At 61.3% G+C, this 57,671-nt stretch carries 45 protein-coding genes (2 of these 45 running past the window's edge); 11 read left to right on the top strand and 34 right to left on the bottom strand.

Annotation, left to right across the window (positions count from 1 at the left end; translation table 11 throughout):
* From PPGU16_RS17750 to bcsD, 7 genes are all read right to left on the bottom strand, one after another.
* Window positions 1-4,378: the 5' portion of a cellulose synthase subunit BcsC-related outer membrane protein gene (locus tag PPGU16_RS17750; RefSeq protein WP_180723929.1), read on the bottom strand. The gene continues 353 nt to the left of window position 1, outside the view; 4,378 of the gene's 4,731 nt are visible here — the first part of the coding sequence; it begins with the start codon at window positions 4,376-4,378; the stop codon falls past the left edge of the window.
* Window positions 4,351-5,559, bottom strand: a complete 1,209-nt coding sequence (gene bcsZ, locus PPGU16_RS17745) for a cellulose synthase complex periplasmic endoglucanase BcsZ (protein ID WP_180723928.1) — start codon at window positions 5,557-5,559, stop codon at window positions 4,351-4,353. Before bcsZ ends, PPGU16_RS17750 begins: the two co-directional genes overlap by 28 nt.
* A gap of 1 nt (window position 5,560) precedes the next feature.
* On the bottom strand, window positions 5,561-8,119 hold the full coding sequence (gene bcsB / locus PPGU16_RS17740) for a cellulose biosynthesis cyclic di-GMP-binding regulatory protein BcsB (RefSeq protein WP_180723927.1): 2,559 nt from the start codon (window positions 8,117-8,119) through the stop codon (window positions 5,561-5,563).
* A gap of 3 nt (window positions 8,120-8,122) precedes the next feature.
* Window positions 8,123-10,354, bottom strand: coding sequence for a UDP-forming cellulose synthase catalytic subunit (gene bcsA, locus PPGU16_RS17735; RefSeq protein WP_180723926.1), 2,232 nt, complete (start codon window positions 10,352-10,354; stop codon window positions 8,123-8,125).
* Window positions 10,351-11,139 (bottom strand): cellulose biosynthesis protein BcsQ, encoded by a 789-nt coding sequence (bcsQ, locus tag PPGU16_RS17730; RefSeq protein ID WP_180723925.1) that lies wholly within the window; start codon window positions 11,137-11,139, stop codon window positions 10,351-10,353. Before bcsQ ends, bcsA begins: the two co-directional genes overlap by 4 nt.
* Window positions 11,136-11,990: a cellulose biosynthesis protein BcsP gene (bcsP, locus tag PPGU16_RS17725; protein WP_180723924.1), complete on the bottom strand. Its 855-nt coding sequence runs from the start codon at window positions 11,988-11,990 to the stop codon at window positions 11,136-11,138. The genes bcsQ and bcsP overlap by 4 nt, the downstream gene beginning before the upstream one ends.
* 103 nt (window positions 11,991-12,093) lie before the next feature.
* Complete coding sequence (gene bcsD / locus PPGU16_RS17720) at window positions 12,094-12,558, bottom strand: cellulose biosynthesis protein BcsD (RefSeq protein ID WP_180723923.1); 465 nt, start codon at window positions 12,556-12,558, stop codon at window positions 12,094-12,096.
* A 330-nt stretch (window positions 12,559-12,888) separates the two neighbouring features.
* Between bcsD and PPGU16_RS17715 the strand changes: the two genes are divergently transcribed.
* Together PPGU16_RS17715 and PPGU16_RS17710 are read left to right on the top strand one after the other, a co-directional pair.
* Window positions 12,889-13,293: a hypothetical protein gene (locus tag PPGU16_RS17715; protein ID WP_405032826.1), complete on the top strand. Its 405-nt coding sequence runs from the start codon at window positions 12,889-12,891 to the stop codon at window positions 13,291-13,293.
* 262 nt (window positions 13,294-13,555) lie between these two features.
* Window positions 13,556-14,389, top strand: coding sequence for an alpha/beta fold hydrolase (locus tag PPGU16_RS17710; RefSeq protein ID WP_180723922.1), 834 nt, complete (start codon window positions 13,556-13,558; stop codon window positions 14,387-14,389).
* 13 nt (window positions 14,390-14,402) lie between these two features.
* Here PPGU16_RS17710 and PPGU16_RS17705 read toward each other — a convergent pair whose 3' ends face one another.
* Window positions 14,403-15,356, bottom strand: a complete 954-nt coding sequence (locus tag PPGU16_RS17705; protein WP_180723921.1) for a peptidoglycan DD-metalloendopeptidase family protein — start codon at window positions 15,354-15,356, stop codon at window positions 14,403-14,405.
* 429 nt (window positions 15,357-15,785) lie between these two features.
* Between PPGU16_RS17705 and PPGU16_RS17700 the strand changes: the two genes are divergently transcribed.
* Window positions 15,786-16,190, top strand: a complete 405-nt coding sequence (locus PPGU16_RS17700; RefSeq protein ID WP_180723920.1) for an SRPBCC family protein — start codon at window positions 15,786-15,788, stop codon at window positions 16,188-16,190.
* A 12-nt stretch (window positions 16,191-16,202) separates the two neighbouring features.
* Here the strand turns inward: PPGU16_RS17700 and PPGU16_RS17695 are convergent, their stop codons facing one another.
* Window positions 16,203-16,958, bottom strand: coding sequence for a DeoR/GlpR family DNA-binding transcription regulator (locus tag PPGU16_RS17695; protein ID WP_180723919.1), 756 nt, complete (start codon window positions 16,956-16,958; stop codon window positions 16,203-16,205).
* A gap of 103 nt (window positions 16,959-17,061) precedes the next feature.
* Here PPGU16_RS17695 and PPGU16_RS17690 point away from each other — a divergent pair, with 103 nt between their 5' ends.
* Window positions 17,062-17,679, top strand: coding sequence for an NUDIX domain-containing protein (locus PPGU16_RS17690; RefSeq protein ID WP_180723918.1), 618 nt, complete (start codon window positions 17,062-17,064; stop codon window positions 17,677-17,679).
* A gap of 85 nt (window positions 17,680-17,764) precedes the next feature.
* Here the strand turns inward: PPGU16_RS17690 and PPGU16_RS17685 are convergent, their stop codons facing one another.
* Window positions 17,765-18,916 carry a porin gene (locus PPGU16_RS17685; protein WP_180723917.1) on the bottom strand — a complete coding sequence of 384 codons (1,152 nt, stop codon included), beginning with the start codon at window positions 18,914-18,916 and terminating at the stop codon, window positions 17,765-17,767.
* 477 nt (window positions 18,917-19,393) lie between these two features.
* Between PPGU16_RS17685 and PPGU16_RS17680 the strand changes: the two genes are divergently transcribed.
* The gene (locus tag PPGU16_RS17680) at window positions 19,394-20,407 is read left to right on the top strand and encodes a helix-turn-helix domain-containing protein (RefSeq protein ID WP_180723916.1); all 1,014 of its coding nucleotides are present in this window, start codon (window positions 19,394-19,396) and stop codon (window positions 20,405-20,407) included.
* Between the two features lie 40 nt (window positions 20,408-20,447).
* The gene (locus tag PPGU16_RS17675) at window positions 20,448-21,818 is read left to right on the top strand and encodes an undecaprenyl-phosphate glucose phosphotransferase (protein WP_180723915.1); all 1,371 of its coding nucleotides are present in this window, start codon (window positions 20,448-20,450) and stop codon (window positions 21,816-21,818) included.
* A gap of 30 nt (window positions 21,819-21,848) precedes the next feature.
* On the opposite strand, the gene PPGU16_RS17670 is transcribed toward PPGU16_RS17675, so the two are convergent.
* From PPGU16_RS17670 to PPGU16_RS17630, 8 genes are read right to left on the bottom strand one after another with little or no spacing between them, the layout of a single operon-like run.
* Complete coding sequence (locus PPGU16_RS17670; RefSeq protein ID WP_243460629.1) at window positions 21,849-23,114, bottom strand: glycoside hydrolase family 71 protein; 1,266 nt, start codon at window positions 23,112-23,114, stop codon at window positions 21,849-21,851.
* Between the two features lie 59 nt (window positions 23,115-23,173).
* Window positions 23,174-24,487 (bottom strand): polysaccharide biosynthesis protein, encoded by a 1,314-nt coding sequence (locus tag PPGU16_RS17665; RefSeq protein ID WP_243460628.1) that lies wholly within the window; start codon window positions 24,485-24,487, stop codon window positions 23,174-23,176.
* Complete coding sequence (locus PPGU16_RS42690; protein WP_243460627.1) at window positions 24,480-26,720, bottom strand: glycosyltransferase; 2,241 nt, start codon at window positions 26,718-26,720, stop codon at window positions 24,480-24,482. Before PPGU16_RS42690 ends, PPGU16_RS17665 begins: the two co-directional genes overlap by 8 nt.
* Window positions 26,707-27,768 carry a glycosyltransferase family 4 protein gene (locus tag PPGU16_RS17650; protein ID WP_238268456.1) on the bottom strand — a complete coding sequence of 354 codons (1,062 nt, stop codon included), beginning with the start codon at window positions 27,766-27,768 and terminating at the stop codon, window positions 26,707-26,709. Before PPGU16_RS17650 ends, PPGU16_RS42690 begins: the two co-directional genes overlap by 14 nt.
* Window positions 27,761-29,242, bottom strand: coding sequence for a hypothetical protein (locus PPGU16_RS17645; protein ID WP_180723912.1), 1,482 nt, complete (start codon window positions 29,240-29,242; stop codon window positions 27,761-27,763). The genes PPGU16_RS17650 and PPGU16_RS17645 overlap by 8 nt, the downstream gene beginning before the upstream one ends.
* Entirely contained in the window at window positions 29,239-31,473 is a 2,235-nt protein-coding gene (locus PPGU16_RS17640; protein WP_180723911.1) for a polysaccharide biosynthesis tyrosine autokinase, read from the bottom strand. The genes PPGU16_RS17645 and PPGU16_RS17640 overlap by 4 nt, the downstream gene beginning before the upstream one ends.
* A 12-nt stretch (window positions 31,474-31,485) precedes the next feature.
* Window positions 31,486-31,923 (bottom strand): low molecular weight protein-tyrosine-phosphatase, encoded by a 438-nt coding sequence (locus tag PPGU16_RS17635; RefSeq protein ID WP_180723910.1) that lies wholly within the window; start codon window positions 31,921-31,923, stop codon window positions 31,486-31,488.
* On the bottom strand, window positions 31,920-33,062 hold the full coding sequence (locus tag PPGU16_RS17630) for a polysaccharide biosynthesis/export family protein (RefSeq protein ID WP_180723909.1): 1,143 nt from the start codon (window positions 33,060-33,062) through the stop codon (window positions 31,920-31,922). Before PPGU16_RS17630 ends, PPGU16_RS17635 begins: the two co-directional genes overlap by 4 nt.
* A gap of 572 nt (window positions 33,063-33,634) precedes the next feature.
* Here PPGU16_RS17630 and PPGU16_RS17625 point away from each other — a divergent pair.
* A complete protein-coding gene (locus PPGU16_RS17625; RefSeq protein WP_180723908.1) occupies window positions 33,635-34,738 on the top strand; it encodes an OpgC domain-containing protein in 1,104 nt (367 codons plus the stop codon).
* A 44-nt stretch (window positions 34,739-34,782) separates the two neighbouring features.
* Here the strand turns inward: PPGU16_RS17625 and PPGU16_RS17620 are convergent, their stop codons facing one another.
* Window positions 34,783-35,868 (bottom strand): AI-2E family transporter, encoded by a 1,086-nt coding sequence (locus PPGU16_RS17620; RefSeq protein ID WP_180723907.1) that lies wholly within the window; start codon window positions 35,866-35,868, stop codon window positions 34,783-34,785.
* 379 nt (window positions 35,869-36,247) lie between these two features.
* On the opposite strand from PPGU16_RS17620, the gene PPGU16_RS17615 reads away from it, so the two are divergent.
* Window positions 36,248-36,535: a DUF3331 domain-containing protein gene (locus PPGU16_RS17615; protein ID WP_180723906.1), complete on the top strand. Its 288-nt coding sequence runs from the start codon at window positions 36,248-36,250 to the stop codon at window positions 36,533-36,535.
* 41 nt (window positions 36,536-36,576) lie between these two features.
* Here the strand turns inward: PPGU16_RS17615 and PPGU16_RS17610 are convergent, their stop codons facing one another.
* From PPGU16_RS17610 to PPGU16_RS17590, 5 genes are all read right to left on the bottom strand, one after another.
* The gene (locus PPGU16_RS17610; protein WP_180723905.1) at window positions 36,577-37,512 is read right to left on the bottom strand and encodes an alpha/beta hydrolase; all 936 of its coding nucleotides are present in this window, start codon (window positions 37,510-37,512) and stop codon (window positions 36,577-36,579) included.
* A 51-nt stretch (window positions 37,513-37,563) separates the two neighbouring features.
* The gene (locus PPGU16_RS17605) at window positions 37,564-38,055 is read right to left on the bottom strand and encodes a thioesterase family protein (protein WP_180723904.1); all 492 of its coding nucleotides are present in this window, start codon (window positions 38,053-38,055) and stop codon (window positions 37,564-37,566) included.
* 87 nt (window positions 38,056-38,142) lie between these two features.
* Window positions 38,143-39,108, bottom strand: a complete 966-nt coding sequence (locus PPGU16_RS17600) for an L-carnitine dehydrogenase (RefSeq protein WP_180723903.1) — start codon at window positions 39,106-39,108, stop codon at window positions 38,143-38,145.
* Window positions 39,109-39,139: 31 nt separating this feature from the next.
* Entirely contained in the window at window positions 39,140-40,069 is a 930-nt protein-coding gene (cdhC, locus tag PPGU16_RS17595) for a 3-dehydrocarnitine:acetyl-CoA trimethylamine transferase CdhC (RefSeq protein WP_180723902.1), read from the bottom strand.
* A gap of 75 nt (window positions 40,070-40,144) precedes the next feature.
* Window positions 40,145-41,095, bottom strand: coding sequence for a choline ABC transporter substrate-binding protein (locus tag PPGU16_RS17590; protein WP_405032836.1), 951 nt, complete (start codon window positions 41,093-41,095; stop codon window positions 40,145-40,147).
* A 302-nt stretch (window positions 41,096-41,397) separates the two neighbouring features.
* On the opposite strand from PPGU16_RS17590, the gene PPGU16_RS17585 reads away from it, so the two are divergent.
* On the top strand, window positions 41,398-42,390 hold the full coding sequence (locus PPGU16_RS17585) for a GlxA family transcriptional regulator (RefSeq protein WP_180723901.1): 993 nt from the start codon (window positions 41,398-41,400) through the stop codon (window positions 42,388-42,390).
* A gap of 65 nt (window positions 42,391-42,455) precedes the next feature.
* Here PPGU16_RS17585 and PPGU16_RS17580 read toward each other — a convergent pair whose 3' ends face one another.
* The 3 genes from PPGU16_RS17580 to betC form a co-directional block, all read right to left on the bottom strand.
* Entirely contained in the window at window positions 42,456-43,598 is a 1,143-nt protein-coding gene (locus PPGU16_RS17580) for a porin (protein WP_180723900.1), read from the bottom strand.
* A gap of 242 nt (window positions 43,599-43,840) precedes the next feature.
* Entirely contained in the window at window positions 43,841-44,764 is a 924-nt protein-coding gene (locus PPGU16_RS17575; RefSeq protein ID WP_405032853.1) for a choline ABC transporter substrate-binding protein, read from the bottom strand.
* 80 nt (window positions 44,765-44,844) lie between these two features.
* A complete protein-coding gene (gene betC, locus PPGU16_RS17570; RefSeq protein WP_180723898.1) occupies window positions 44,845-46,389 on the bottom strand; it encodes a choline-sulfatase in 1,545 nt (514 codons plus the stop codon).
* 141 nt (window positions 46,390-46,530) lie between these two features.
* On the opposite strand from betC, the gene PPGU16_RS17565 reads away from it, so the two are divergent.
* Together PPGU16_RS17565 and purU are read left to right on the top strand one after the other, a co-directional pair.
* Window positions 46,531-47,457: a choline sulfate utilization transcriptional regulator gene (locus PPGU16_RS17565; protein ID WP_180723897.1), complete on the top strand. Its 927-nt coding sequence runs from the start codon at window positions 46,531-46,533 to the stop codon at window positions 47,455-47,457.
* Between the two features lie 150 nt (window positions 47,458-47,607).
* Window positions 47,608-48,486 carry a formyltetrahydrofolate deformylase gene (gene purU, locus PPGU16_RS17560; protein ID WP_180723896.1) on the top strand — a complete coding sequence of 293 codons (879 nt, stop codon included), beginning with the start codon at window positions 47,608-47,610 and terminating at the stop codon, window positions 48,484-48,486.
* 56 nt (window positions 48,487-48,542) lie between these two features.
* Here purU and PPGU16_RS17555 read toward each other — a convergent pair whose 3' ends face one another.
* The 7 genes from PPGU16_RS17555 to PPGU16_RS17525 all read right to left on the bottom strand — a co-directional run.
* The gene (locus tag PPGU16_RS17555; RefSeq protein WP_180723895.1) at window positions 48,543-50,198 is read right to left on the bottom strand and encodes a trimethylamine N-oxide permease; all 1,656 of its coding nucleotides are present in this window, start codon (window positions 50,196-50,198) and stop codon (window positions 48,543-48,545) included.
* A 142-nt stretch (window positions 50,199-50,340) separates the two neighbouring features.
* The gene (locus PPGU16_RS17550) at window positions 50,341-51,210 is read right to left on the bottom strand and encodes a glycine betaine ABC transporter substrate-binding protein (RefSeq protein WP_180723894.1); all 870 of its coding nucleotides are present in this window, start codon (window positions 51,208-51,210) and stop codon (window positions 50,341-50,343) included.
* A 1,004-nt stretch (window positions 51,211-52,214) separates the two neighbouring features.
* Window positions 52,215-53,369, bottom strand: a complete 1,155-nt coding sequence (locus tag PPGU16_RS17545) for an FAD-binding oxidoreductase (RefSeq protein WP_180723893.1) — start codon at window positions 53,367-53,369, stop codon at window positions 52,215-52,217.
* A 52-nt stretch (window positions 53,370-53,421) separates the two neighbouring features.
* Window positions 53,422-54,702: an aromatic ring-hydroxylating oxygenase subunit alpha gene (locus PPGU16_RS17540; protein WP_180723892.1), complete on the bottom strand. Its 1,281-nt coding sequence runs from the start codon at window positions 54,700-54,702 to the stop codon at window positions 53,422-53,424.
* Window positions 54,703-54,743: 41 nt separating this feature from the next.
* Window positions 54,744-55,523 carry an electron transfer flavoprotein subunit beta/FixA family protein gene (locus PPGU16_RS17535; RefSeq protein ID WP_180723891.1) on the bottom strand — a complete coding sequence of 260 codons (780 nt, stop codon included), beginning with the start codon at window positions 55,521-55,523 and terminating at the stop codon, window positions 54,744-54,746.
* Window positions 55,520-56,698: an electron transfer flavoprotein subunit alpha/FixB family protein gene (locus tag PPGU16_RS17530; protein ID WP_180723890.1), complete on the bottom strand. Its 1,179-nt coding sequence runs from the start codon at window positions 56,696-56,698 to the stop codon at window positions 55,520-55,522. Before PPGU16_RS17530 ends, PPGU16_RS17535 begins: the two co-directional genes overlap by 4 nt.
* Before the next feature lie 3 nt (window positions 56,699-56,701).
* A protein-coding gene (locus PPGU16_RS17525) for a (Fe-S)-binding protein (RefSeq protein ID WP_180723889.1) crosses the window boundary here: on the bottom strand, window positions 56,702-57,671 show its 3' portion. Its footprint extends 950 nt past the window's final position; the window shows 970 of its 1,920 coding nt (coding positions 951-1,920); its start codon lies beyond the right edge, outside the window; its stop codon occupies window positions 56,702-56,704.

The following is a 57,671-nucleotide window of genomic DNA, read 5'->3' as shown; positions in this document are numbered from 1 at the left end:
ACGCCTTCAGATCGTAGGCGAAGGGCCCGTTGCGCCCGGTCCATTCGATCGGCAAATTCAGGATCGCATACTGCTGCGGGCTGAAGTAGCCGCCCTGACCATACGTGAAGTACGACAGATTCTTGTTGTAATGCATCAGCGTGGTGTTCACGCCGACCGTGAAGGTCTGGTCCGCGTCCTTGTAGAGGCGCGTGTAAACGCCGCCGCCGCCCTTGACCGAATTGTTCGACGCGACATGACGGCCATCGTAATAGTCCCCCGCCAGGTTCGCGTACAGGCCGCTCGTGCCGTCATCCCAGCCGATATCCGCGCGCAGGCCGTTCGACGTCACGCCGCCCCATTCCAGATTCGTCAGCGCATCGCGCGCGCCGGCGTAGGACAACAGGCTGTCGGTCACGGCGCGGCGTGCCGCCGTCAGCCGGTACGACACCTTGTCGGTCAATCCGCCCTTGTACTGCACGCCGCCAACGATGTTCTGCTCGCGAAAGCCGAACGGCGTCGCGCCGACATCGGCTTTCAGGCCGCGATACTGATAGCCGACGTCGACACCGACGCCCGTCGCCGTCTGCGAGCCATACGGGTTGCTGGTCTGATCGGTTTGCGCGGACCCGAAGCGGGCCAGCGTGTTCGAACTGCTGCTCGCCGTGCCGGCATCGAGCGTGACGGGCGTGACTTCGACCGTCACATGCCCATCGCCCGCGCGGATGCGGCCTTGCAGCGGTACTTCGATATCGGTCAGGTTCGACAGGCCGTTTTCGCCGTCGCGATTGCGGAACTGGATGCCGCCACTCACCGTGCTGGTCTGCTCGCGGTTGATCTGTGCGAGTTCTTCCTCGACGGTCAACGGCTGCGGCTGCGCCGGCTGCGGATATTGCCGGTTCTGTCCGTCCTGCATCTGCGCGTTGCGCGTCGGATACGGCGCGGGCGGTTGCGGGATGTACGGCACAAGACCGTAACCCTGATTCGTGTAGCCCTGCTGCGCATACGCCTGCTGCGGCGGTTGCGGCTGGTAAGGCTGCTGATACGCCTGCTGTGGCGGGTACGGCTGTTGCGCATACGCGCGCTGCTGCGGATAAGGCTGCTGGGGATACGGTTGCTGCGGATAACCCTGCTGCTGCGGATAAGGTTGCGCGTACCCCTGTTGCGGAGCGCCGCCCTGCGCGTATCCGCCCTGAGCATAACCGCCCTGCTGCTGCGCATACGCTGCATTGCTGTTCATCGGGCGCGGGTTCTTCGTGGTCCGCTTCTTCGACGCAGGCTGCGCGTTCATCCCCTGTGTCGCCTGTGCCTGCGCGGCGGCCTGTGACTGAGGCGACATCGGCCACGGCGTGCTCGCGTATGCATCGTTCGGCTGCGCATACACCGGCTGCTGATACTGCTGTGCTGGCGCCTGCTGCTGATAGCCCTGCTGATAGCCCTGCTGATACGGCTGCTGATAAGGCTGTTGCGCGTAACCCTGCGCCGGATACGCCTGGCCCGGCGCAAGGCCGCCGCCCGACTGCGACGAGCCGTATTGATCGGGGCCGTAGCCGTCCGCGTCCGGCGTTTCGCTACCCGTCACTGCAGCTTGCGGCGCAAGCGTCTCGAGCGAATTGATCTGCGAAGCCGGCTGCGGCGCGACGTATGGCGCATAAGGCGCGGTTACCGGCTGCGTCGGCGGAATATAGACAGGCATGGCTGGCATCGAAGACGGTTGGGTCGTGAGACCGGTATTCTGCGCGGGGAACGGCACACTGTTCGACGCATCCGCCGACGCCCGGTTCGCAAAAGGATTCGTGCCAGGCAACGGAATCGGCCCTCTCGGGCGCAACGGCACATCCCAGCCGCTCGGCACGGGTTGACCGTTGGCGCCCGCCGCCGTCGCGCCGGGCCGCGCAAGCGGCGCGTTCTGCGCAATCAGCGAGCGCTGGAAATACTGCGCGGCCAGGCTGTTCCTGCCCTGCGCACGATACATGCGGCCCATCGCGGCAAGCGCATCCGGATTGTTCGGCGCGATGCGCAACGCCTGCTTCAACGTCGATTCGGCGAAGTCGAACTTGCGGATCTGCGTCGCCGCACCCGCCGCGTTGAGCAGCAGACCCATGTCGGTCGGATTCTGCACGAGCGCGAGGCGATACGTCGCGAGCGCATTCGCGTTGTCGTTGTTCGCGGTGTACAGACGCGCGAGCGCTGCGAGAATGTCGGGATCGTTCGGCCGCGCCGCGAGCCACGGCGACAGCACGTCGTACGCGCTCGCCAGGTCGTTCGACTGACGCAGCGCATCCGTGCGGCGCACGACGATCGCCACGTTAATCTTCTCGAAGTCGCTGCGTTGCTGGCCCGTCAACTGCATCGATGCGAGCCGCCGCATCACCTCGCCCAGTTCGATGTCCTGGCCCGCGTTCAACAGAATGCCCGCGTCGGTGAGCAGCAGCCCCGGATCGTTTGGCGCGCGCGCGACGGCGCTGCGCACCATCATCAGCGCGCGCGGTGTGTCGCCCGTGTTCACATAGGCCGACGCGATCGCGCCGATCAACTCGGCATTCGTGCCCGCAATGGGTTCCGCGTTCTGCAGCAATCCGCGCGCCTGCGCGACGCGCCCGCTCTTCGCGAGCGCCACGGCTTCGTCGCACTGCTGATGAACCCACAGCCGATGCTGCAGCACCGCCATTGCGTCCGTGCGTTTGTTGAGCGGAATGCGTTCGAGTTGCGACAAACCATAACGCCAGTCCTGCATGTCCGCCGCCAGCAGCGCGCTTGCATAGAACGCATCGGGCATATCCGGATGCAGCGCGATCAGCCCATCCATGATGCTCTTCGCATTCGCATACGCGCCCTGCTTCGCGTAGATGCGCGCGAGGTCGAGCCGCAGCCACGGATCGTCGGGATTGCTCAGCAGCGCGTCTTCGAACAGGCTGCGCGCAGTGCCAAGGTCGCCGCGCGCTTCGGCGGCACGCGCCTGCGCCGCCTGCGCCTCGCCGCGCAGACGGTCCGCGCCGCCCACTTTCTTGCGCTGCTCGTCCGTCAACTGGTTCGCGAAGCTGAGCGCTTCGTCGCCGCGTCCCTGCGCAGCAAGCGCGCCGACGAGGCCGCGTATCGCATCGGGATTGTCGGCCTGGCGGCGCAACGCCATGCGGAACGCCGCCTCCGCGCCGCGTGGGTCGCCGCTTTGCATCAGCAGATCGCCGAGCGCGGTTTGCGCGGTGACGTCGCCGGGACTCACGGCAATCGCTTTCTCGAAGGACGCCTTCGCTTGCGTGAGATTGCCGTTGCTCTGCTCGCCGAGACCTTCGCTGGTGTACATCCAGTAGGTCGCGCTGTTGAGCGCCTCGCGCCAGCGCGCCGCGCCGCCTTGCTGCGACGCGCGCAGCAGATAATCGCGCGCCTGCGCAAACTGTTCCTGCTTCAGTAACGCGACGCCCATGCCGCCGAGCGCGTCGCCATCGTTCGGCGCGCTGGCGAGCACCGACGTAAAACGTGCCTTCGCCGTCACGAGGTCGCCGCGATCGAGCGCTGCAAAGCCGTCGGCGATGGTACGGCCACGCGCGTCGGCGCCAGCATTCTGCTGCGCGCGCTCACTTGCGTGCCGGTCCTGCTCGGCAATCGAGTCGGCGCGTGCCTTGACGGCGGCATCGTCGGGGACGGCGGACAGATACGCCTGAAACAGCGGCGCATCGGATGCACGCACGCCGAGCCACAACAGCGCCTGACGCCAGGCCGCCTTCGCCTGCGCGCCGACGACGGAATCCTTCGATAACTGCGCAAGCTGCTCGATGCCCTCGCGCCGGTTCGCTTCGCGATACGTCAGATGCTGCGCATAGGCGAGCGTGAAGCGCGGATCGTCGGGATGCTCGCGCGCCAGTTGCTCCAGCCCGCGACGCGCCTCTTCCCAGCCTTGCGGCGACGAACCGAGCGTCTGGTAGTACTCGAGCGCGAGCTGCGGGTTGGTGGGCTTCGGGCCGAGCGCCTGCCGGTACGCCTGTGCCGCCGACGCCTGCTGCCCGGCCTGCGCGAGACGCCGCGCGTCGTTGACGGCCTGGTCCGTGGGACTCGACTGACCGAGACGCCGCGCGAGTTCGTCGATGTTCGGATAGTTCGGCGCGGCCTGACGCAAGCGCGCGAGATACTGCTGCGCGCCCGCGCCGTCCTTGCGGTCGGACATCACGATACCCATGCCGTACAGCGCGTCGGGCTGCTTCGGGTCGATGCGCAAGACCTTCAGCCACGCCTGCTCGGCGAGATCGCCGCGCTTGTGCGACTGCCAGTACTTGCCCTGATCGATCAGGACGTTCATCGGGTCGTTCGGCTGCGGCTGCGCCTGCGCGAATGCCGACGCCGCCGCGCCCGCGCCGAGCGTGAGTGCGACGCCGATTACGAGCGCGCGTTGGCGGATTGGCATGTATTCTCCCAGCGCGGCACGAGACGGCCGTTTTCATCGAAGCGGTAGCGGCCGTCTGCGGACCCTGTACCGAAGAGCATCAGCACCTCGTCGTAATAGACAGGCTGGTTTTGCGTGGTCTGGCCAGCGCCTGGCGCGGGTGCGGGCGCAGGCGTGGCGAGCGAGGCCAGATGCGTTTGCGCAAGGCCCGCTGCGCGTGTGTCGCCGAGCGCGCGGAAATACGGCAGCAGCGCGCCCCAGAAACCAATCGGGCCTTCGCCCGTCGCGTTGCCCGTGGTCGTCACAACTTTCTCGGGCGGCACGCCCGTCTGCGCGATCCGGTCGCGCATGCCGTGCAACGCGGCGAGCCACGGCTTGGCGAGCGGATCGGCGGACGCAGTCAGCCCTGCCCACAGATAAACGCGAATCGCATCGTAGCTGCCTAAGTCGCCCTTTTGCGGATCGACGATGAACTGGCCATCACGATAAGCGGCCCAGTCCGGCGCAAAGCCGAGCGGCGAAGTCGTCTTGACGAGCTTGAACGCATTGTCTGCGACGCGCGCCCACGGACCGTTCGGCGACTGCGCAGCAAGCGCGCGCAGCAACGGCAACGGCAGGTAGCTGGGGTTCAGGCGCGTCGTATTGCCGTTGCGGAAGCCTTGCGGACCGGGCAGCAGCATTGGACCGAGGCCGCGCAGATCGGCGACTTCCTGCTTCTCGATCTGCGTGACGAGCGCATACGCGAGCTTCGTGTACGCCGGCTCATGCCACAGACGCCCTGCCTCGAACAGGTCGTAGGCGATCCACAGGTCCGAGTCCGCCGCCGAGTTCGGGTCGATCACGCCGTACGAGCCATCCGGCTTCTTACCCCACTGCCAGGAAGGCAGCTTCACGTCGTCGCCGTCGAAACGTCCCGCCGACAGGTTCGCGCGCGTCCAGCGCAACAGGCGCTCGAAGGTCGCGCGGTCGTTCGCGACGAGCGCGAAGAACAGGCCATACGACTGCCCTTCCGACGTGGTCTGCTGCGTGGGCGTCGAAAAATCGACGACGCGTCCGTCCTGTTGCACGAAGCGCGACACGAACGCGCGATACGCGGACCAGTCATCACACGTTGCAGCGTGCGCGTGGCCCGTCATGCCGACCATGACACCCGCGCACGCGAGCGCGGCGTGCAACGGGCGTGAGAGAAACGATGCCCGCATGTCAGTCCTTCAGCCTGCGCGCGGCGACGGCGCGCAACAGCCGGTAGAACACAGCCGCGATGATCAGCGCCGCGATCAGCCCCGCGAGCAGCAACAGCAGCGGATGCACGGACAACGCCCAGCGCATGTATTCGACAGGCGACAGGTGGCCGACGTAGTACACGTCGCCATTCGAGACCACTTCGAGCGTTCTGCCGCGCACCACCGTCAACCCGCCCTGGATCGACTGGACGAGATCGGCGTCGAGCAGCGCGTTGGTCAGATCGGTGTCCGACTGACCGGGCGCCGAGATCAGCGCGACCACGCTGCGGCCTTTTTCGAGCGGCGACTGGAAGCCGGTAATGATCGCGTCGCCCGACGCATTCACCAGCGACAGGTCCGCGCGCCCCGCCGTGCGCACGCCGCCGCGATCGCCGTGCCACCAGTTGGCGATGCGGAACGACACGTTCGAGAACTGCATGCGGCGCGAGTCGTCGGCGGCGGAGAACGGCATGTCCTTTTCCCATGTCGTCAGCAACGGTTGCTGGCCGGGCGCGCCGATCAGGAGCAGATCCTTGTCGGCGAGACGCTGCACGTCGGCGGCTGTCGCGACGGTCACGGCCGTGACGGGATACGCCGTCGACGCGCCCATACGGCCCATCACCGTCAGATACAGGCTGTAGTCGCTCGGGTTCGCGTTCACGGGCAGAATCACGGCCGTCTGCGACAGATCGGCGAGCTTCGTGAACGGCCAGCCGCTGTTCGCGAACGCGGCCAGATCGGGCAGCGCCATGTAGTGCGGGAACGATGACAGATCGATGGTCGAATCGGGATCGATCTCGCCGCGCACGTTGTCGAGCACCTGCCCCTGGCATTCGCCCGTCTTCGGCATGTCGTAATAGAAGTGGAAGCGCAGCTGCGCCTGCGACGCGAGCAGATGCGGCGGAATGTAGATCTCTTTCGACGCGGGCGCCGTGTGATCCGGCAGCATCCGGTTCAGATAGCGGCCGAGATCGAGCATCGACGACGACTGCGCGGGAATGCGCAACGCCTGCACGAAGTTGTTGTTGACGCTGATGTTGAGCGTCGAACGGTCCGGCGCGGGGCGCACCGTGAAACGGTAGCGCAGGTCGATGGGCACGCCCTTCGTGCGCCACGTGAACAGGTCGGGCGCGACGCGCAGATCCACGCGCACCACATCCCCGTTATAGCCGCGCACGGACAGATCCTTCGGCACGGTCAGTTCGCCGAAGCGCACGGGGCGGTCGGTCGGCAGCCAGCCCGGTGCGTCGTACGGCTGACGCGCGCGCGGCGCGTCGACGTGCGTGATGGTCTGCACGGTGCCCGACAACGCCGCCTCGCCCAGCGACAGCGCGTTCGCCGCGATCTTCAGCTCGCGCGCGTCGCGGCCCAGCACGAGCAGCAGCTTGCCATGCGCGGGCGCTTCGCGATCGACGACCGCGAGCATCGGGCCGTTGATGGTGGGCAGCGTGACGCCCGCGGGCCGCTCGTCGTTGGTCGCGAATACGACCGCGTTGCCCGACAGCGGCGCGTTGTCGAGTTGCGCGGGAAACAGCGCGCCGCGGTAGCCGGCCAGCGAGCCGAACCACGACGCGACCGCGCCCGCCGCTTCGAGCGCCTGCGGCGACGGCCGGGCGGCGAACACGAACGGCAATTCGAGGCGGCGGATGTCGCGCCGGTCGAAGAACGGCAGCGGCAGCGCGCCGAGATCGGGCTTGGCCGCCAGCGACGCGAACGTCAGGTCGAGCGTGCTCGCGTTGCTGACGGTCGCCCATAGCGCGCTGCTCGCCGGGTCTTCGCAACCCTGCGTGTAATGGCCGATCAACTGGACGTTCAGGTGATTGAACTCGGTGATCAGACGCGGTTCGAGCGGGATATCGCGCGCGAGCAGCGTGCCCGCCTGCTCGCGCGGCAGTGGCAGCGTCGCCGCAACTTCGCCGTTCACGAGCACTTTCAGATGCGACAGATTCGACAGCAGCGACGGCGAGTAGCTATAGATCAGATGCAGATTCGCGCCCGTCACGACTTCATCGGCGCGCACCGAGAACGGCACGCCGTTCTGGCCGTCGACACCGCGCAGTTGCAGCGGATCGAGCGCGCCCAGTTGCGTGAACGTGAAGGTCTGACGGCGTCCGCCCGACACGGCCGTGCCGTTGTCGGCCGTGGTCGGCATCGTGTCGCGGCCGCCGCGCACGACGGCGAACGGTTGCGGCGCCGGCTCGGCGAACGCGGGCTGCAGCCCCGCGCGTGGATCGACGGGTTTCGCGGACGGCAGCGGCGGCAAGCCGTTGCTGGCGGGCGCGGACGGCACGAGCGGCGTCGTGGCGGGCGTCGTGCCCGGCTTCGCCGCGAGTTCGGCGCGCGTGGCGGGAATCGCACCAGGCGACGTGGAAGGCGCGGCATCGGATGCGGCCTGCACGGTCGGCAGCGTCATCGCAAACAGCAACGCGGCAAGTGTCGCGCGCAAGCGCAAACCGTTGCGCGCCAGCGAGCGCACGGCCCGACGCAAGCCCGCCCTCTTCGTCGCTGAACGAGCGGCGTCGTTTCGCAAGATCCCCATACTTTATTTTCCGTTCTTCGTGTCGTTTGCTGCGGTCTTGCGTCTACCGCTCCATGTGCGCAGGTCGGCGTACAGATGTTCGAACAGTCCGCCGATACCGCCGACCCCAACGCGCATCACATGCGACAGGCTCCTGAGCGGCGTGTCGACTTCGCGCCCTTCCGCCCAGCCGGTCCAGGCGTCGGCGCGCGCGAATGTGCTCTGCACGAAGTCGAGTTCCTGCTCGCGCGTCATCGGTGCGAACTTCAGGCCGACGCGGCCCGGCACCGAGTACGTGACGTCGGCGGGAAACACGAACTCTTCCTGACCGCGAAACAGCGAGACCACCACGCTCTCGTGCAGCGGCACCTGAATGGCGGCAGGCAGTTGCAGCGCCACGCCGCCTTCCGCGTAATCGACGGTTTCGCACACCAGCGTGCGGCCCGTCGAGAAGCGCAGCGACGCCGGAATGCGCATCGCCACGCGATGCGTCGAGCGCACCTGTCGTTGCTCGCGCGCCGCCGCGACGCTCGCGCCGAGGATCAGCATGTTGTAGCCCGTCCATGCGAGGTTCAGCACCGTCGTCTGCACCTCGCTATGCGAACTGGAGTTGAGCGCGATATGCACGCAGCCGGCGATGAAGCCGAGCAGGTTCAGCGCCAGCAGAATCAGATAAGGACGCGAAATACCCCAGTCGAAGTATTGCTCGTCGATGCGCCCGCCTTTCGCCGTCACGTTGAATTTGCCGAGCTTCGGGTTGATCAGCGCGAGCAGCGTCGGCGCCGTGATGTACGACGCGAGCACCGATTCATACACTTCGGACCAGAACGAATGGCGGAACTTCTGCTGCATCCGCGAGTTCGTGATGTTCGCGTGGAACATGTGCGGCAGCGCGAAGATCGCGATCGTGCCCGCCGCCGCCTGGATGATGTGCGCGTTGAAGAACAGGAACGACAGCGGCGCCGTAAGGAACACCAGACGCGGGATGCCGTAGAAGAAGTGCATCATCGCGTTCAGATAGCACAGCCGCTGGCCGAACGACAGGCCGCGCCCGGTGAGCGGATTGTCGATCCGGAAAATCTGCGTCATGCCGCGCGCCCAGCGGATACGCTGGCCGATGTGGCCGCCCAGGCTTTCCGTTGCAAGCCCTGCTGCCTGCGGGATCGACAGATACGCGGTCGTATAGCCGCGGCGGTGCAGCTTGAGCGCCGTGTGCGCGTCTTCCGTCACGGTCTCGACGGCGATGCCGCCGATCTCCTCGACCATCGTGCGGCGCAAGAGCGCGCACGAGCCGCAGAAGAACGTCGCGTTCCACAGGTCGTTGCCGTCCTGCACGAGACCGTAGAACAGCTCGCCTTCGTTCGGCACCTTGCGGAACGTGCCGAGGTTTTTCTCGAACGGATCGGCGGAGAAGAAATGGTGCGGCGTCTGCAGCATCGACAGTTTCTTGTCGCGCAGGAACCAGCCGAGGCCGACCTGCAGAAACGAACGTGTTGGGATGTGATCGCAGTCGAAGATCGCGAAGTATTCGCCGTCGGTGATCTTCAGCGCCTCGTTGATGTTGCCCGCCTTCGCGTGGCGGTTGTGCGAGCGGATCGTCCATGCGACGCCCACTTCTTCGCAGAAGGCCTTGAACTCGGGGCGGCGGCCATCGTCGAGCACGTGAATGGACAGCTTGTCCTTCGGATAGTCGAGCGCGATGGCCGCGTAGATGGTCGGCTTCACCACCGACAGCGGCTCGTTGTACGTGGGAATGAAAATATCGACGGTCGGCCAGGCGCTGCGATCCAAAGGCAGCGGCATCGGCTTGCGCCTGAGCGGCCATGCGGTCTGGAAGTAACCGAGCATCAGCACGAGCGCCGCATACACTTCCGCCGATACCAGCAGCAAACCCCATACGGCATCGAGCGGGCGCTCCCAGTATGTCGTCTCCGTCAGACGCCAGTACATATAGCGGCCCGTCGCGATCACCGACAGCATGATCATCACGAGCGTCGCGTAGTGCCCTTGCGCGCGGCGAAACAGCATCGCGCAGACGAAGCAGCAGATCGCAAACGTGAGCTGCTCGCCGAACGCGAGCGGTACCGTGAACACGAAGAACAGCGCCGCCAGCGCGAACAGCACGAGCAGGATCGTGACGGGCTTGCTGCCGAGAATGCGTCCGTCGATCAGATGCGACGCGAGTCGATCGAAACGCGAGCGGCGCGGCGACGCGTTGTCGGCGGCGTCGAGGATGTCTTCCGGTGCGGTGCTCATGCGACGTTCCTCGGCAGCCTGGCCTGACCGTTCAGACGCGTGCCCAGCCAGTCGCCGCATGCGCGCAGATCGGCGGCCGCCTGGCTATGCGGGTCGTAGTGGATCACGGTCGTGTCGTACGCAAGCGATTCGCTTACGCCCTGGTCGAGATGGATCACGCCGGGGAACAGATGGTCGTCGAGCGCATCCCGCAACACCTTGACGACGTCTTTCGTGAGGCTGCGGCTCTGGTCGACCTGATTGATCACGTAGCCGTATCCGATGAAGTCCTGACGCGGCAACGCGTAAGTCTGGATCAGCCGCTCCATCTGCGGAATCGCCGCATAGGATGCGGCATCCGCGATCACGACGTTCAGCACGAAGTCCGCGGCGATCAGCGCGGCGCGCGTGTAGGCGGTCGCGCCCGGCGGCGTGTCGATCAGCACGATGTCGTCGGCGTCGAGCCCGAGCGCTTCGAGCGATGTGCGGATCAGATACGGATCGGCATCGAGCTGCGCTTCGAACACGCGTCTGTCGTCTTCGTTCAACGCGCCGTGCGGCAGCGCCGTAATGCCGTCGATGCCATCGAACATCACCGTGCGCCACGATGCGCCCGCGAGCGTCGCGCGTGCGACGCCGTCGTAGTTGTCGATGGGAATGCCGAAGTGCAGACGCAGCGCGTTTTGCGGATCGAAGTCGACGGCGATTACGCGGCGTCCGTTCGAGCCCAGCACCGAGGCGAGATTCGCGGCGAGCGTCGTCTTGCCGACACCGCCTTTAGCCGAAACAACCGAAACGACTCTCATGCGTCACCATCCGCCTTGAAACGCGATCTGAAGGTGTCGCGCAGCGAACGGCCTGGCGCCGCCGATCCATGCGACAGGCGCGCGAACAGCGATGACAGATCTTTCGACGGCGCGCTGGCGGGTGTCTCCGGCCGGCCCGCATTCGTGCCGCCGAACAGGCCCGAAAGGATCGAACCGGCCTGCTGCGGCGCGGGCGCCGACGGCTTGGCCCGCGCAGCGTGCACCGCGGGGTTCTCAAATGGGGCACGAGCAAACGTTTGGCCGTGTGCAAAAAAAGGGGCGGCCTGAACGGGGTGTGCTTCGCGCTGCGGTGCGGCATCGTGTGACGCCGGCGAAACCGGCGGCATCGAAGGCGCTGCAGCGACAGTCGACGCAGGTGGGACGGGCGCAGGCATTTGAAGAGCGGGCGCCGCCGACATGCTCGGCGCGTTGGCTGCGGCATTGCTGCGGTCCGCAGCGGGCGCGACGGCTGGCGGCGCACTGAAGCGATTCGCGCCCATTTGCGCGGGAGCGACGGGCGGCGGCATCGACGCGTGGCGATGGCCGCGCGCGAACAGCGGCGGGCGCGCCGGTCCAGTGGACTCGGAGCCGGCGGGCGTGCCGGCCGTGTTTGCCGATTGCGCAGCGGCTGCATGCGACGATGCCTGAACGACAGCATCGACGCGCGGCGCCGGCGACGCGGGACGGCCCGCATCCGGCACGGGCTTCGCGTGCGCGATGTCGAGCGCGTTCAGCAATGGCCAGCGCAACGCGGCATGCTTCGCGTCGTCGTCGCGCGTCACCTCCTGGTATTGCCCGGCGTCGCCACCGAAGCGCCGGAACAGATTACCGACGTCGTCTGAAACGCTCATGATGTTTCCTCGCTTGTCCTGCGCATTCCTGTACTGCGACAGCGTCAGCTGTCCGCCCACTGTTTCACTATATGGTTAACGTCGTCGTCAGGATCAAGTTTAGTCAGGGCGCTTTCAACAGTCTGAATTCGTATGCGTGCGCGTTGGCGCTTTGATATTCCTGTAGCGCGAGCGACCCCGCGCCCAGTTCGTGCAGCCAGTGCTGATACGCGCCTTCGAGAAAGGCGGAAGCCCACGGCGCGGCCCGTTCGCCGAAAGCGGCAAGCGGCGCGCAGCAATGTTCGATGGACAGATAGTCGTCACGCTCCGCAAGGCGAACGAACCCCCAGTCGAGCCCGGACCAGATGTTGTTGAGAAACGCAGCGAGGTCGTCCAGCGTCGTGCACTCGCCCGCCGGGTGCCTGGCAGCAAAGCGCACGCCAATGCGCGACATCAGCACGCGCAACTGCGACGTATCAATCTGCGTCTCGAACTCTTCGGCGAGTGCGGTCAGGAAGCCGCGCCATTGCACGGAAGTCTGATGTCGCGTGTAATAGTCGAGCAAGGTTGCCGTGTGTTCGTCTTGCATGTGCGAGAGGTTGATGACGCGTGCGTAGGGTTTGACGGGAAGGCGATGCTTCCACTAACGGACACCGTCACGCAGACAGACTGCTATGTTCAGCGAATCGTCATAATGGGCGTCGCCAGCATAGCATCGTCAGTTGCCTATAAAAAAGCAACCGGCATAGTTTCTGATGTGGAAGGCAGACGACGAACCGATTATTTTGCACTTGCTCTTTTGCGTCGGCTCTGAGCAGTTCATTGAATGCTTCATTCGATATGCGTATTTTCTTCCATCTCATACGTGCAAGCCAGCTTTACGTAACTTTCAATGCATTACTGCTTCCGGAGTCAAACGATGAAGATCAACGACGAGCGCGCCATTCAGTTTCTTGGCGAAATACGTAAGCCGCTACTCGTGTTGCATAAGGCGATACTCGATCACGAGCGCGCCTTGTATGAGAAGGAGTTTGGCCCCGTCACGCCTGCGGCGTTCCTGCAGGTGCTGATCAATGGATCGGGCTTTCGCTGGCTCAATCCGTTGTCGACGATGATCGCGAATGTCGATGAGATTCTCGATGACGATGAAGCAACCAGCGCCGATCGTATTGGCGCAGTCGAATCCGTCGTCGGTCTTTTCTCGGAAGACTTGCCAGGCAATATTTTCCTGCCGCGTTATCGGCAAATTTTGCAGAACAGTCCTGACATACTGCATGCGCACGGACAAATCGCGCCGATATTGAAATCGCTTGAAGCGGGTTGATTAATCGACTCATTTGTTTCGCATTTGAATCGATGTATGAGAAGCGGAAACGGGGTGGGCTCCTGCATTGCCTCACCTTCCGCTAGTCCGCTTCACGGGCGATGAACGTGGAATGCGATACGGCTGAATGACTCCCGGCAAATTGCAGAGTCGCAAAGGTGAGAATCTGCAGGAGCGCAAGGCACACGATCACGCACGTCAGGCGTTATCGACTCAAAAACGAGCCACACTCGCACGAATAGTTGAACGGAGTTGAACACGCATGACGCATTGGACGCTCGATCAGCAGTTCACGTATCGCGATCAAACCGTTCGTTACCGGGTCTTCGGCGACGGGCCACCTATCGTGCTGATACACGGCACACCGTTTTCATCATGGGTATGGCACCGGATCGCGCCGTATCTCGCACACGACCGCAAGGTTCATGTGTACGACCTGCTCGGCTATGGACAATCGGAGAAGCGCGAAGGTGCGGATGTGTCGCTCGGGGTGCAGAACGGCTTGCTCGCCGCGCTGCTCGAACACTGGCGACTCGATGCGCCCGATGTCGTCGCGCACGACTTCGGCGGAGCGACGGCCTTGCGCGCGCATCTGATCGACGGTTGCGATTACCGCAGTCTCACGTTGATCGATACCGTCGCGGTCGCGCCCTGGGGCTCGCCGTTCGTGCGTCATGTGCGCGAGCATGCGGCGGCTTTTGCCGGTCTGCCCGCGTATATCCATGAAGCCGTCGTCAACGCGTACATACGCGGCGCGGTCGCACGGACCATCAGCGACGACGAGCTTGCGCCCTATGTCACGCCGTGGCTCGGCGACGTGGGGCAACCGGCGTTCTATCGACAGATCGCGCAGATGGACCAGCGCTACACCGATGAGGTCGAAGCGCGCTATCCGCAGCTACGCTGCCGCACGCAGATTCTGTGGGGCGAAGACGATCAGTGGATTCCCATCGAACGCGGGCGGCATCTGGCCAGCGTGATTCCGGGCGCGCGTTTCCAGCCGGTGCAGAATGCCGGACATCTGATGCAGGAAGACGCGCCGGAAGCGATCGTCGCCGCGGTGTTGCGGTGGATAGACGAGGCGTCGGCGGGTTAAGCCGACGCGAGCCTTATCCGCGCTGATGCGGCAGGAACGGCATCGGATCGATCGGCTTGCCGTCTCGGCGCAGTTCGAACAGCACGGACACGCGCGAATTGTTCTCGCTGCCCATCTCGGCAATCTGCTGACCCCTGCGCACGATATCGCCCGTCTTCACGAGCAGCTTGCGGTTGTGCGCGTAGGCCGTCAGGAAATCCTTGTTGTGCTGGACGATGATGAGACTGCCGTACTCGTTCAGCCCCATGCCGGCGTACATGACCTTGCCGTCGGCGGCCGCGCGGATCGGGTCGCCCGGCTTGCCGCCGATTTCGATGCCACGTGTCTCGCCAGCCTGAAAGCCTTCGACAACGTTGCCTTGCGCCGGCCAGATCAGCGACACGCCTTTTGCGTGACGGGCGAGTTCGGCATTCACTTCACGCGCGTCGGCGGCGCTCGGCGCGGGCGCGCCGGTTGCGGGTGCTGATGCCGCCGTGTTCGAGGTGCCGCTCGTGTTGCTGGCGGCACCACTTACCGTGGCGCCCGATGCGCCGCTCGCAGCCGTCGCGGCGCCATTCGCATTGGCGGAGGTTGCACCCTGCGCTGTGGCCGAAGCCGGGCCGGCGGGAACGGCGACCATCTTCACCGCATCCGGCGACGACACCTTCAGCACCTGCCCGATATGCAAGCGCGAGGACCGCGTCAAATGATTCCACGCGAGGACCTGCTTGACCGTTACGTTATGGCTGCGCGCGATGCGCGCCAGCGAATCGCCGCGACGCACCTTATAAACGACGGGCGGAACCGGCTGCGCGACCATCTGGGTCGCAGGCGCGGCGGGCGCAGGATCGGCTGCCGTTTGCGCGACCGATGCCGCGTCATTCTTGTTCGCGTCCTGCTCGCCCACATGCGCGCAGGCGCCCAGCATCAAGGCGAGCGTGAAGCTCGCAAAACTGGTCCAGGTCCTGTCGAATCCATTCTTCGACATATGCTCTCCCGCATGATTCGTTCAAAGACCGGACGCGCGCGGCTCGCCCAATCAGCGGATGTCGAACGACACCCGCGGACGGCGCGCAGTGTGCCGCCTCGTTGCGGCCTCAACCGTCCGGCGCCATGCCGGGGCCAATCCGCCATCCTGCCCGGAGCCGCGTCACATCTGATGCGATCTTCCGTTAAAGGGTCGGAATAGCCTTCTAAATTAAAGCCGCATTGTAAAGTGCACGCACCGGAAAACACGGGGCGCGAACACTTAGATACAAAATGTTTAATCGCGGTAATTTTCGGTGGTTGGGGTGTAGATGGGCAGCCTATCGACTGCTTTTTCAACCACGCGTCATAAAGCCGCACAATCTCATATCGGCACGGCGCGCGCGAAACTTGAGACGCAGCCGTCACCGCAATCAATATGGAGACGTCGATGGCCGACATTAGCGAATCGAAAACGATCAGCGTGGCGATCGCGCGCGACTGGCAGGAGGTGTACGCGTTCATGGAGCATCCGCTGTCCTTCGCGCAGTGGGCATCGGGGCTCGGCAAACCGTTGCGCGGCGAAGGCACACGATGGACTTTCGAAAGCGCGGACGGCAAACCCGTCGACGTGCGTTTCACGCCGCGCAATCCGTATGGCGTGCTCGATCACTATGTGAGCAGCGGACACGGCGAGATCTATATACCGATGCGCGTGATCGCGAACGGCGAAGGCAGCGAAGTGCTGTTCACGCTGTTCCGGACAGCGGGCATGAGCGACGCACAATTCGCCGCCGACGCGCAGTGGGTCGAGCGCGATCTCGCAGAACTGAAGCGCTTTCTCGAGCAGCAATAGAGTCCGCTCGTTTCATGCGCGCACGATTGTCACGCCGAGCGCTTCGAACGGTGCGGTGGTCGACTCCGGCGCGCCCTTCTCGACGATGATCGTGCTCGCCGCGTCGATTCCCGCAATCATGTACGCCGAGGCGGCATTCAACTTTTCCGACGACGCCAGCACGACCGTCTCCGCGGCGCGTGCCACCAGCGCCCGTTTCACATAAGCCTCTTCGAGGTCGCCGGTGCTCAATCCCGCCTCGGGATGAACGCCCGTCACGCCCATGAAGTACAGATCGGCGCGGATATGGCCAAGTGCTTCGATCGCGGCGGCGCCGACTGTCACCATCGAATGGCGGAACAGCCTCCCGCCGATGATCACGACCTCCAGCGCCTCGTGCGCCGCCAGTTCGACGGCGACGCTCGGACTGTGCGTGACGATCGTTGCCCGCAGATCGACGGGGAGATGGCGCGCCAACTGGATGGCCGTTGTGCCGCCGTCGATGAAGGCGATCTGGCCTGGCGCGATCATCCGGGCAGCCGCCCTGCCGATCGCCGCCTTCGCTTCGGAGCCGATGGCCTCGCGCCCCGCGAGATTCGCCACCGCGGGTGATGAAGGCAACGCGCCGCCGTGCACCCGCTGCAGTTTGCCCTCTGCGGCGAGCTCACGCAGATCGCGGCGCACCGTGTCTTCCGAGACGCCGAATGACTCGCTCAGCGATTTGGCGAGCACCTGGCCGTCGCGTTGAAGGGCCTCGATAATCAGATTTTTGCGTTGGGAAGTCAGCATCGATTTGTCTGATGGTGCCGTTCGTTCGGAACTGCACGAATTTTCTTGATTTTGCACGAATCTGCACGATACCATGATTCCGTCCGAGAACAAGGAGGATTTCATGGATAAAACGGCTGACCGCGTGCGGATCGTCGATGTGCAGGTGCTGTCCGACGACTGGTACGTGCTGAAGAAAACCATCTTCGACTACCGGCGCGCCGATGGCAGCTGGCAGCGACAGAGCCGCGAGACCTACGATCGCGGCAATGGCGCGACGTTGCTGCTCTACGATCCGCGACGACGGACCGTGGTGATGACGCGGCAGTTCCGCTTGCCTGCGTTCGTCAATGGACACGAAGGAATGTTGATCGAAACGCCCGCCGGTCTGCTCGAAGCGGCATCGCCGGAAGAAAGGATTCGCGCTGAAGTCGAAGAGGAAACCGGTTACCGCGTCGAATGCGTGCGCAAGGTGTTCGAAGCGTTCATGAGTCCGGGATCGGTAACGGAGAAGCTTTACTTCTTTGTCGCCGAATACGATACCGATACACGGATAAGTCGTGGCGGCGGAATCGCCGACGAGGGCGAAGATATCGAAGTACTCGAACTGCCTTTCGACGATGCACTAGCAATGGTCGCGCGCGGCGAGATCATGGACGGCAAGACCATCATGTTGCTGCAGTATGCGGCGCTTCATCTGTTTGTGAATGAATGCGCAGCGGAGAACGAAATCCGCGAATGAAAAAAACCCGTCGAGCTTCGAATGAAGCGCGACGGGAAATGCGTGGAAATCTCACGACACGAATGTCGCTTGCTACATTGCTTGATCAGAACTTGTGGCGAATCGCTGCGCGGAATGCGAGTTGGTTCGACGTCGACGACGGAGCCTGTGTGCCGAGAATGAACGCGTTGTCCATGATTGAATTCGTCTTGTCGCCCGCGACCTTCTGATACACGCCCTGCACGTAGACGTCCGTGCGCTTCGAAATGTTGTAGTCCGCCATCAGGCCGACGGTATGGACCTTCGGCTTCGCGCTGCCCGTCGACGAATCATAGTTCTCCAGCGTGTACACGTACTCGCCGCCGACATAGAACGCGGGCGTCAACTGGTACTTCGCATTTAGTTCGAAGTTCTGGAACCTCAGGCGATTGAGCGTCGAGCCTGCCGCGACGATCGCGCCCGGCGTGCCGAGATAGCCGTTGCCCGTCGGGTTGTGATAGTCCGAGTTCGTGTAGGCGAAGCCGACCGTCGCCGAGCCGAACGTGTAGTTGACGCCCGCACCGAAGACACGCATGCGCTGCGCGATGAAGCTGGCGTCGTTGGTTGCAATCGCGCCGCTTGACGTTGCGCCTGTGTTGTTCGCCTGCAGGTAGGCAGCGGCAAGCAGCAAGCCGCCCGTTGCGTATTGCGCGCCGAAGCTGTACTGACGGTCGTTCGCGAAATTCACGTCATTGCTGAAGCTATACGTGCCGCCGAACTGGAAGCCGGCGATGTCCGGGCTCGCGTACTTGACCGTGTTGTTGACGCGGAACGAGTTGTCCGTGTTGTCGTTATCGAACGGGTGCGAGAACAGATAGCCGGACCAGTTACCGTTCGACGTGGTTTGCGCGAGGTAGTCGACGACGGAATCGTATTGACGGCCCAACGTGATCGTACCGAACCGGTCATTCGACACGCCGACGTACGCCTGACGACCAAACATGCGACCGCCCTGCCCCAAACGGCCACTATTCAGGTCGAAGCCATTTTCGAGCTGGAAGATAGCCTTGTTGCCGCCGCCCAGATCTTCCGCGCCTTTCAGGCCCCAACGGCTGCCTTGCGCATAGCCGCTTTGCAATTCGACCACGCTGTGGCCGCCGACGCTATTCGTATAGTTGACGCCTTCGTCGATCACACCATACAACGTGACACTGCTTTGCGCGAACACGGGAGCAGCAAACGCGGCCGTAGCAGCCAGCGCGATGACCTGTTTCTTCATTGGACGATCTCCGATTTTGGTGGATGTGTTGAGTTGGCGTGTGTTCTTTAACATTTTTTATTCGGCATGCTTACTAATTGTTAAGCTTCTTGCCGTTTTGTTTGCACGTACTTCCGGACCGGGCGCGTGCAACGGACGTGATGCTGCCCGAGCGGAATCGCGTCGTCTAGTTGAAGTCAGGGCGGGGTCGAATTTCGTTGTGAAATGCCCACGAATGGTGCATCAATTCGTGGGATTGAGTGGGTTCTGACGGGGGATTTCGAAGGATCGTGGCGCGCGTTCGTTAAATTTTTCCCGCACGAAACTTCCGCGACGTTAATCGGAATTGTCCGATAGGAGGCTCTGAAACGGCTTCGTATGCTCTGCGCCTCCATGTGGCGCGCGCTTAATCCGATTGCGGGGGGTCGAGCTAGACCTTCCCTCTTCGATGCTCATCCGCTTCGCGCCATGTCACCGATACGCGGCAGGGAGGCATTGATGAAAACAGCTTACAACGATGTTTCGCGCGATCCAGATCCAGCCCTTCCACACCGGGCTGCGAGCGTTGAGCCTCGCGTTATCGGGATTTTTGTATTCGACGGGTTTTCGATGCTGCCCGCAGTCGAGGTCGTCGACGTATTCGACAAGGCGAATCAGATATTGGCTGTCGGGCATGGTGATGCGCCTTGCTATCGGACAGTTTTTGTTTCGCGCCATGGTGGTTGTGTGTCGAGTTCGGCCAGCATCGACGTGCTGACGCAGCCTGCTGAACAGCTTCACTCTGCGCGGGCGGTGTTCGTCGCGAGTGGGGAAATGGCGGCTGACATCACAAGATACCTAAAGCTCAATGTATGGACTCGAGGAACGACGTCGTATCCTGAGGAAGTGTTCGCTATCGGCAATGGCGATCCTTCGCAGGAAATCACCCGTACGTTTCGTCAAACTCAAGAACTAACACTACCGACTGCGCACGGTGACGCATGGCTTGCCGACGGAACAGGCGACTACGAATCCGATTACGAGTCCCGCTCGGCTGTGCGGCATGCGCTTGGATTGATCAGGCGGGACTTTGGTGTGTCCGTGCTGCGTCGGGTGCTCAAACAGATTCCCGATACTGGCTTACCCGAATTCAACGCGATCGCAGCACAAAACGCCAAGTCGATCAAGGAGAAGATTCGCGAGAGCGCGAAGTGGATCACGCGCAATTGTCATAAGGCAATAACCGTTACTGTAGCCGCACAGACGGCCGGCATGAGCGACCGCTCGTATTTGCGTCACTTTCGAGCGGAAATGGGGGTGAAACCATCCGGTTACCTACGACGGTCACGCGTCGAATTGGCGGCGACGTTATTGGAATCAAGTGACTTGCCAGTCGACAAGATCGCGCGACGTTGTGGACTGACAAGTGGCGAATGTCTTGCGCGATTGTTTCGGCAGGTTTTGCATATCTCGCCGACGGAATATCGCAACCACCGGCGCTCTCACAGCGCAAAGATATGCGAAGTCATCTGATGCAGACGCTATTTCCGAATGTCAACGGTGCATAAAAACAATGCTGACACCCATTTCGAAGGCCACAGACTTCTTCTGTATTTCGGGCGCTGCCTATGTTTCGCGGTGCATCGTCTTTCATGACAGTTCAACGTTCACGCATATTGATGATCTCATTGGTTTGCTTGGGCTCATGCTTCCATTTTTAACGTTCCGATTGACGAAGGTTTATCAACCCTTTCGCAACGATTCGGTATCTGCCAGCGTTGTACGCGTCCTGTTTGCATGGCTCTGCGCTCAGCTAATTCTGGCTGCGATATCCCACCCCTATCCCGGCGGCGAACTGCGAAACGGCTGGTTGTTATGGTGGACGGTGATAGCGGTCTGCGCGCTGGTTGCGGGACGGTGCGCCTTGCATGCACTACCATCGATGCTCCGCTCGTGGCGTCTCGCACCGGCACGCGTTGCGGTCGTGGCCCCACACGCCGCCAAAAACGATCTGCTGATGCGGATTGCCTCACAAACCAGAAACGCCTTTGTTCCAGAAGTGGTTTTCGATCCTACTCTAACAAACGATACGTCTGTCGATCGCATTCCCGTCGTGCACGAGATGAACGCCTTCAGGCAGCTTGTGCGAATGCAGAAGATCAGGGAAATCTGGATTGTCAACTCGCCGTTTCGATCGATACCAGTTGAACATTTGATCGACGAGTTTCGCAACGATTTCATCAATATTCGAGTACTGCCGATGCTGGAAGACAGCCACCCTGCGGCGAGCCTGCTTGGCATCTATCGTGGTGTTCCCGTCTTAAATGTGATTGCAACGCCTGAGCGGGGCTGGGACATCCTACCTAAGGAGGTATTCGATCGCGTCTTTGCACTGTGCGTGTTGCTGGCAATTTCCCCGATACTATTAGTTGTTTCTGTCTCGGTAAAGTTGTCCTCTCCCGGTCCTATTTTGTTCAGACAGTATCGCAAAGGTATGAACGGCGACGTCTTTTCGATCTATAAGTTTCGCACCATGTATCAAGGGGCTGACAAACCTGGAACTGTCGTTCAAGCGCGCAAGGGTGATGCGCGAGTAACAAAAGTGGGAAGCTTTCTGCGGCGCACGAGTCTTGATGAATTGCCGCAGTTCCTCAATGTACTCAAAGGCGAAATGTCGGTTGTCGGCCCTCGTCCGCATGCCGTGGAGCATGATGAGTATTACAAGGATCTCGTACAGCACTACATGTTTCGCTATCGGATCAAACCCGGCATCACAGGGTGGGCCCAAGTGAATGGGTATCGCGGTGAGACAGCGGAGATTGAGAGAATGGACGCGCGTGTCAGATTCGATATGTATTACATCCAGCATTGGACGTTCTGGATGGATCTGAAGATTGTTGCATTAACTATTATCAAGGGGTTTGTTGGGAAAAGCGCTTACTAGATTATCCCTACGTCCCGATCCATTTCGATCTCATGAACCACTAAAGTAGTTGAAAGCGCCGCTGAAGTCATCCGTCCGGATTGACTCGCCGCCCTTCTTGTCGACAATGGTCCTGCCGTTGCGAATCAGGGTGAAGCGCGGGGTGCCGGGTAATGATTGCGCAGCGACCTCACTGACACCAGCCGGTAGATCATGCGTCATACGTACGTCGCCTTGCGCGATGACAAGCGTAGCAGGCTGGGTCAGGAACAGCGTTACGTGAATCAGTTCTGTCAATACGGTGCGGGATCGTGGCGGAACGCTACCCGCCAAGGATGCGTCTGTTCCCGTCATTGCGCTAGCGCTCACCGGATGCAGCCGATAGAAGTAGTAGAACTTATCCTGCGTAATGCTAGGCGCGGCGCCGCACTTGAACCACTCGATGAAATAGCGGCTCGCATCAAGGTACGCCCCATGGTTTAGCAAAGCACCGAAACGTGGACTATAGATTTGCGCGCGCGCATGACTGCCGATCGGGGCGACATATGTCGATTCCGCCCAGTCGTTCCAAGTCACCATCTGAACCCAGTCGACATTCGATTGAATCGTGGCAAGCCATTCCGTCGCCATCCCAGAGAAGCCGTCTGTTTCGAATGCACGATAGTTCGTTCCGCTAGGGAGACCACGATAGTAAGGCGTGACGGAAGCCATAAACAGTTTTCCGGCCGACTTCAGCGAGGTAGCCAGAGATTTGACAGATCTCGCAAGCGATTCCGGCGCGCCGGCTGCGCCGAAATAAAAATAGCCTTGTGCAGCACGGCAGCGATTAGCGACCTCACTCGCTACGGTACCGTCGATTTCCGCTTCGCTCGTCGAAGGCATGAAGTGAGGAACAAAATACACGCCAAGCGATTCCGCCTGCTCGATCAGCGCTTCGCAGCGCGCGGGATCCTTTCCACCCAGCGCATATGCTGAGACCACCGGCTTCCCGCCGATCCTCAATTGCGCAGGAAGAACGGCGGTACTTTTCACAATATCCCGCAACTCGTTCTGGGCATTGCCATCCGCTGACACGAACAGCTTGAAACCGCTACCGAGTTGTGCGGCAGCACGATACATCTTCAGCACGCGTGCACGATAAAGCGGCTCACTATTATTCCAGCCACCGCAGTTCAAAGCGAAGCCGTCTATTCCACGTTGCTGTGCGTCGAGGAACTCCGCGATGTAATCGTCGATGCTTGCGTCCGGGCCGCCGCGTGGCCACGCAACCATGTAGTGAGCGAACACCCGCTTGAGCGGGGTCAATTCGGCCGACACACGTGAAGCCATCCAGGCGGGTCGGACACTCAGACACCCCAAGAGCAAAGTCCTGCGCTTCATTGATGCCTGTTCGACCCGCAACGACTGTCGGAACATCGCCCACAGTGCTGTAATGAGTGCTGCGCCGCGCGTCGGCTGCACATCAACGACAGCGTTAGTACGAGCCCGCCTGCGATCGCAACACCCGTCAACGCGCCGATCAATCCGAAGCCGTAGGACAATGTCGAAACCAAAAGCAGCGATGCACTTACTTCAAACGTTGAGATCCTGACAAATGATGTGCGATCTGTTGAGAACACGATGAGCGATAGCACGCGACAGAAGAAGATCAACGTGCTGCCGAGGAATGCGACAAACATGAACGCCAGCTGCGTCGCATGGGAGCCGAGCATGGTAGTCGGGAAAAGATGAATGCGGCATGCTAACCAGCTCGCCATTGACGTCAGCGCAACAACGAGTACCGCGACCGCTACCATAACGTGGAGTTGCGGCAAATGCAGAAGCGAGGCCATCATTCTCTTAAAGCGACCGGTCAGGACAAGCGCCATGCCCTGGCCACAATTGAATGCAAGGTTGTGCACGCTCTTCACACCGCGATACAACGATCCCGCCGTTGGACCGAGAATGAAGGTGACGATCATGATGTCAACGTGCTTCGCGCCAGAAAAAATCGCATTCCCATACCAACTACCCAGTATCTCCTTATGATTATTCGCGAAGAACGTCTTATAGCCAAAAGTACGGAAGTTGAACTTCTCCGCTTGCGGAAGGAAGAATTCCGAGCCACGCGGCGGCCCACGATGCGTCGACTGCAGATACGCAACAAGTAGCATCGCCCCGTAGACAGCTTCTACAAGCAATAGCAGGTCCGGGAAAAACGGATCGAGCGAACGCTTTGTGATCAGTAGCTCGACAATCAGCACTCTGCTCACCGCGGATACAGTTGAAATTGCACAGATGGTGCCACTGCGTCCGTAAAAACGCAGCACACCTAGCGAGTAATGCGACAGCCCATAGCACATCGGTGCCAGCACCATCGGCACGCCAAGCTGCGTGTGCGCAAACACACCGTAACGTGCGAGCAGCGTGCCGACAATCGAGAACAACACCGTCGAGCCAACCGCGCTGAGACAATCAAGGAAGATCAATGTTGATACCTGCGATCGCACCTTCTCAACCGTGAAGATGCGGGGCGAGCCGAAGTTGAACAGATCGATTGCGACAAAAAAAAACGCAAGAAGCGCATACGATTTACCTAACCACTCCGCGTCCAGGTAGCGCAGCGCAAGTGCCACCGCAACGAAGTTACCGGTGGCGGGTAACGCAGACGCAAGCACCACGTAGACGACATCTCGCTTCATATCAGCCATATGTCTTCAATGCCTCGAAATAGCGACTGTACTGCGCTTGCAGTTCTGTATAACGAAACCGCCCGACGGATTCGCGCTGCCGCTGTTTCTGCTGCTCGCGCAATTGCGCGTCCGTGACGAAGCTTGCGATCCTTTCGGTTAGGGCTTCGATGTCGTCCGGCGGCACGAGACTCGCGGACTCGAGCACTTCCGCAATGCCGCCTACATGTGTCGCAATGACGGGAACGCCGACGGCCATAGCTTCGAGCAGCGCTCGCGGCATGCCTTCCTGCAGCGACGGCAACACGAAAAGTTCGTGTCGGCTCACCGTGCGCAGCACGTCGTCACCGTTCAATGCGCCGGCGAACCGTATGACGTCACCAAGTCCAAGTCGCACTGCTAGTCGTTCGAATCCGGCACGCAGTGCGCCATCTCCGACAAGCGTGAGTTCGATGTTAAGCGCTTGTTCACGCAGCGCGGCAACGGCGCGCAGCAAGATTTCGTGTCCCTTGCTTTCGTTGTGCATCATTGCGACGTTAACGATGTGGAACACGTCCGTATCGTCGTACGTGCTGGGCCCACTGTCGCGGAAGTCGAACGCGTCGTCAGGAAGATACACATCACTGAAGCCGAACGAGCGCGCCTGCGTGCGAGGCGGATAAGCGGTTTGCAACGCGTGGTCTGTTACATACCGCACGGTCCGCCCGTACCTCGCGGCATGACGTGTGGCCCAGCAATGCACCCAGCGAGCGGCGTGACGCAACGGGTGACGCGAAGCCGAATCGCTGAAATAGTCGGCCGGATCGGCGACGATTTCGGTGGAGAACGGCCTTCCACTCGCACGGCAAAGCAGCATCGCTAGTAGTGAAAGGTTGCCCGGAAATCGCAATATTAGAAGGTCAGATCTGCGAATCACGTGCCAGATACGCCACATCACCCGCGGCGACTGCATGATCCACGCCTTGACGCCGCGTGGACTGCCAAGGTCGATGAATTGCGTGCCCTCACCGGTGACGAGTTCGCCCCGCGCGTGCAGCGCCGGAAACGACCGGGCCGCGAGTCGCACCCGAGGGAAGCTCTCCGCGAAACGCGCCGCAAACTTGCGATGTCCCATATGTGGGCTATATATCTGATCGCCGACTTTCTGGAAATTACCATCGATCACAAGCGTGACCGACGGGCTGCTTTCATCCTGGAGTACCTTCACCAGTTTCCTGTGGTGATCCACCGACGAACTGGCCAATTTCCGCCAAAAAGGGGCTGGGTCACACCTGAGTTTTTCGATTGCAGCAGCGACAGCGGCAGGATCAAAGCTTTCCGCGTGGAATGCATATTCCGACAAACCCAAGTCGTCGTACGCGGCTCGCCCTTTGCGCTCGTAAGCAATGTGGACGCTCGGCAGCCCACCAAGCACGCTCTCGAGACTGCCGTGCAGGCGCACCGACACGATGATCGCATCTTCATGCCGGATAACATCGCGCAGCGCGGGCGCCGAATGGACGCCGAACACGCGCTGATAGAACACGTCGTCGCTATTCCCGCGTCCCGCACTCTGTAACGCCAGGCTCGCGTACGGCGTCTGTTTGATCAGATTCCGCAGCTTCGCGATGTAGGATTCCCCATACGGTTTATCGCTCAGGTCGCGAAATACGAAGTACACCTTGCGCCGGACGCTGCGCGCCAAAGATTTCCTGGCAGCAAGTTTCAACACACGTGGACTCTTGCTGATTTCCAGTACGACCAGGTCGCCGATCCGCATCGCCCGCCGATGATCAAGTTCGTGCACGCTTTTGTCATCGCGCAGGAAGATGGTGTCCACATGATGGCGCACAAGCCATTTGAGAATGCTACCCAGCGCCGTTGAAAATGGTCCGACGCTTTGCGGAAAATAGACTCGTGCGCGAGGCCCCCATAGCGATGCGCACACAATCTGCAAACCATGCGCAATCAGCGTCTTGCAGCCCTCTTTCCACGTGCCGGCGCGCAAATAGCCGCCGCCGACACCGAAGAATACTGTCCCCCGCCGGCGCCATGCATGTGTAAGCGTTCGAACAACGAACTGCCACAATGAAATTAGCTTGATTTGCGGGTCATCAAGATAGCCGACGAACGACTCCGGGTCCAGACACACGACAGTGACGGTCTGCCTGATCCCGGCCTCGCGAATCGCACGTAAGCTCAGCTTGACCAAGAGTCCGTCGCCGCTGTTTCGTGAGCTATACGCGTGCAGCAGATAGACGTCAGGCACTCTCATAGTAGTTCATCAAGGATTTGAAGAATTTTTCAGCGTTGAACGCCTCATCGAACACGTGACGCGAGTTCGCGCCCATGCGGCGACATTCGTCGATAGACAATGAATTGAGCTGTTCCGCGAGGCACGCGCCCGTGAGCTGTCGCAGCATCAGACCGTTGTATCCATGAATGACCTGCTCCGGCAATGAGCTTTCGCTCGATACGACCAGTACCTTGCCGGCTCGCATAGCTTCGATCGGTACGAGCGCAAGCCCTTCCCAGCGCGACGGAACAACGATCACATCCATCCTGCGCATAGCTCGTTGCGTCTCTTCAGGCCCGACCCAGCCGTGATACACGACGCGCGATGCGGGATCTGGCATCTCCACGCCGCCGCGTACTGCGGTACCGAACACATGCACATGAAGGTGCTCCTCGAGAAGCGGCAGTGCGTCGACGAGAATGTCAAAGCCCTTCTGATAATCAAGCCGGCCGAAATAGCCAACCTGAATGTGCGGGGCGGGTTGCGCGCCACCGTCTGTTTCTACTTCGAGAGGCTCAGCCGCGGTGTCTGTCGGGATGCCTGTGTAGACAAGCTCCAGCTTGTCAGGAGCAATGCCATACCTGTTGGCCGCGCGCACTTCGTCGAACGACATGCAGAGAATCCGCGTGCAGCGTCGCGCCAGCCATCTCTCGACCAGCGCGAAAACGATCGCTGTCACCCTCGATATGTCCTTCTTCATGAAGGACCAGGCGTGCGGTGTGTAAAGCACCTTCTCTTCTTCGAAGCGACTGAAGCGTACGTACACGCCCGGATAGGAACTATGACAGTGGATGACGTTCGCGTGCTGCATCTTTACAATCGCGCGCAATGTGCGCGAGATAGCAACGAACCTGAATGGATTGCGACTCGACCGGTACGCCACGACGTCAATATCATCGACACCGAGCTTTGCGACATCCATATTTCGAGGATCGCATACGAGCGCAACGTCGTGCCCGGAAGCTCGCTGCTCGATCATCAGCGCCGTCACGTAACTCGCGATGCCGCCAGCCCATGTTTCAACCACGTGCACTATCTTCAATACGCACCCCAGCGTTTCGAAAGAATTGGCGCGAGCTATAGCTCCTTCGTCTAAGCATAAGCGCCATCGGCAAAGCAAACAGCACAATCCATCGCATTCCGTAGTAAGCGAGGACGTTCGAGTCGAAAAGGAGAAACAGGAAAGGCAGCGGATATGACACAACCTTGACGGGTATCCACTGCCAGTCGGTGCTGAATCCCATCGATTCGATCCTCGCGATCAGCCACGCCAGTGCTACGAACGACAGCAGATAGCCAAATACGCCAAAATTGACGAGGAATTCCCCCGGCATGCCAAATAGCAGTGTCGTCTCGTCGGACTGGTTGGTCTCGGTTTCCCGGACGATATCGCTCTTCTCGCGAGCGAAAGTTTCGGGCCTCTCTTTCCAGAGAGCTTTCGGAATAATTGCCGCCATCCCGCCAATGAAGCTGCGGCCCAAGGCGAGCGTGTAGCCGGGCCGGGTCACTGAATCGAGCGCCTGCACTTGCACGTCGAAACGCGAAAGATCCCGAAAAAGGAAAAAACTAAGCGGTCCCATCGACAACTGAAGCATCCGCTGGTCCGCGAAGTTCTTCGACAGGTTCCCGATCTCCGAATAGTCGATACCGAACTTGAGTGGGATCATCGCCAGACCGCCCGCGGCGACACAGATGCCGATCGTCTTCGCTGCGCGCCGGCTGATGCGTGCAACAAACACGTGATAGATAAGGCAGGCGAACATCACAACGAACACAATGCCTTGCCTATTGCCGAACACACCAGACGATAGCCATCCGAGCACGATAAGCTGCACGAAGGCTGCGATCCTCATCAGGCGATTACGCCACGGCCTGAGCATGACGCATACGAAAACCCAGAGTGGAGCGGTATTGGCCAGCGCTTGCACAACTCCAAGCCCTTCCAGGGGATCATTGTTCGTAACCGACGTTTCGAGCCGGTTCGCGTAGAGCTGCGCAATCTGGGTATAGCCGCCAAGCTTCAGGTAGATCAACACGAGTGCCGCCACAGCGAGTACCGCAAAACCATATGCCCAGCGGCTAACCACGGCGAACCCAGACATGTCTGGCGTTGCAGCAGGCACCACGCACTTGCTGCGCATCACAACCAGAGCAAAGTTCATCGACCAGATTCCGACGATATTCAACACGAACCACTCGATCGTGGCTGCGTTCTGTTGAGGCAAGAGCGTCAGATAGATTTCGTCGCGCGCAATCAGCTGGCCGGCGGGCAGCACACAGAAATACACGAGCGCGAATAGCCGCCAAAGCCTGAGAAGCTCGCTTTCGGCCTTTATGCACCAGATGCTCACGGCTTCCAGCACCAGCAGACAGACGGTCAGCGTGTCGGCACCACCGAGATAGATGGCGGCGAAAAGGCCAGCTATCGCAAAGCCGCCGGACAATAGCCCGAGAAACGGCATATTCGCCGCCCGCCGCCGCGCCACGCGCGCTGCCCTCATTTCGTCACGCTCTTCGGGTTCTGATACTGATAAGAAACGTAGCGATACGCACCATATTTCGAGCGATACCCAAATGCCCTGGCGTCCACACCGTTAAAAATAACGCCTTTAAGCCGTGCGTTTGCGCGCTGTAGCTGCCGCGCGCTTTCCGTGATTTCGCCGATCGCCGTCTTCTGAAAGCGAACGACGAGGAAAACCGTACCCGCAATAGCCGCGATCGTCGGAGCATCAGAGACAGCAAGCACTGGCGGAGTATCGATGACTACCATGTCATATCGCGAGCCAAGCGATTCCATCAATTCGCTCATGCTGTCGCGAAGCAGAAGCTCCGACGCATTGGGCGGAATGCTGCCAGTCGTCAGCAAATCGAGGCCCGGCGACACTTCGCGCTGGATAACGGCCTCGGCCGTCGCGTGGCCCGCAAGCACATTTGAGAGGCCCTGACCACGTTCGCGGCCGAAATATTGATGCAGATGACCGCGACGCATGTCCGCATCGACGAGCAGCACCCGCTTGTTGCCGCCGCAAAGGACGGCTGCGAGGTTCGAAGAGGTGAACGACTTACCGACGTTCGGAGTAGGGCTCGTCAGCAGCAGACGGTTGTTCGGTGCTTCGAGCATTGCGAAACTCAGTGCAGTACGCAAGCTGCGCAGGCTTTCAATCGACGGCTCGTCTGGATACATTTCAGCAAGCAGATACTTGCCCGGCTTACCTGACCGCATCCCGGCGTTCAAAGATTTTTGAACACGCGAAAGCGGAATAGTGCCGTACACGTTGAGGCCTGTGTAACGCTCGATATCCTGCCCGTCTGCGACACCGCCATAGAACATTTCCCGTGCAAACGCAGCACCGATTCCAAGCATCAGGCCGGCGATTGCCGCAAGACCGATCACGAGTGACTTCTTCGGTGTCACTGGCTCCTCCGGCACGCGTGCTTCGTCGACCTGGCGGACACTGGCGACCTTGCCCGCCGCAACCAGCTTTAACTGCTGAATGTTGTTTAGCGTTCCGACGTAGATATCTTGAGCGACTTGCACGTCACGCATCAGCGAAACCGCATTTTGCTGAAGATTCGGGAGGATTTTCATTCGACTATTCACGTCGCTCAACCTTGTCTTCATCACGTCGATCTGCTGGTCGAGCGCGACGATCGCGGGATGATCCGGCGCGTAGCGTGTAGCGAGATCAGCACGCTTCTGCTGTAGATCGAGCAATCCGCTTTGCGCGGCGACACTTTGTTGCAAGAAGGTCTGCGCCTCGACGCTCACATCAAACGTGCCGCTCTGGTTACGCATGGCGTTGTAACGCTTTTCCGCGACTTCGAGGTCATGCTTCAGTCCCGGCAACAGACCTTCGAGGAACTGCGATGACTTGTCCGCTTCCGCAGTTTTCCGCTTCACATTCTGCGCGACATACGCATCTCCGATCTGATTCAGGATGGTCGATATCTGCTGAGGATCGCCGCCCCGCAGCACGCCAGTGATGATGTCGCTCTGCTTGCCCTTCTGCTGCATGTTTAGTTTCTGCTGCAGATCGGTCAGTGTCTTGAGCTTCGATTCGCGCGTCAGATTGAATGCAGCGCCCGGCTTCGCCTGCACGTTTTCTACGAGCAGGTGAAGATGGCCAATGCTCTGATCGACATCGAGAGGCCTGCCAATGACGCCTTCGATCGGCGCGTCCAGGTCAGATTGCGTCAATCGGAAGCGCCCGTTCTCGAGCAACGTTAGCCGGAAACGTTGGCCTTCGAACTCTTTTGGCACTTCGAACTCACGTACATCAATTGATTCGTTGCCCCAGCAAAAGCCGCCCCAACCAAACAGGCCCGGAGTCGAGAGTGATTTTGCGTCGTCGGCGACGCGCCAGCCGATCAGCGGAAAGTAACGTGGCCGCGCGTCGATGTAGAGACGCAGGTTGTTCACTGCCTGATCGACCACCGTCCGCGATCGCAGTATCTCCAACTCGCCCTCGGCCTGAGTCTTCACGTCGAACAGCGACGACACGTCGCCGAGCAGCGAACTCGCGCTCGTCGGGCTATCCTCCTCGACTTGAATCAAGATGTCCGCTTCATATGTCGGGCGCGCGAGAAATGAGTAAGCGGCCCCCAGCAAAACGACGGTGACGAAGATGCTCCCCACAATCCACCGACTAGCGATCAGGATGTCGAGGTAGCGAATGAGATCACCGTCCTCATCGGTGGGATCGTCGACTATCAGGCCGAGCTGTTTGTTCATACTGTTTTCTCGTTATGCCATTGCTCGTATGCGTGGCGCCCATGCGTCGACACCTTTCCGGATCAATTCGAGCGAACTATAGAATTGTTCGACTGGTTTTCTGTACGGATCGGGCACATCGAAATGCCCGATCTCGCCGATACGGAACACCTTGCCGGATGCGCCCGGGTACTGGCGCATGATCTCGTGCCTGTGCACAGCTTCCATCGTTAGAATCAGATCGGCTCCGCGGACAAGGCGCACATTCAACTGCTGCGCGCGATGCGCAGTGATGTCGAGTCCCGCTTCGGCAGCGACGCGTATCGCCAGTGGATCCGGTGTCGAACCGACGACCGCGCTGAGCCCTGCGGACAGTACGGTGACACCGTTGACCTCACGACTGAAAAGGTATTGCGCCATCGGGCTGCGGCAGACGTTACCGACACATACGACCAGGATCGTCTGAATCATTTCGTGACGATCGCACCGGTTAGCGCCGCATTGACGGCGGGCAACAGCAAGCTCAGCACGCGAGAAAAGCGTACAAGACCGTTGCCGTCGACATACACAATATCGCGTGGATTAAGCTCGAACTGATTCGCCAGGATCATCGAAACAGGGGATCTCGCTTCGAGATGAAAGACCTGTGGAGCTGGGCTCATGGAGTCGCGAATAACATACACTTCCGATGCGTCGGCGGTCGCGTTATTCAAGCTCCCGGCTTGCGAGATGGCTTCGCTCAAGGTTAACCGTCCATTTTTCATCGGTAATGCCGTAACGGGTTTATTCACCTCGCCCATCACAAATACGCCGTTTTCATCACGCGCGTTCACACGAAGAAAATCGCCGTTCCTCAGGAGAATCTTCGCCGGGTTAAGACCTTTCTCCAGCATCCCCGTCAGGTCCAACGGATACGCCCGCCCGTCGCGGACCAGGACCATCCTGCTCTGATCCGCGGTGGACGCGAATCCGCCCGCCCTGTTGATCGCGTCGTAGAGAGTCATCGGAATGTCGTTGAGTGGCAGCGCACCCGGCACGTGAACCTCACCATCGACGTAGACTTGCTTGGCGCGAAACGAAGCAATGCGTACCGTAACTTGTGGCTTGATGAAAACCCGGGTTAGTGCAACGGCCAGGGACCGCTGAACCTGCTCAGGCTTCAGACCTTCGACGTGAATCAACCCGACATACGGAAAATCCAGGTTTCCATCCTGATCAATGACGAATCCTGGCACTGGATCGAAGGGTCGAGTAGCGGCCTGGCCGACAGGACCTTGCGCCAGCCCTAATTCAGGGTGATCCCAAACCGTGATCTGAAGGACATCGCCCTTGCCAAGCACATAGGGTTCGGGACTGGTCAACAGGCTTTGAATCTGATTTGAACTGGTACGGGACAGGTCATCTTTCATCCTCGCGATCAGCGCGGCGTCGATGGTGGCGATCGGCACAAGCGGGGTACCCGTCTCGCTTGTCGACATCGCAGTTGGTGTACTCATCTTCATACCAGGTGCCACTGCACAGCCCGACAGTCCAGCGCACGCCGCGAGCATTACCGCAAGCAAGCGGTTCATCCCCGAGCGTTTCGCCAGTACATTCGAAACCGCTTCCATCTACCTATCCTTTTCTCTGCACTCGCACTCGCCTTCGGGCGACCGCCTCGCGGTTTTGCCGCGCCTCGCCAAACGCATCGATGCACACCGATGCGCTACTCGAACTTGAAGCTTCCCGATCATCTGAGTATTTGGCATGCGCAGTCGGGGCGCCGCGTTTTGCTGCATTTCAGCGACCCGCAGCATACGAATCCTCCAACCATCGTTCCCGCCAATACTCGAACCGTTTTCGCCAACCCCCATCTCGTATTTCGGATTGAGCATGGACGCGATCAAAATCAGGACCAACCACGTTCCCCCCAAAAAAACAACCAGGAGGAACTCTGAGAGATAATGTCGGTCTAGATGGGGTCGTGCGGCGATTCCACGTCCGGTCCCTATGCGCCAAAAACCCATAGAAACCGTCACGAACCCACGCCGCGCTACCGCGCCAAAGCCCTGCCACGCCCACCGCAGGGACCGCGACCCGCGCAACAGCCGCAAAGCAACACCCCAAAATCCAGCCTCACCGAGCCCGCGCTGCGCGTCACTCGCGCACCGTCTCGCGGAGGCCTTTTCGCCGAAAAAAGCGCATGCAGGCATCGAAAAACCGTCTGATCGAACTGGATTTCTTCCGAGGGCTAGTTCTTCTCTTTATCGTCGTCGACCACATCGGCGGCAGCATCCTGTCGCGCGCGACGCTGCACGCGTACGCGCTGTGCGACGCGGCCGAAGTCTTCGTCTTCCTCGGCGGATTCGCGACGGCCACGGCCTATGCGTCGCTCGCAAAGCGCCACACGGAAGCCGACGCGCGCAACCGCTTCTTCAAACGTTCGCTGGAGTTGTATAGGGCGTTCCTGATTACGGCCGTCCTGATGCTGCTGGTGAGCGCCGTGATGAGTGCGTTCAGCATCGACGCGCCCAACATGGCCACGACCGATCTCGACGACATGATGGACACGCCCACGGCCGTCGTGCGCGACATCCTGCTGTTCCGTCGTCAGCCGTACCTGGCCTCGGTGCTGCCGATGTATGCCTTCTTCGCGTTCGCGGTACCCGCCATCCTGCCGCTCGCGCGCAGCAAGCCGTGGCTGCTGCTGGCGGGCAGCCTCGCCGTGTGGTCGATTGCGCCGTCGCTGCTGCCGCATCTGCCCGTCGCGGAAGATGCGCAATGGGACTTCAACCCGTTCGCTTGGCAGTTGATGTTCGTGCTCGGCGTGATCGCGCAGACGCAGCCCGTCTATCAGCGCGCGAGTGCGCACCGCCACGGGTGGCTGGTGACAGTGCTCGCCTGCGGCATCGTTGCAGCTGCCGCCTGGTTCAAGCTGGTCGTGGAAGTGGGGCCGCTGGACAGCAGCCTGAAGCAGAATCTGTCATGGCTGCGCGCGGTGAATTTCCTGGCAATCGCGTGGCTCGTCGCGAACATGGTGCGCATCGGCTGGGCGAGAGCGCTCGCGCAGCGTCTGCCGTGGGTCGGACTGGTGGGCCGCAAAGGACTCGTGTGCTTCGTCGCGGGAACGGTGATCTCGCTGGTCGTCGACTCGCTGCTCTACACGGCCACCGACGGTTATCTGAACGTGCCGCTCGGTCTCATCGCCGACGCCGTCGCGATCGGCTCGCTGTTCGCAGTCGCCAAGGTATCGGTACCGATCTCGCGCGCGCTGACGCTGCGCCTGCGGGGTTCGGGGCCCGCCTGAACGGCGCGATAACGGCGACGGCACGGGCCCCGTTCAACGCCGCATCAGCGCTCGACCCACTCCGTCCACAGCACCATCAGCACCGTCATCAACGCCGGACCGACGAATAGTCCGAGCAGCCCGAACGTCTCCGCGCCGCCGAGAATCCCGAACAGCACGAGCAAAAACGGCAGCCGCGCAGAATTGCCGATCAGCACGGGCCGCACGAAGTGCTCCGCGACGAACGCGACGACGAAGCCGAACACGGCCAGGCCAATCGCAGGAACGAGCGCGCCTTGCTCGACGAAGAGCCACAGCGCCGCGCCGCAGAATACGATCGGCGCGCAAAACGGCAGCATCGCCGCGATCGCCGTGACGAAGCCGAGCAACGCCGCGTGCGGGACGCCCGTCAGCATATAGGCGAGCAGCAACAGCGCACCCTCGCCAATCCCGACGACCACCAGCCCCGACACCGTCCCGCGCACAGCCGCCGCCATCCGTTCGGCGAGATGCATGCCGTCGTAGCCGAACGCGCGCCGCATGCCCTTCATCAGTTCGCCCGACAGCTTCGGCCCCGCCTGGAAGATCACGAACAGCGTGACGAGCATGAAGCCGAACAGCATCAGCGCATGCGCGGCCCGTGCGCCGAAATGCCTGCCGAAGGTGACGACAGCCCCGCCGTGCAAGCCCTTCATCGCGGGCGAATCACGCAGCGGCTGAGTCAGGTTGTCCTGCCACCAGGCACCGATCTGTGCCGCGCCAAACGGCAGATGCTGAACGAAGTCCGGCAGCGGAATGCCGTTCTCCTGGACGTCGCGCGCCCATTCGATCACGTCGTGCGCCTCAGCCGCCGCCTGCGCAATCCCGATCCCGACAGGCAGCAGAAACAGCAAGCCGATGGCGATGGTCAGAACGGTCGCGATCAGCGTCGAACGCCCCTTGAACAGCCTGTGTTCTTCGATCCGGTGAAACGCCGGCCACAGCGCAATTGCGATCACGCATGCCCACGCAATGGCCGGCACGAAATCGCGGATCACCCAGATCGCCAGCGCCACCATCACGGCATACAACGCCGCCGAAGCAATCCGCTGCACCTTGCGGCGGTTCGGCACCTCGGTTTCGGATGGAACGTCGGGCGGGCGCTGGTTCATGTGACCTCGTAATGGACCGCGATGCGCGTTTAACAATTGGGCATCGCAATGATTGGGGCGGGCAGACATCGTCGGCAAATACACGCATGCGCGATGCCTGCGCGTGCTCGCCACGGGGTTGCCAAGCCGTTTATCTTAAAGGATGCAACGGTTGCGAGCAGACCGGGAAACGCTCCGGCCCTTTTCTGCCTTTCATACAACAGTTCGTTGCATATTTGTATGTAATCGATATGACAGGCCGCAAAGCCGCTTTATACCGTCCGAGTACACGCCCGCTATCTCATTATTGCGGAATCGGGAACAGTGTTTCTACGCGGGCACAATGGCTCTCACGCGCGCGCGGGACTAAATTCGGCACACCACAACTACAGAGCCGACCATGACGACCTTGGAGTGTTTACCGTTGATGGGCGCTAACGGGTTGCGTATCGAAATACTCGAGCACTCTGATACGACGCTGGTGATCCGCTGGGTCGAACCCGGCCGCTGCCATTATGGCGAGCAGCGCTGGCGCCGTCGCTCGGCGCATACGTCGGGCACCTGCGCCGTTTCGCGCCGCAAGATCCGGCGCGGTGACGCCGTCTTCAAGCCGGCCGAACGCCCTGCTCCCGCGAACGCCTCCGCGATGATCGCGGCCGAAGTGCTCGAGCACGCATTCGCCGCATAACGGACGTTTCTGGCAACAATCGGCGCCCAGCGCGCCTTCCGTCAACCGGCCGCGTGTTCGACGAGGAAGCGGCACACCTTGCGATGCATCCATTGCACGCCGGGACTGGTCGCCAGCGCACGCCACGATCCGTGCACGAGGCCGATGCCGACTGGCGCACTCGCCTGCCCTCCCGCAGCGCGGATGCGCTCGGCGAAAACGCGAGCGTCATCGCGCAATGGATCGTGCTCGACGCCGATCGCGAGCGTCGGCGGCAATCCATCATAGCGTGATGCTTCGAGCGGAACGGTCCACGCGTTGTCGCGTGCCCGCCCGCCCCAATACAGCGCGCTGCAGCGTTGTACATCGGCAAGCGTGAGCATCGGCGCATCGGCTTCCGAGTCGCGCGCGGGCCGTTGCGGCTCGATCCCCAGCATCGGATAAACCAGCGCGATTCCGCGCACTCTGGTTTCGCCCTCGTCACGCAGACGCATCGCGACACTCGCCGCGAGCGTACCGCCCGCGCTATCGCCTGCGAGTTGCAGCGAACGCGGCAATGGACCGAACGGCAGGCGACCGTCGAGCGCGGCGCGCGTGACGGCGAGGCAATCGTCGTGCGCGGCCGGCGCGGGATGCTCGGGTGCAAGCCGGTAATCGACGGCCACCACGCACAAGCCTGTATCCGCCGCGAGGCGAGCCGTGATAAACCCGTGACTGTCTAGCGAGCCTAAGACAAACCCGCCGCCATGAAAGTACAGCACCGTGCCCATCGACCGAGCGCGCCCGGCGGGCGCGTAGAGGCGCACGTTGAACGTGTGTCCATCGGGCGATGTGAAGGGCGCGTCGTGTGCCGTCACGCCGTCGGGCAATGGCGGGGTGAACGCGGCGGCGTACCGTTCGTACACCGCTCGCTGTTCGGCAAACGTCGATGCGGATCGATCGCGCGAATACAGACCCTTCGTGCGTTCGACGAATGCAACCATCTCAGGTTCGAGCATCTCGCGTGCTCCGCTTATGTTTTCTGATCATGCACGCGAATGCGCACGGCGCTATTTGCGCGTTTGCCCCGGCAAGCCGATCACGCGCCCCGCGTATCGCGGCGCGGGCAGCGCCGCTTGCGCATCGACGAGCGCGCGCACACGCGCTTCGACATCGCTGTCGAACACGGCGGAACGCGGCCCGCTGGTATCGACATGCAGCAGCATCTGCTCGCCCGCCGCGACGGCTTCAGCGCCATCCTCCGCGAACATTTCGAGGTACAGGTGCATGCGCTTGGCGTCGTGCGCGAGCACCCGCATCTCGACGCGTACCCGGACGCCTTCCTTGATCTCGTGCAGATAGTGGATGTGCGCTTCGAGCGTATAGATCGAGCGGCCCCGCGCCTTGCGCGCCGTGTCGTCGAGGCCGATCTGGTCGATCAGCGCATCGGTGGCGAAACTGAAAATCAGCATATAGAACGCGTCGCGCAGATGGCCGTTGTAGTCGACCCACTCGGCGCGCACGACATCGTGATACACAGGCAATTCCGCGTGTCGCGGCATGGCGAATGTCTCCATCGCTTTGAATGAGGTACTGCACGCGCGGGACATCTGTTTCGATGCCCGCAAACGCACAGATATTACTCGACCTTATTCGTCGGCACGCAAGCCATGGCGCGCTTTGGTTTCCGCAATCGCGGTCAGCACGTTGGTGATGCATTCGTCGCGGTAGCGTTCGAGTTGCTTGATCGAACGTGGACCCACCTGCTCCGCCGTCCCGTGGACCACGCGATCGATCAACTGATCCGTCAGCTTCGGCGCGACGAGTTTCGTCCACGGCAATTCCAGCGCAGGCCCGAATTGCTGCATGAAATGCCGCATGCCTGCGTCGCCGCCCGCGAGCGTATAGGTGAGGAACGTTCCCATGAACGACCAGCGGATGCCTGCGCCGAAGCGGATGGCATCGTCGATTTCGCCCGTCGTCGCGACGCCTTCGTCGACGAGATGCAGTGCCTCGCGCCACAGCGCTTCGAGCAGACGGTCGGCGATAAAGCCGGGCACTTCCTTGCGCACATGCAGCGGCCGCATGCCGAGCGCGCGATAGATGCTCATGGCGGCGTCGATAGTCGAAGGCGCGGTCTGCTCGCCTCCCAGTACTTCGACAAGCGGCAACAGATACACAGGGTTGAACGGATGCCCGACAATGCAGCGCCCGGGATGCAACGCGCGTGCATAGAAATCAGTCGGCAGCAGGCCCGAGGTCGACGACGCGATGATCGCATCGGGCTTCGCCGCGCGACTGATCTGTTCGTGCAACGCAAGCTTTAATTCCTCGCGCTCGGGCGCGCTTTCCTGAATGAAGTCGGCGTCCGCGACGCACGCTTCGATCGTCTTCACGAATCGCAGACGCTCCTGTGAAGCACCCGCCGCGAGTCCGACGCGTTCGAGCGCGGGCCAGGCATTCGCGACGTTGTCGCGCAACTGCTTCTCGGCGCCCGGCGCCGGGTCCCACGCGATGACGTCGAGCCCATGCGCGAGCGCGCGCGCCACCCAGCCGCTGCCGATCACGCCTGCGCCGATTGCTGCAAAAGTCTTGATGTCCGTAATCACTGCCATTGCCGATGATCCTCTGGAATGATTCAAAGCGTTATGCAAACTGTTCCGCGGCGCGCTTTTCGAGCAACCGTTCGCCGCGTGCGGGCAAACCGAGTTTCTTGCGGCCTTCCGCCGGTGTCAGCGCGCGGCCGCCAAGCCTTTCGATGATTTCAACGGCGCGCGTGACCAGCGAGCCATTGCTCGCAGGCACGCCCTTGTCGAGCCAGATGTTGTCTTCGAGACCCACACGCACGTGACCGCCGAGCAACATCGCCTGCGCGACCATCGGCATCTGCATCCGTCCGATACCGAAGCCCGCCCATTGCGCGCCAGTCGGCAGGTTGTCGACCATGGCCTTCATCGTCGTCGTATCGGCGGGCGCGCCCCAGGGAATGCCGAGGCACAACTGAAACAGCGGCGGCGCATCGAGCAGCCCTTCTTTCAGCAACTGATTGGCGAACCAAAGATGGCCCGTATCGAAGATCTCCAGTTCCGGCTTGACGCCGAGTTCCTGAATGCGCTTTGCGCCCGCCCGCAATTGAGCCGGCGTCGAGACATAGATATAGTCGCCGTCGCCGAAATTGAGCGTGCCGCAATCGAGCGTGCAGATCTCCGGCAACAGTTCTTCGACATGCGCAAGCCGCGTCAACCCGCCAACGAGATCCGTGCCCGCGCCGAAGCGCATCGGATCTTCGCCGGCACCGATTTCCAGGTCGCCGCCCATGCCCGCCGTCAGATTGATGATGACGTCCGTATCCGCAGAACGAATGCGGTCGACGACCTCGCGATACAGATTCGGATCGCGGCTGCCTCGTCCTGTTTTCGGATCGCGTACATGGCAATGCGCGACGGTTGCGCCTGCTTTTGCGGCTTCGATCGCGGCATCGGCGATCTGTTTGGGCGTGATGGGAATAGCGGGATGCCTGCCGACGGTATCGCCTGCACCCGTGACAGCGCAGGTCACGATCACTTCATGGTTCATACGTGCAATTCCTGTTGACTGTGGGACCTGAATGGCCTTAATGGAAAAGTACTTCCCGTATTCGAATATCGAAGCTCAAAGACCGAGATAAGATTTCACGGCCGGCAAGCCGTCCTTGCCGTCATACGTCTTGACGCCTGCAAGCCATTCGTCGAGTACTTGCGGATTCTTTTTCAAATACGCTTTGGCGGCTTCAGCAGGCTTCTCTTTGTTCATGACCGACTGCATCACGACGTTCTCGAGTTGCGTGGTAAAGCGCAGATTGCTCACGAGCTTTCCCGCATTCGGACAGCGCGTCAAAAAGTCCGGTGAGGTCAGCGTATAGACGCGCGCTTCGCCATCGTTCGGACCGAATACGCCTTCGCTTCCACTCAAGTACTTCATATCGATCTGAATGTTCATCGGATGCGGCTGCCAGCCGAGGAAGACCACCCATTTCTTCTCGCGCACCGCGCGGTCGACTGTCACGAGCATGCCCGCCTCGCTCGATTCGATCAGCTTGAATCCGCCCAGACCGAACTGATTGGTCGCGATCATCTTCTGGATGGCGGCATTCGCGCTGCTGCCCGGCTCGATGCCATAGATCTTTCCGTCGAGTTCCGCGCGATGCTTCGCGATATCGGCAAACGTCTTCAGTCCCGCGTCGTATTCGTAAGTGGGCACGGCGAATGTTGCCTTCGCGCCCGTCAGATTGGGCGGCTGCAACACGTTGATCGACTTCGCGTCGACGAACGGCGCAATCGCTTTTTCCTGCACGGGCCACCAGTAGCCGAGCGACACGTCGAGCTGCTTGCTCTTCAATCCCGCAAACGAGATCGGCACGGAGGCCACCGTGGTCACCGGTTGATAACCCAGCCCTTCGAATACAGTCGACGCAAGCGCCGTTGTCGACGTGATGTCGGTCCAGCCGATATCCGCGAAATGAACGGCGCGGCAGCTCGGCGGGTCCTGCGCGAGCGCGGGCAGCGACACTGCCGCCAGAAGGCCGGCAAGACATGCGGAAACGGCTTTGATGATCAACTTCATGACGATCCCCTTCGACACAGCTCGTAATGTTCTGGAACGCCCGCATGGCGGGCGGCGAGTAAGACGACCCTGGAAAGACGCGACGTGCATTAAAGGTACAAATCCATATTCCGGCAAAATCGACTATCAGCGACCCGTTCTTGCTTGCGCGCGACCATGAGGGAAAACCAGCATGCGTGGTCGCGATTGGTGCACCGCGCCATACGAGCATGGATTTTTGTCGGCTTGCCGCATTGCATGCTGCTTGCTACGCTCGCCGGATTCGACGAATCCGGCCAACCTGACATCCAGAACATCGAGCGATGCCCGAAGACATTTCGTTCCTGCTGCTGCCGGGCTTTTCGGCGATCGGTTTCATGTCGGCTATCGAGCCTTTGCGCGTCGCGAACCGCTTTCGCGAGAACCTGTACCGCTGGCATATCCTCAGCGTGGACGGCGCGCCCGTCGCCGCGAGCAATGGCATTTCGATGAATGCCGAAGCCGCATTCGGCGACGTCGATCACGCCAGAACGGTCTTTATCGTCGCGGGTTTCGATCCGCTCGCGTGCTACAGCCGCACGCTCGGCGACTGGCTCCGGCGCCTCGACCACGCGCATGCGACGCTCGGCGGCATCGATACGGGCGCATTCATTCTGGCCGAAGCGGGACTGCTGCGCACGACCGACAGCGTGACCTTGCATTGGGAAGCGCTCTCCGCGTTCCGCGAGCGCTACCCGTCGGTAAATGCGAGCGAAGAGCTATTCGAGATCGGTGCGCGGCGCATCACGTGCGCGGGCGGCACCGCATCCATCGACATGATGCTCGACCTGATCTCGCGCAGCCACGGCGCGGCGCTCGCCTCGTCGATCTCCGAACAATTCGTCGTGAGCCGCATTCGCCAGCGCTCCGATCATCAGCGCATGGAAATCGCCGCGCGTTACGGCGTGCATAACCGCAAGCTGATTCAGGTGATCGGCGTGATGGAACAGAACATGGAGGAACCGCTCGCGCCCGCCGATCTCGCACAGGAAATCGGCGTCACGCGCAGACAACTGGAGCGGCTTTTCTGTTCATCGTTAAAGGACACGCCAACGCATTTCTATCTGCAATTGAGGCTGGATCGCGCGCGTGAGTTGTTGAGGCAGACCGACATGTCGATTACGGCAATCTGCGTTGCGTGCGGATTCGAGTCGCCGTCGCACTTCTCGCGGACCTATCGCGCACGCTTCGGCACGAGTCCGCGCAGCGACCGGAGTCCACTGCGCCATACTGCTGGTGGCAATACCAATACGACACTCGAGACCGCTGTGCCTTGAATGCAGTGTCATGCGATTGACGTGCCTCGCCCGTTGCGAACAAGGCACATCAAATCAAACACGCATCAGAACGAATGCCGCATGCCGATACGCACATCGGCCTGTGTCGTCGTGGTGGACGGCGTAAAGCTGTAGCCGATCACCGCATCCACGCCGCTCGACGCCTTCAGATAATCCCCTGAAATATAGACGTCCGTGCGCTTGGACAGCAGATAATGCGCGCCGAGCGAGCCCTGATTCCAGTGATGCCCTTCGAAGTTCGTGTACTGATAGCCGCCGATCACGCTGAACGCCGGCGTCACCTGCCAGCTCGCGCCGCCTTCCCCCACCTTCATGTGCGACGTGACGCCCAGACCTTTGATCGTCGTGTAGCTGAAGTTGCCCATCAGCGTCACGTTGCCGATCGCATAGCTCGAGCCGATGCCGAAGGTGCCCTGCTTGTCGACAGGAAACGGGTTGCTCGAAAACAAATCTGTTCTCGCGCCGGTCGCCGGATCGACGGTCACGGTTTGCTGGCCAAGGAACGTGTGCACGCCGATCATCGCGTACGGATCGAAGGCGTAAATGCCGTGCGGATTGTTAAGCTGGGTATAGGCCGTGCCGACTGTGAACGGTCCATTCGCATAGTGCGCGCCGACGCTCCATGCGCTGTCCTGGTGGAAATCACCCGCAACGTTGCCGAACGAGTACATGCCGCCGAACATGAAGCCGGCGAATTCATTCGACAGGAACTTCACCGAGTTGGGCAGGCGGTCGCCATTGAAGCGGTCGAAGTCACCCTGGTGAATCGCGTAGCCGCTGCCCCACGCCGAAACGTTGTACAGGTACACCATCTCTTCCGTCATATCTAGCTGATTGCCGAACGACAGCGTGCCCCACTGGTTCTTCAGCCCCACATAAGCCTGGCGTCCGAACAACGCGCTGCCGAAGCCGAGTTGTCCATTGCCGAGGTGAAAGCCGCTTTCGAGCACGAACACCGCCTGCAAGCCACCGCCAAGGTCTTCCGTGCCTTTGACGCCGAAGCGGTTGCCGTATGAGATGCCGTCGTCGAACTTCACGACGTGCGAGCCGCCCGTATTGTTGACCCAGGTAATGCCCGCGTCGACGATCCCATACAACGTGACACTGCTCTGCGCGTGACTCGCGTTCGGTATTCCAGCGAGCGCGAGCGCAACGCCTGTCAGTGCTGCGGCATTCAGCTTTTTCATTGTGTCGTTCTCTCTTGCCTGACTTTGAGGGGGATAGGGATGCGAAGGTGACTTCGCGGCTTGTGCAATTCGCACGACGATGAATGCACAGTACAAATCCATTTTTCAGGCAACTCGACCAAACACGACGTACTTTGGTCTGTTAGCGACACACGCAACAAAAGAAACGCACGTGCCGCATAAGAAAAGCGCGCGATCCATTGCGGAACCGCGCGCCATTCAACAGTACCGACAATGCCACTTCAATGCATACCGAGCTGCGCCTGCACTGCCTGCAATCCATCGCTGCCATTCGTGGTCGTCACACCTTTGAGCCATGTATTTAACAAAGCGGGATTACCTTTCAGCGCATTCGACGCCGCGGTATTGATATCCACCTTGTTTTGCAGCACATTCGTGATGATCTGATTTTCCAGATCGACATTGAATGTCAATTGCTGAAAGAGCCTGGCGAGATTCGTGCATTGCCCGGCAAAGCCCGCGCGCGTCACCGTATTCACCGTCGCGCCGCCGTAGTTCGGGCCGAAATACGCGTCACCGCCCGACAGATAGGTCAAATGGAATTTCGTGTTCATCAGATGCGGCTCCCACGCGAGAAACACGATCCATTGCTTGTCCCGCACTGCACGCTCGACTTGCGTCAGCATGCCCGTTTCACTCGACTCGACGATCTTCCAGTCGCCGAGCCCGAATGCCTTGTCGGAAATCATCTTCTTGATGTTCTGATTGGCGGGCGCACCCGGCTCGATGCCATAGATCTTTCCGTTGAACTGGTCGGCATGCTTGACGAGATCGGCGAATGAATGCACGCCCGCAGCGGCGACATAGTCGGGAACAGCAAGCGTGAACTTCGCATTGGTCAGATTTGCATGCAACACGTCGATCGACCGTTCATCGACGAACGGTTTGACTAGCGGACCTTGCGCGGGCATCCAGTTGCCGAGAAACACGTCGATTTGCCCTTTTTTCAGACCTTGATACGTGATCGGCACCGACAGATTCGACACGTTTTGCTGATAACCGAGTGCCTTCAGCAGCACGCCCGTGACTGCATTGGTCGCGTCGATATCCGTCCAGCCGGGGTCGGCCATGCGGACCTGCGTGCAGCTTTGCGGCTCTGCCGCATGCGACGATCCCGTCAACGCGATGCCGCATGCAGCGAGCATCAACGCGGCCTTTGCAAGCGAACTTCTCCAGCGTGTGTTCATCGTGGACTCCCGTCTTGAAGTTTTATCTCTCTTGCCTGTCATTTGTCGCTGCCGACGCGCGGATAACGCGCCATCGCTTCGAGCGTATCGAGTTCGATGTGGTTACGCATATAGCGCTGGCTTGCATCGTTGAACGGTTGCCAGTCCCATGAGCGGATCGTGCCTTGCGTGGTCGCTTCGAAGTGAAAACGTCGGCGGCGCTGGCTCGCGAGTACCGCTTGATGCAATGCGGGAATGTCCCAGCGCTGCGCGATCTCCTTGCGAAATGTGTCGACGCGCGCAGCCGCCTTCGGATCTTGCGCGAGGTTCACGCGCTCCTGTGGATCGTCCGCAAGATCGTAAAGCTGATCGGGATCGACGGGCGTATGGATGAACTTGTATTTGCCACGCCGGATCATCACCATCGGCGCAATCGCGCCCTCCGCAAAGTACTCGGCAATCGCTTCGTCGTGCCCGCCGTCGTCGTGCAGATGCGGGACGAGGCTCTGCCCATCCACGGAGTCGGGCCATTCCGTGCGCCGGGTGCCTGTTGCCATTTCGACGAGCGTCGGCAGAAGGTCGACGTGCGAGACGGATGCAGTCACACGATGCGCGCGATAGTGCTTCGGCGCATGCACGATCAGCGGCACGCGCACGCCGCCTTCAAAGCACGTCATCTTGTACCAGAGCCCGCGTTCGCCGAGCATTTCGCCGTGATCCGACGTGACGATGACGATGGTGTCGTCGGCCAGGCCTGTTGCCTTCAGCGTGTCGAGGATCGCGCCGAATTGTGCATCGACATACGAGAGTGCACCGTAGTAGGCGTGCCGCGCGTCGCGGATCTGCTGTTCGGTCGGCGGCGTGAGGTCCGCTTCGTAGACATCGCGCAAACGCTTCGAATGCGGATCGCTCCCTTCGCGCGTCAATGTCACGCGCGGCATGTCGATCTGCTCATCGCGGTACAGATCCCAGTATTGCTGCGGAATCGCGTAAGGATCATGCGGATGCGTGAGCGACGCGACGAGGCAAAACGGCCTCGCATCCGCGCCCGCCGCGCGCTCGCGCACGATGTCGTAGAGCTTCTGCCGCGTCGTGTAGGTGACTTCGTCATCGAAATCGAGCTGGTTGGTGCGCACACACGGGCCCGCGTCGAGCACGGAACTCATGTTGTGGTACCAGCTAGGCCGCACATCCGGACGTTCCCAATCCGGCACCCAGCCGAAATCTGCCGGGTAGATGTCGGTGGTCAGGCGCTCTTCGAAGCCGTGCAACTGGTCGGGACCGCAGAAATGCATCTTGCCCGAGAGTATCGTCCGATAGCCCGCCGCGCGCAGATAGTGCGCGAACGTCAGCGTTTGCGCGGGCAATTCGGCGGCATTATCGTAAGCACCGATAGCGGCGGGCAATTTGCCCGCCATCATCGAAAAGCGTGCCGGGGCGCACAGCGGGCTCGCGCAGTACGCGGAGTCGAACACGACGCCTTCTTTCGCCAGCGCATCGATGCGCGGCGTCAGCGAGATCTGATTGCCATACGCGCGCAGCGCGAACGGCGTCATCTGGTCCGCCATCAGGATAACGATATTCTGCTTTGTATTAAGGCTCATGGGCGGGGCGGATTAGAATCGTAGGGTTACGCATCGACGTGCGGCGCTTGCAGTGCAACGAGCGCCACCTGCACGTCACTATTGCCGCTCATTAAACCGTTGTGAAGGCGGCGTGCGCTTATCGGCCCATAAGGGGATGTTATGCCGGGACCAGACCGTCTTCCGCCGATGCAGACCTTGTCGGCCTTCGAATCGGCCGCGCGCCTCGCGAGCTTCACGGCCGCCGCGCGCGAGCTCGGCTCGACGCAGCCCGCCGTGAGCCAGCGCATCGTACAGCTCGAGGAAGACCTCGGCGCGCCCCTGTTCGAGCGCGGCCATCGCGGCGTGACGCTCACGCCCGAAGGCGCGTTGCTCTATGAAGCCGTGCGCAGCGGCCTCGACACGATCCGCGAGGCAACATCCGATATCCGCGCGCGACGCGCCACAGGCGCATTGACGATCCTCACCGACGCCGGCTTCGCCACTTATTGGCTGATGCCGCGCCTGGCACGACTCAAGGCGTCGATGCCCGGCGTCAACGTGAAGATCGTCACGTCGCAACTCGGCTACGATCCGCACCGCGATCATGCGGATATCGCTATCGCGTTCGGCGACGGCCATTGGCCGCCCTGCACGTCCACGCGACTTTTCGCCGAAGCCGTGACGCCCATCTGCTCGCCCGCGTTCCGCGATCTTCACGCATCCGTGAGCGTTGCCGCCGATCTCGCCGCACTGCCGCTACTGCACGTGCAGCCCACCGACCCCGAACGCTGGCTCGCCTGGAACACATGGTTCGCCGCGCAGGGTCTGCAGGCGCCGGAAGACAGCCAGGGAATGATGTTCAACAGTTATTCGCTCGTGGTGCAGGCCGCGCTGATGGGCCAGGGCGTCGCGCTCGGCTGGACGCCACTGACGGACGAACTCATCGCATCCGGCCTGCTCGTGCGCCTGCTCGACACACCCGTCACCACCGAGCGCGGCTACTACCTCGTCTGCCCGCCCGCGCGCCCCGCGCCGGCCGCCGTGCCGCTGTTCCGGCGCTGGGTCTTCAACGAACTGATCGACATCGGCGAGCACGTGCACGCCTGACGTTCCGATACCACGAGCACGGCGCATCGGTTCTATGCGCGCGCAAATTGGGCTGATTTACTTGATCATCCCGCTTGCCGCGCCGCGCTGCGCCGCAGGTTCAATGGCACGGCCATGCGGGAATCCCATATCGAATCAAAGAGGACCCGCATGCCCACCACCGATCGCCCGCATCAGTTCGCGCTGACCCTTTCCTGCCCGAGCGCCGCCGGCCAGGTCGCTGCCGTCGTCGGTTTTCTCGATCGGCACCACTGCTATATCGACGAACTCACGGTGTTCGACGACGACATCAGCGAGCGCTTTTTCGTGCGCTGCGTGTTTCATGGCGTGGCGAGCGCGCCCGAGGCAGCGCTGCACATCGATACGTTGCGGCGCGAGTTCCACCCCATCGCCGCCGACTTCGATATGCAGTGGGCGATGCACGACCTCGATACGCGTCCCAAAGTACTGATCATGGTGTCGAAGCTCGAGCATTGCCTCGCCGACCTGCTGTTCCGCTGGCGTATGGGCGAACTGAAAGTGGAAATCGCCGGGATTGCATCGAATCATCCCGACTTCGAGCCGCTTGCCGTGCAGCATGGTTTGCCGTTCCATCATCTGCCTGTGACGCCTGAAACGAAGCATCAACAGGAAGCGCAAATTCTCGACCTGTTCGAATCGAGCGGCGCGGAGCTGATGATTCTCGCGCGCTACATGCAGATTCTGTCCGACGAAACGAGCCGCAAGCTCGCAGGCCGCGCGATCAATATCCATCACTCGTTCCTGCCCGGCTTCAAGGGCGCGCGGCCTTATCATCAGGCGCACGCACGCGGCGTCAAGCTGATCGGCGCGACGGCGCACTTCGTCACCGACGATCTCGACGAAGGCCCGATCATCGAGCAGGAAGTGCAGCGCGTCGACCATTCGTATGGACCCGAGCGCCTGCTGGCCGTGGGCCGCGACGTCGAATGCATCACGCTGGCGCGCGCGGTGAAGGCATTCGTCGAACGGCGAGTGTTCATCAATGGCGACAGAACCGTCGTGCTTTAAAAGCAAAAGCCGCCGCGCTGCATGGCAGACGCGGCGGCGGCATCAGTCAACGGCCATCAAAGAAACGGCTTCGCCAGATAGTGCGAGAACCATACGACGAACACGGCTAGCAGCAACGCCCCATACGGCAGCAAACCACGCAGTCCAGCGGGCCGCAATCCGCCTTTCCACTCCATATCCTGTTGCATGCGTGCCGGGAAACGCCCTCGATCCTGCACGTAATGGCGGAACATGAACACGGGCACGATCAGCAGCATCGCGATCAGGCCATTGCGCATCGTTCCCACACCCTGCATGTCCGCGCCCGCGCCGATGAACGCGAGATCCAGATAGCCGCACAGCGCGCCCGCGGCCAGCAGCCATGCCGGGCAACGGAACGGTCGGTCCGCATCCGCGCGATCCAGCCGGTGAATCCAGCCCGATTGCAGATTCAGGAACACGAAGATCATGTAGCAGACGTTCGAAATCGACAGCACCGTCATGTAGTCCGACATCAGCAGCAGGATCAGATTGAAGCCGAGGTCGGTCCACATCGCGCGCGTCGGCGAGCCGTGCTCGTTGACGTGCGCCAGATACTTCGGCAACCAGCCGTCGACGGATGCCTGATACAGCGTGCGCGACGAGCCCATCATCGAAGTCATCACGATCAGCAGAATGGTCAGCATCAGCATGACGACGACCACGTCGAACACGAGCGCGCCGCCGCCGACCATATGCGCCATGGCGGCTGCCACGCCCGTGCCGTCGGCGATCTTTGGATCGAGCATGCCCTTCGTGCCCAATACGCCCTGAAACGCGAGCGGCACCAGCGTCATCACGACCAGACACGCCATGCCTGACCAGAAGATGGCTTTCACCGTGTCGCTGCGTGGATCGCGGAACTCGCGCGTGTAGCAGACGGCCGTCTCGAAGCCGTACGCGGCCCAGCCCGCCATGAACATCGCGCCGAACGCCATCGTGATGCCCGCGCCATTCCACGAGCCGAACGTCGATGCCGTCACGTTGCCTTGCGCATCGTGTCCGAGCGGCAGCAGCGGCCATAGATGCGCCGCAGGCACATCGCCCGTCACGAACGGCACGATACCGACGATCAGCAACGGCGCAAGCGATGCTATGCCGAGAATGCGCTGCGTCTTCGCGGCTTTCGACGCGCCGCTATGCTGCAACTTGAATGTGATCAGCAAAAAGATCGCCGCGATGATGAACGTCGCGTTGATGCGCAGCGAAAGCCCTTGCTTGATGAAGCTGAGATCGACCAGTGTCAGGCGCCAGGTGTTGATCGCGGCATCGGGCGCATAGAGACTGGAGAGCGCGTAATTGGCGGCGAGACCCGTGCCCAATGCGAGCATCGGCGACCAGGCGAGCCAGTTGCACCATACGGAAACAGGCGCGATCGTCTTGCTGTAGCGCACCCAGGCCATCGCGCCGTACACGGACGCGCCGCCCGACTTGTGCGGGAAAAGCCCTGAAATTTCGGCGTAGGTCGCGCTTTGAATCAGGCCCATCAGGATCGCCGCGACCCATATGGCCCACGCGGGTTGACCGATCGTCGCCGACACGCCGCCGATCGTAAACAGCACGCCGCCGGGTACACCGCTCGTCACCCAGAATGCGTCTTTCCAGGTCAGCCCGCGTTGCAGCGAGTGACCTTCATGCGTGGCGCCGTCCGTAGCGCCTTCGATACTGCGGGTACGCAGTCTTGCCTGATCCATCCAGAGTCTCCATCTGTAGTAAGAAGGAGCCTGCGCGCTGGCTGGAACACGAACAACCGAAACATACATCGGCGATGCCGATACGCGCGCAGCGCATCGGCATCACCACAAAACGCTCGTCAGAACGCGTTAAGAAGGACGGTCATTGTGCTCCGCCTACCCAGCTGTTCACGCGGTCGCCGTGTGCGGCTATCCACGATCCGGCTGCGTCGGCAGGCTTGGCGCCGTTCTCCGTCGCCAGCATGACGCTGTCGATTTCGCCCGGCTTCCATTGAAATTTCTTCAGAAACGCGACTACTTGCGGTGCCTTGGTATCGAGGCCCGGATTGATGACGCTATCCACGTGCTCGGATTCGCCGTACACCTTCTTCGGGTCTTCGAGGAACTTCAGCTTCCACTTGGCAAACATCCAGTGCGGGATCCAGCCTGTGACGATCACAGGTTTATTGGCATTCATCGAGCGCGCGAGTTCCGCGGTCATTGCGCTGCCCGAACTCGGCATCAGCTGATAGTCGAGGTTGTAGGCCTTGATTGCATCCGAGGTTTTCTTCATCACGCCTGCGCCGGCGTCGATACCGACGATGCGTCCGCCGAAGTCGGCCTTATGCGCCTGCAGGTCGGCGATGCTCTTTTCCGGCACGTCGGCGGGGACGATCAGGCCGATCTTTGCGTCATTAAAGTTGGCGCCCAGGTCTTGCACCTTGCCCTTGAACTGATCCCAGTACGCGCCGTGCGTGACGGGCAGCCACGCCGAGAGCGTCGCGTCCAGGTCGCCGCGCGCTACGCCCTGCCACATGATGCCTGCCGCGACGGGCACGAGTTGCACCGGGTAGCCGAGGCGTTTTTCGATGATCTGTGCAGCAACGTTCGATGTCGCGACGCTGTCGTCCCAGCCTTCGACGTAGCCGATCTTGATCGTCGGTTTGGTGTCCGCTGCCGCGGTGCCTGTTCCGACTGCGCTCATTGCGGCGAGCAGCGCCCCGCATAACATCAGTTTTTTAAGGTGCTTCATGGTCGATCTCCTTGTGGCCGCTTGCCGCGGTGTGGCTTTAGAATCGCTAACCAGAATGCATGAGGTGGTCGGGTTTGCGACGTTTACTTGTCTGTATGCGACGCATGGTTTTGGGTTTTTGTTTTTGTCTGCGACGCTGGGTGGTTTTTATGGTTTTGTTCTGGCATCCGTGATTCGTTATCTGGTTTCACGCAGCGCCGTTCGGTACTTTTGTCTTTGCGCTGGCATTCGCGTGTTGCGGTGGCATCCGCGTTTTGCGCTGGCATTCGCGTTTTGCGCTGGCATTCGCGTTTTGCCTTCGTGCTTCAAGCGTCGCCCCTGTGCGGGGCGGCACCTACTTTTCTTTGCCGCCGCAAAGAAAAGTAGGCAAAAGAAAGCGGCTAACACCGCCAACATTTCTTCCCGCCTGAGGGCCCCCACAGGGTCTTACACTTCACACGGTAATCACGTCATTCATGCTCGTTGCCAACGCTCTCGCAATGCGCCCCACCCACTCCGCACACCCAAACTACAGCATGCCGTGCCAGATGATCCATCGCCGCCCAGGTGGCAAACTGTGTGTAGGCCCCAAGTGCTTCACACGCCCCACTTCGGACGAATAGCGCATGCGTCCCACCTTGTAAGAGCGCTAACGTGTACGACGCGACAACCTACACACAGTTTGCCACCTGGGCGGCATAGACCATTCGCTGCCGCTGGCTCAAGTACGGGTATTCGAAGCGGGTGAAGCGTTCATTAGAGCGTTGGCAGCTAATATCAAATCGGCGCATTGCCGCGTGAAGCGTAAGAACCTGTGGGGGCCCTCAGGCAAATACTAGAACTGGCGGTGTGAGCCGCTTTCTTTTGCCTACTTTTCTTTGCGGCGGCAAAGAAAAGTAGGTGCCGCCCCGCACAGGGGCAACGCTAGCGAACCAATAACATCACGCGGATGCCAGTGAAAGAGCAATCCGCGGATGCCAGCGAAAAGCAAAGCGGACCACCCAACGTCACAGACAAAACCAAAATCACTTGTCCACCACGAGATCACTCAAAGGCTTACTACAGCACAACAACACCATCCCCTGATCGATCTCCCGCTGCCGAATTCCACCGTTATGCTTCATATCGACCTGCCCGGAAACAAGCTTCACCTTGCAGGTGCCGCACATCCCTTGTGTACATGAAGCAGCCAGACGAACTCCGGCCTGACGGGCCGCATCCAGAACATGCTGCGAGGAACCGCATTCAATCGACCGGTTGCTGCGCGAAAAGCTCACCGAGAACATTTGCGCGCCATTTGCAGCACCATTAGCCTTCTCTTCGGCCTCAAGCACTTCCGCCGCAACCGCAGGCTCATTCTCGATCAACGTCTCGAACGAAAAACTCTCTTCGTGATACTGCTTGCGATCAAACCCAGCCTCATCAAGCAGATTCCGCACAGCCTGCATATAAGGCGCCGGACCGCAGGTAAAGATCTCGCGCTCCATAAAATCCGGCGCAATCAGCTTCAGCAGCGGCAGCGTCAAGAACCCGGTAACACCCGGCCAGTTAGTGCGACTCCCAACCCGCTCACAAACAAACGAAGTCCTGAAATTCACCTGATTAGAAGCAATCAGATCAAGCTCCCGCGAGAAAATAATATCGTCGGGCGTGCGAGCGCTATGCACAAACACGATATCGCGATCCTCGCTCAACTCGTGATGCGCGCGGCTCATCGACATCAACGGCGTAATGCCAGATCCCGCCGACAAAAACAGATACTTCCGCGCCGGATGGCGAGCACACGTAAACTCGCCCGCGGGTCCCAGCACGCGCACGCGCGCACCCGCCTGCAGGTTGTCGTGCAGCCAGTTCGACACCTTGCCGCCCGGCACACGCTTCACCGTGATCGAAATCGTATGCGGCCGCGTCGGCGACGACGAGATCGTGTAGCAGCGATTGATCGTCTCGCCGTCGATCTCCAGCTCCAGCGTGATGAACTGCCCCGGCTCGAACACGAACGCACGGCCTTCCGGCGAACGGAAGAAAAAACTCTTCACGTCGTGCGTTTCCTGACGAACCTGGCAGCAAACCAGCGTCTCCTCGACATCGCTCGTCCAGCGCGCCGGCAACGCACTCCAGAATTCGGGCTTCGTCACGCGGCTTTCGACGGGTCCGAAGGTTGCTGCATCGCGCATCATTGCTTGCTCCACTTGCCGCCAGGCATCCGGTTGGTTTTATCTGCAGCCGGCCTTAAACGGCCTTGATGTTGATCGTGCGTTGCTCCGCCACCGGGCTCTCGACATGCGCGGCCAAACGCTGCACATACCAGTCGCTGAACTTCTCGACCAGCCCTTCCGTGTACGGCGAATACGGACCCGGCTCGTACGCGCTGCTCGACGCGCCGCGCTGCGAAAACTCGACGAGCGCGCGGTCCTGGTCGTTGGTCGCGTTCCACACGGCCGTGAGATTGGCCACGTCGTAATCAACGCCTTCCACCGCGTCCTTGTGGACGAGCCACTTCGTGCGCACCAGCGTTTCGCCCGCCGACAGCGGAATCACCGAGAACGTCACGATGTGATCGCTCATGAAGTGATGCCACGAATTCGGCTGCGTCCAGAACGACAGCCCGCCCAGGTCGGCCTGCTCGAATTCGCCGAGCAACTTCTTCGATGCGACCTTCGCGTCGAGTGTCTGCGACTCGCCGCTGCGATCCAGCGGCAAACGCTGCGTGCGAAAACCCGTCACATCCGACAGCCGGTCGATTTCGACCGAAGGCAGGTCCATCTCTTCCCACTGCTTCGCGCGCTCGATGCAGGTGCGCTCGAATGCATCCATGCCTTCCGCGTTCGCCGGCGAACGCTGATAGCCGAAGCCGTATTCATAGAGCGAAATGGTCAGCTCGGGATGGTTCGCGACGCAGTGGTAGCACTCGCGGTTGTTCTCCATCGTGAGCTTCCAGTTGCCTTTCTCGATGATGTCGATCTGCGCGGCAATCTTGCAGTTCGGCAGATCGTGCGGCAGCAGATACGGCTCCATTGCGGCGCGCATCACGGCGAAATCGACGGGCGGCTTTTCCGCGAGGCACACGAAAATCAGCCCGGCGAGATTCTCGACATGCACGCTCTTCAGGCTGTGCTTGCAGCGGTCGAACTTCTCGCCCATGTGCTCGGCGAACATCAGGTCGCCCGACAGGTTGTACGTCCAGCTGTGATACGGGCACACGATATTGCCGACGGAGCCCTTCTCCTCGTTGCAAAGGCGTGCGCCGCGATGGCGGCACACATTGTGGAATGCGCGCACCTGCATATCGTCGTCGCGCACGATCAGGATCGAATCGTTGCCCAGTTCGACGGTCACGTAATCGCCCGGCTCCGGAACGTCCGGCTCGACGGCGACCTGAATCCAGTGTTGACGGAAAATCGCGTCCATATCGAGCGCGAAAACGTCTTCGCTCAGATAAAACGGTGCTTCGAGGCTGTAACCCTTCTTGCGCCGGTCCACCAGCGCGCGAATGTCTGCCGATACTTTCATGTGTGCTCCGGGTTCCGAGGCCGTGTGGGTGCGGCGCAAAATCAGTATTCGATGAGTTGATGCTCGCGCAAATAATCGAGTATCACTTGTGCTTTTTCGACCGAAGTCCCTTCAATTACGACGCTGCCGCCGCGGCTTTCCGTGGTGGTCGCGGACAGCATGCGGGCATGGCCCGTGCGCTTCTCGGCGGCGGCCAGCCGGACCGGCTTGCGCGTGACGGGCGCGAGCGTCCATTGCGCTGCTTCCGCATCGGCGCCCGCCTCCACGCGCTGCGGCGCGATCGCGCCGGCGCGCAGCCGCGCATACGCATAGCGCGGCGTCACGGTCGCGAGCGGATGCACGGCGACGACGGCGGGCAGCGCGACCTCGACGCGGCGGCGCACGCCCTTCGGCAAGAATTGCCGCACCGTCGCGCGCCCGCCTGCAATCGACACCTCGACGGCCGTGCCGACGAGCGGGACTTGCAGCGCGTCCGCGAGCCGGTAAGGCAGCATGCCGCTGTCGAACGCGCCTTCGGCACAGGTGCCCGTCAGCACGAGGTCATAGCCTTTGAGCCGGGCCGCGAGCAGGCTGACGGCATCGCCGTTGTCCGCGCAGGTCAGCACTTCGACCCGCTCGGCGCCGAGCGCCAGATACTCTTCGAGTGCGGGATTACCCGGATCGCCCGCATGCAGCACGTCGAGTCGCGCGGCGTGCTGGCTCGACAGTTGACGGCCGATTTCCAGCGCGGCGGCATCATTGCGGCTATAGCGCGCGACGCCGCTGACAGGATGCTTGCCGACCGACACGAGCACCGCGATTTTTTCGAGCTTGCCGTTCATGCGGCGACTCCTTCGACGATCTGCTTTACAACAGGCGCGGCAGCCGCGCCACGACCCGAACGCGCCCGGTCGATCTCGTCGATCAGCGACGCGATGGTCGCCTGCGTATCGCCGATGATCGTCAGGTTCGCGCGCTTGACGATGGGTGCGCTGCCGTCCAGATTCACCGCGATCACGTGGCGGCAATCCTTGATGCCCTGCAAGTGCTGCACCGCGCCCGAAATGCCGAACGCGATATAGACGCTCGCCTCGACGGTCTTGCCCGTCGCGCCGATCTGCTTGTCGCGCGTGAACATGCCGTTGTCGACGGCGACACGGCTCGCGCCGATTGCCGCGCCGAACGTGCTGGCGAGCTTCTCGAACGCGGCGACATCCGTTACGCCGTTGCCCGCCGACACGATGAAGTCCGCCTCTTCCAGCGCGACCTGCGCGGCGTCGATTTCCTCGATGCCCAGATCACGGTATGCGCCGCTCGACGTCTCCTTCGTTTGTGCGAACGCCGTGAGTTCAAGCCGCTCGCCAGCGCCGATAAATGGCAGCCGCGTATCGACTGCGCCTGCCGCAAGCAGAATCACGTCGGGCAGCGTGCGCGTCGCGTAGGCCTTCTTTGCTTGCGCATACGTCGACACCTGCTTCGAATCGATCTGCACCACATGCGTCGCGACGCTTGCGCCCGCGAGTGCCGCGTAACGCCGGCCAAGATCGCCGTCGCCCGTTGCGTTGTCGGGCATGAAAATGTGCGCGGGCGCGAGTTGCGCGACGCACGCCGCGACGGCTTGCACTTCGCTTTCGGGCGCAAACGTGCGGCGATCGAACGACGGCAACTCGATCACCTTGTCCGCACCGAGCGCGGCGGCGTCGTCTTTCAGTTCTCCGAGCACCAGCAACGCGACTTGCGTCGCCGCGTCCGCGATCAGTGCGGCGGCGGCCAGTGCCTGACGCGCATGATCGTCGAGACCGCCGCGGTCGCTGTGCGCAACGACGAGCAGCGTGTGTTGCGGCGCCTGCGTCGTGCGCAGCGTCTTGATTGCGGCATGGCCATGCGCGCCCGCATGCAGCGCGTGATCATTCGATGCGCCCGCGACATGCTCCGCGCCCAGCGTGATGCGTTTCAGTCCTGCCGCCGTGATGACGAAGGGCCGGCGCGGATCGATACGTTTGATTGTCGTATTCATCGTTCACTCCAGCGCCGCAGCAACGAGTTCAGCCACATCGAGCACCTCGGGACGCGGACCGACCACGCCTTCGAGCATCGCCGTGCAGTTCGGGCAACCTACCGCGACCACGTCCGCGCCGATCGAACGCGCATCGGCGATGCGGATATCGGGAATGCGCTGCTTGCCGGGGATATCCGTCAGCGGCGCACCGCCGCCACCGCCGCAGCAACGGCCGCGCTTGCCATGCCGTTCCATCTCGACGACCTTGATGCCGATCGTCTTCAGCAACTGGCGCGGGGCTTCCGTTTCGCCGTTGTAGCGGCCCAGATAGCAGGGATCGTGATACGTGATCGTCTTGTCGTTGAGCGCAGCAACCGCTTTCGGCGACACCTTGCCGCTCGCGACGAGTTCCGCGAGGAACGTCGTGTGATGCAGCACTTCATAGCGGCCGCCGAGCGCGCGATACTCATTGCGCAGGCTGTGCATCACGTGCGGATCGGCGGTGACGATGCGCTTGAAATCGAGCGTCGCCAACGTGCCCATCATCTGTTTCGCCATGCGCTGGAACGTGGCTTCGTCACCGAGACGGCGCGCGACATCGCCCGTATCCGTTTCTTCGCCGCCCAGCACCGCGTAGTTGACGCCCGCCTTGTTCAGCACCTTGACGAGCGAGCGCAGCGTGCGCTGATAGCGCATGTCGAACGCGCCTTCGCCGGCGACGAGCAGCACATCGATCGCCTTGCCCGGCTGCGCGACAGGCGAGCTGAGATCGACCGACCAGTCGTAGCGCGCCGCCTTGTCATAGCCGCCCATCGTGCCCGTTTCGCGCAGATTGGCGAGCACTTCGGGGCCCTTGCCCGGTACCGTGCCGTGCACGAGTGTCTGGTTGCGGCGCATGTCGACGATCGCGTCCACGTGCTCGATCAGCATCGGGCATTCGTGCACGCAGGCACGGCAGGTCGTGCACGACCACACCGTGTCGGCTTCGATC

It is taken from the genome of Paraburkholderia largidicola (genome assembly GCF_013426895.1).
GTDB lineage: Bacteria > Pseudomonadota > Gammaproteobacteria > Burkholderiales > Burkholderiaceae > Paraburkholderia > Paraburkholderia largidicola.
Note: the sequence above shows the minus strand (reverse complement) of the source record. Positions and strands in the feature narration are given on the sequence as shown.

What these genes read in the sequence shown, in the direction of transcription:
- bcsZ (WP_180723928.1), bottom strand. Translation starts at nt 5,559, where the DNA reads ATGCGGGCATCGTTTCTCTCACGCCCGTTGCACGCCGCGCTCGCGTGC.
- bcsB (WP_180723927.1), bottom strand. Translation starts at nt 8,119, where the DNA reads ATGGGGATCTTGCGAAACGACGCCGCTCGTTCAGCGACGAAGAGGGCG.
- bcsA (WP_180723926.1), bottom strand. Translation starts at nt 10,354, where the DNA reads ATGAGCACCGCACCGGAAGACATCCTCGACGCCGCCGACAACGCGTCG.
- bcsQ (WP_180723925.1), bottom strand. Translation starts at nt 11,139, where the DNA reads ATGAGAGTCGTTTCGGTTGTTTCGGCTAAAGGCGGTGTCGGCAAGACG.
- bcsP (WP_180723924.1), bottom strand. Translation starts at nt 11,990, where the DNA reads ATGAGCGTTTCAGACGACGTCGGTAATCTGTTCCGGCGCTTCGGTGGC.
- bcsD (WP_180723923.1), bottom strand. Translation starts at nt 12,558, where the DNA reads ATGCAAGACGAACACACGGCAACCTTGCTCGACTATTACACGCGACAT.
- PPGU16_RS17715 (WP_405032826.1), top strand. Translation starts at nt 12,889, where the DNA reads ATGAAGATCAACGACGAGCGCGCCATTCAGTTTCTTGGCGAAATACGT.
- PPGU16_RS17710 (WP_180723922.1), top strand. Translation starts at nt 13,556, where the DNA reads ATGACGCATTGGACGCTCGATCAGCAGTTCACGTATCGCGATCAAACC.
- PPGU16_RS17705 (WP_180723921.1), bottom strand. Translation starts at nt 15,356, where the DNA reads ATGTCGAAGAATGGATTCGACAGGACCTGGACCAGTTTTGCGAGCTTC.
- PPGU16_RS17700 (WP_180723920.1), top strand. Translation starts at nt 15,786, where the DNA reads ATGGCCGACATTAGCGAATCGAAAACGATCAGCGTGGCGATCGCGCGC.
- PPGU16_RS17695 (WP_180723919.1), bottom strand. Translation starts at nt 16,958, where the DNA reads ATGCTGACTTCCCAACGCAAAAATCTGATTATCGAGGCCCTTCAACGC.
- PPGU16_RS17690 (WP_180723918.1), top strand. Translation starts at nt 17,062, where the DNA reads ATGGATAAAACGGCTGACCGCGTGCGGATCGTCGATGTGCAGGTGCTG.
- PPGU16_RS17685 (WP_180723917.1), bottom strand. Translation starts at nt 18,916, where the DNA reads ATGAAGAAACAGGTCATCGCGCTGGCTGCTACGGCCGCGTTTGCTGCT.
- PPGU16_RS17680 (WP_180723916.1), top strand. Translation starts at nt 19,394, where the DNA reads ATGAAAACAGCTTACAACGATGTTTCGCGCGATCCAGATCCAGCCCTT.
- PPGU16_RS17675 (WP_180723915.1), top strand. Translation starts at nt 20,448, where the DNA reads ATGCTGACACCCATTTCGAAGGCCACAGACTTCTTCTGTATTTCGGGC.
- PPGU16_RS17665 (WP_243460628.1), bottom strand. Translation starts at nt 24,487, where the DNA reads ATGGCTGATATGAAGCGAGATGTCGTCTACGTGGTGCTTGCGTCTGCG.
- PPGU16_RS42690 (WP_243460627.1), bottom strand. Translation starts at nt 26,720, where the DNA reads ATGAGAGTGCCTGACGTCTATCTGCTGCACGCGTATAGCTCACGAAAC.
- PPGU16_RS17645 (WP_180723912.1), bottom strand. Translation starts at nt 29,242, where the DNA reads ATGAGGGCAGCGCGCGTGGCGCGGCGGCGGGCGGCGAATATGCCGTTT.
- PPGU16_RS17640 (WP_180723911.1), bottom strand. Translation starts at nt 31,473, where the DNA reads ATGAACAAACAGCTCGGCCTGATAGTCGACGATCCCACCGATGAGGAC.
- PPGU16_RS17635 (WP_180723910.1), bottom strand. Translation starts at nt 31,923, where the DNA reads ATGATTCAGACGATCCTGGTCGTATGTGTCGGTAACGTCTGCCGCAGC.
- PPGU16_RS17630 (WP_180723909.1), bottom strand. Translation starts at nt 33,062, where the DNA reads ATGGAAGCGGTTTCGAATGTACTGGCGAAACGCTCGGGGATGAACCGC.
- PPGU16_RS17625 (WP_180723908.1), top strand. Translation starts at nt 33,635, where the DNA reads ATGCAGGCATCGAAAAACCGTCTGATCGAACTGGATTTCTTCCGAGGG.
- PPGU16_RS17620 (WP_180723907.1), bottom strand. Translation starts at nt 35,868, where the DNA reads ATGAACCAGCGCCCGCCCGACGTTCCATCCGAAACCGAGGTGCCGAAC.
- PPGU16_RS17615 (WP_180723906.1), top strand. Translation starts at nt 36,248, where the DNA reads ATGACGACCTTGGAGTGTTTACCGTTGATGGGCGCTAACGGGTTGCGT.
- PPGU16_RS17610 (WP_180723905.1), bottom strand. Translation starts at nt 37,512, where the DNA reads ATGCTCGAACCTGAGATGGTTGCATTCGTCGAACGCACGAAGGGTCTG.
- PPGU16_RS17605 (WP_180723904.1), bottom strand. Translation starts at nt 38,055, where the DNA reads ATGCCGCGACACGCGGAATTGCCTGTGTATCACGATGTCGTGCGCGCC.
- PPGU16_RS17600 (WP_180723903.1), bottom strand. Translation starts at nt 39,108, where the DNA reads ATGGCAGTGATTACGGACATCAAGACTTTTGCAGCAATCGGCGCAGGC.
- cdhC (WP_180723902.1), bottom strand. Translation starts at nt 40,069, where the DNA reads ATGAACCATGAAGTGATCGTGACCTGCGCTGTCACGGGTGCAGGCGAT.
- PPGU16_RS17590 (WP_405032836.1), bottom strand. Translation starts at nt 41,095, where the DNA reads ATGAAGTTGATCATCAAAGCCGTTTCCGCATGTCTTGCCGGCCTTCTG.
- PPGU16_RS17585 (WP_180723901.1), top strand. Translation starts at nt 41,398, where the DNA reads ATGCCCGAAGACATTTCGTTCCTGCTGCTGCCGGGCTTTTCGGCGATC.
- PPGU16_RS17580 (WP_180723900.1), bottom strand. Translation starts at nt 43,598, where the DNA reads ATGAAAAAGCTGAATGCCGCAGCACTGACAGGCGTTGCGCTCGCGCTC.
- PPGU16_RS17575 (WP_405032853.1), bottom strand. Translation starts at nt 44,764, where the DNA reads ATGCTCGCTGCATGCGGCATCGCGTTGACGGGATCGTCGCATGCGGCA.
- betC (WP_180723898.1), bottom strand. Translation starts at nt 46,389, where the DNA reads ATGAGCCTTAATACAAAGCAGAATATCGTTATCCTGATGGCGGACCAG.
- PPGU16_RS17565 (WP_180723897.1), top strand. Translation starts at nt 46,531, where the DNA reads ATGCCGGGACCAGACCGTCTTCCGCCGATGCAGACCTTGTCGGCCTTC.
- purU (WP_180723896.1), top strand. Translation starts at nt 47,608, where the DNA reads ATGCCCACCACCGATCGCCCGCATCAGTTCGCGCTGACCCTTTCCTGC.
- PPGU16_RS17555 (WP_180723895.1), bottom strand. Translation starts at nt 50,198, where the DNA reads ATGGATCAGGCAAGACTGCGTACCCGCAGTATCGAAGGCGCTACGGAC.
- PPGU16_RS17550 (WP_180723894.1), bottom strand. Translation starts at nt 51,210, where the DNA reads ATGAAGCACCTTAAAAAACTGATGTTATGCGGGGCGCTGCTCGCCGCA.
- PPGU16_RS17545 (WP_180723893.1), bottom strand. Translation starts at nt 53,369, where the DNA reads ATGATGCGCGATGCAGCAACCTTCGGACCCGTCGAAAGCCGCGTGACG.
- PPGU16_RS17540 (WP_180723892.1), bottom strand. Translation starts at nt 54,702, where the DNA reads ATGAAAGTATCGGCAGACATTCGCGCGCTGGTGGACCGGCGCAAGAAG.
- PPGU16_RS17535 (WP_180723891.1), bottom strand. Translation starts at nt 55,523, where the DNA reads ATGAACGGCAAGCTCGAAAAAATCGCGGTGCTCGTGTCGGTCGGCAAG.
- PPGU16_RS17530 (WP_180723890.1), bottom strand. Translation starts at nt 56,698, where the DNA reads ATGAATACGACAATCAAACGTATCGATCCGCGCCGGCCCTTCGTCATC.